The organism is Sphingomonas phyllosphaerae (assembly GCF_029623345.1).
GTDB lineage: Bacteria > Pseudomonadota > Alphaproteobacteria > Sphingomonadales > Sphingomonadaceae > Sphingomonas > Sphingomonas phyllosphaerae_C.
This window is the reverse complement of record NZ_JAPYKH010000002.1, coordinates 288,358-346,028: the sequence shown is the minus strand read 5'-3', so window position 1 is coordinate 346,028 and position 57,671 is coordinate 288,358. Positions and strand designations below refer to the sequence as shown.

Below are 57,671 nucleotides of genomic sequence, written 5' to 3'. Positions count from 1 at the left end.
CGCGGGCCGGGGTTTCAACCCCTGCGGCCGCGGGGCGCCGATCCATGCGCCGCGTCGGCGAAGCGCAGCGTCACGCGCAGACCGGGACGCGTGTTCTCGATTTCGACCGACGCGCCGAGCCGCTGCGCCGCCGACCGCACGATCGCGAGCCCCAGCCCGCTGCCGTCCTGCCCCGCGCTGGTCGTCAAGCGCACGAACCGGCCCCCCGCTCGTGCGATGTCGGCGTCCGACAGGCCGGGACCGTCGTCCGCTACCGACAGCGCGACGCCGCCCTCCTCGCGGCCGATCGCGATCAACACGTTGCCCCCTCGGCGGTGGTAGCGGATCGCATTGTCGATGAGGTTGGAGAGGATCTCGAAGAGCAGGGTACGGTGGCTCGCGATCGTCACGCCCTCTGCCGGCGCGCGCAGATCGACCTCGACGCCAGCCTCGATCGCCTGCGCGATGCGACGGTTGAGCACCACGATCGCGAGCGCGCGCAGCTCGACAGGTTCGAGCGGCGGTGAGGTGCCCGCCTCCTCGGCACGCGCGAGCGCCAGCAGCTGCGCGACCAGATGCTCGAGCCGGTCGGCGGCATCGGCGATCTCGGGCAGCGCCGCCGGATCACCCCGCCGCGCGAGCGCGACCTGGATCTTGAGCACCGACAGCGGCGTGCGCATCTGGTGCGAGGCGTCGGCGGTGAAGCGGCGCATCCCGGCAGTGGCCGCGTCGAGCCGCGCGAGCAGGTTGTCGAAGGCGTCGGCCAGCGGGAGGAGCTCGGCGGGGAGCGGCCCCGGGTTGAGCGGCGAGAGGTCAGGCGTGGCACGGGTGTCGCGACCCGCCACGGCGCCGCGCAGGCGCGACAGCGGGCGCAGACTCCAGGCGAGCGCGGGACGGATCAGCAATAGCGCCACGCCCACCAGCACCGCCTCGCCGCCGAGCAGCGCACCGAGCAGGCGACGGCGCAACGCGGCGCGGCCGTCCAGCGTCTCGGCCACCTGCACGATCACCGGGGCGTCGATGCGCGGCAGCTCGCGCCGCACCTCGGCGATGCGCACGTCCTGCCCGCGGAAGCGCGCGTAGCGGAAGCGCGGCGTTTCGCTGGCCAGCTCGTCGGCGCGCGGCGCGGGCAGGTCGCCGTAGCCGGTCAGCACCCGCGCGCCGACCGCGATGCGGTAATAGACGTTGTCCCGCTCACTGTTCTCCAGCATGCCGAAAGCGGCGGCGGGGAGGTCGAGCGTCACCTCGCCGCGTTCCACCTGCACCGTCTCGGCGATCGCGCCGAGCGCGCCGCCCAGCACGCGATCGTTGGTCCGCCGCACCACGTCGCTGATCAGCGCCGCGCCGGCGAGTCCGAGCAGCACCGCGATGACGAGCAGCGGCGCCAGCAGCACGGCGAACAGTCGCGTGCGTAGCGCGACCGCGCGCGCGCGATCACCCCGCATCCAAGATATACCCCACGCCCCGGACCGTGCGGATCGCGGGCCCCGCTGGCGCCAGCTTGCCGCGCAAGCGCGTGATGTTGACCTCGAGCGCGTTGGGCCCGACCGGCTCGTCGAAGCCGAATACCTCCGCCAGCAGCGTCTCGCGCGGGACGATCTGGCCGGCGCGGATCGCCAAAGCGTCAAGCACCGCCCACTCACGCCGGCGCAGGTCGAGCGCGCGACCGTCGACATGCGCCTCGCCACTCGAGCGGTTGAGCACCAAAGCGCCGACGACCAGCTCGGGCGTGGGATCGCCGCCGCGACGTCGCCCCAGCGCACGGATCCTCGCTTCCAGCTCGACCGGCGCGAACGGCTTGCGAAGATAATCGTCGGCGCCGAGATCGAGCCCGCGCACGCGGTCGTCGAGCGCGTCGCGCGCGGTCAGCATCAGCACCGGCACGCGCTCGCCGCGTCGCCGCAGCGCCTGCAACACCGCGAAACCGTCCTGCCCCGGCAACCCGACGTCGAGCACGACCAGCGCGTACGGCTCCCTCGCGGTGACCATCAGCGCGTCCTCGCCGGTGGCGACATGGTCCACCGCGTGGCCGGCGCCGCGCAGCAGCGCCACCAGGCTGCGCGCCAGCGCGGCGTCGTCCTCCACGATCAGGATGCGCACGATCGTGCCCCACGCTGAAAGGTTGCTGACAGGTAAAGGACGTAGCCCATGCTCGGTGAGCTTACCCGAACGCAGAGGCGGGAAGCGAGAGGAGCTTCGAGATGCGCGTGGCGCTGTTCATCCTGTCTTTGTCAGCGCTCGCCGCTCCGGCCGCGGCACAGCGCCCGGCCGGCTACCCGCGCTCCTATGACGCGCTGATCGCCGAGGCGCGCGCCGAGCGTGGCGTGCGCGTCTATGGCAACGCCGACGCCGCATCGATGAAGGCGGTGATTGACGCCTTCCGCCGGCGCTACCCCGGCGTGACGGTGGCCTATGACGACCTGGAATCGCGCGAGATCTTCCGCCGTGTCGTCACTGAGCGCCGCACCCGCGCAGCGCGAGCGGACCTGATCTGGTCCTCGGCGATGGACCTTCAGGTCAAGCTTATCAACGACGGCTACGGCCAGGCCTATCAGAGCCCCGAGAAGCCGGCGCTGCCCGCCGCCGCCGTATGGAAGAATATCGGCTACGGCATCACCGCCGAACCGGTCGCGCTGGTGTACAATCGCCGCCAGATCGCGCGCGCCGACGTGCCGCGGACGCACGAGGCACTCGAACGCTTTCTCCGCACCGCCCCGGTCCGCCGCCGCGTCGCCACCTATGACCCCGCGCGCTCCAACGTCGGCTATCTCTACCTCGCCGAAGACTGGGCGACCACCAACGACACGCGCTCGCTGGTCGCAGCGATCGCGGCGACCCGCCCGCTGCTGGCAGCGACGGCCAGCCCGACGCTCGACGCCGTCGCGGAGGGCCGCGCGGCGATCGGCTACAACGTGGTGAGCGCCTATGCGCTCGCTCGCGCCCAACGCGACGCACGGCTCGGCGTCGCCTTCTTCCGCGACTATTCGATCATCGCCTCGCGGGTCGCCTTCGTCAGCCGCGACGCACCGCATCCCGCCGCGGCGCGACTGTTCCTCGATTTCTTGCTGTCGCATACTGGGCAGACGCTGCTGGCGCGTGCCTGGCTGCTGCCGGTCCGCAGCGATGTCCGCGCGCCGCGGCTCGACCCGGCGCATGTCCGCCCGATCCGCGTCGGCCCGCAGCTGCTGATCAACCTCGACACCATCAAGCGCCGGCGGTTCCTCGCCGAGTGGCGCACCACCCTCGCCCAGGAACCCCCCCGCCCGTGACGACCTTCGCCACCGCCAGCGCACTCGTCGCGCTGCTCGCCGCCGCGCCCGCGACCGCGCAGACCGCTAGTCAGGCCGAGCTGGAGGTGCTGGTGCGCGCCCAGGCCGCCGAGATCGCCGGGCTGAAAGCACGACTCGACCGGCTCGAGGCCGGTCAGACCGCGAGCACCAGCCAAGTCGCGCCTCCGTCTGCCGCGCCGGCTACCCCGCCATCCACACCGACCCAGCTCGCGCAGCTTGACCGGCCGGTCGTCACCTCGCCCTATGCGCCGCAGCTGGTGCCGCCCGGCCCGGCCGAGCGCGACGTGGCGCGCGCGCGCGAGGCGAACGAGGCGGGCGTCACCACCGAATGGGGCTCTGGCCTGCCCGTCTTCCACTCTGCCGACGGCATTTACACGTTCAAGCCGCGCGGGCGTATTCTCGCCGACGTCAGCTCGTCGTTCGGCTCGCGCGACGCGGCTCGCAACATCACCACCACCGGCATGCGCGCGTTGCGCCTCGGCATCGAGGGCGGCGTCGGCACGCACTTCTTCTACCAGTTCGAGACCGACTTCTCGGAGAACGAGGTCGACATCGTCACCGCCTTCATCGGCTGGCGCGACCGGATCGTCCCCGGACTCGATTACGACGTGCGCGCCGGCCATCTGTTCAACGATCGCGCCTTCGAGGGCTCGACCGGCTCCGACTCCACGCCCTTCCTCGAGCGCAGCACGGTCTCCACCGCGATCATCCCGCAGCGTGGCTTCTACGGGATCGGCATCATGCCACGGCTGTTCTGGAAGTCGGGCCACGCCTCGCTCACCGTCACCGGCGATCGCGTCGACGGCAACCAGGCGGTCAGCGACAGCCGTACCGTGCTCGGCCGCGCGCATTGGAACCCGCTCAAGAGCAGCACCGGCGTGCTTCACCTCGGCCTGTGGGGCTTCGACGAGGGACTGTCGTCCGCCGCCACGACGCTGACGCGCAACACCGTGATCGGCGGCCGCTTCAACGGCGCGCTGCGCGTCTCCACCGGGCCGCTCACCGGCGGCACCGGCACCACCGGCTATGGCGCCGAGCTCGGCGGGTATCTCGGCCCGGTGTGGCTGATGGGCGAGGCCGGTCAGCGCCACGCCCGGCTCGACGGCGGCCGGCCCGACTTCGTGAGCAAGGCGTACAGCCTGTCGGGCGGTTGGTTCATCACCGGCGACCTGCCGCCGTACAACCCGCGGCTGGGCAGCTTCGGCCAGCCGCGCGTGCTGCGCCCGATCTTCGAGGGTGGCCCCGGCGCGATCGAGCTGACCGCGCGCTACGACAATCTCGACTATAAAGATCTGGCGACCGGCGGCCGCGGCTGGGCCGCGACGCTGGGCGCCAATTGGTACCTCAACAGCTTCACCCGCATCCAGGTCAACGCGATCCACTGGGACACCGACAACCGCGCCGGCGCGGTCACCGGCGCCGATGACGGCGAGACCGTCAGCGCGCGCGTCGCCGTCACCTTCTGATCGCCCGCACACAGGACTTCCCCCGCGATGAACCTCGCTCTGCTCGGCTTCCTGATGGTGGCCACCTTCATGACGCTGATCATGACCAAGCGCATGACCCCGCTGGTCGCGCTGATCGTCGTCCCCACCGCCTTCGCGCTGATCGCCGGCTTCGCCGCCGGGCTGGGCGAGATGATGATCGACGGCATCAAGAATCTCGCGCCGACCGGCGTGATGCTGCTCTTCGCGATCCTGTTCTTCTCGACCATGACCGACACCGGCCTGTTCGACCCGCTGGTCAACCGGCTGCTGCGGCTGGTGCACGGCGATCCGCTCAAGATCCTGGTCGGCACGGTCGCCCTGTGCGCGATGGTGAGCCTCGATGGCGACGGCTCGACCACCTACATCATCACGATCGCCGCGCTGCTGCCGCTGTACAAGCGCTACGACATGAACCGGCTGTACCTGTGCTGCCTGCTGATGACGACCAGCGGCATCATGAACCTGACGCCCTGGGGCGGCCCGACCGCGCGCGCCGCGAGCGCGCTCAAGCTCGATCCGGCGACGCTGTTCCTGCCGCTGATCCCGGGGATGATCGCCGGGCTCGCCGGGCTGGTCGCGCTCGCGGTCTATTTCGGCCGCAAGGAGCGCCGCCGCATCGGCCAGCTCCACGCCGAGGCGCCGACGAGCTTCACCGGCATGGCGGTGTCGCAGTTCCCCGAGGCGCGGCGGCCGCGGCTGCGCTGGTTCAACGCCGCGCTGACGGTGGCATTGCTCGCCGGGCTCGTCTCGGGCGTGCTGCCGCTGTCGGTGCTGATGATGCTGGCCTTCGCGGTGGCGATGATCGTCAACTATCCGCAGGTGGCCGAGCAGAAGGAGCGGATCGCGGCGCACGCGGGCAACGTGCTGTCGGTGGTGTCGCTGATCTTCGCTGCGGGCATCTTCACCGGCATTCTGTCGGGCACCGGCATGGTCGAGGCGATGAGCAAGGAAGTGGTCGGTGTGATCCCGCCCGCGCTCGGGCCGTACATGGCGCCGATCACCGCCGCGCTCAGCCTGCCGTTCACCTTCTTCATCTCGAACGACGCTTTCTACTTCGGCATGCTGCCGATCCTCGCCGAGGCGGGCGCACATTATGGCGTCGCGCCGATGGCGATCGCGCGCGCCTCGCTGATGGGCCAGCCGGTCCACTTGCTCAGCCCGCTGGTCCCCTCGACCTACCTGCTGGTCAGCCTTGCCGGGGTCGACCTGGCCGATCACCAGCGTTTCACGCTGGTCCCCGCCGCCGCGATTTGCACGCTGATGACGATCGTCGGCCTGCTGGCGCTCGCCTTCCCGCTGGTCGGCTGACCCCTTCCCTTCGTCGTTCCGCATCGGAGAACCGATCATGACCGCCAAGCCGATCCCGCTCGTCCTGCTGCCGGCGATGGGGTGCGACGGCCAGCTCTGGGCGCGTCAGGTGATCGATCTCGCCGACCTCGCGCATCCCGAGTTAGGTGATCTCACGGTCGACGACACGCTCGAGGCGATGGCGGCGCGCGTCCTCGCGCACGCGCCGTCGCGCATCGCCGTCGCCGGGGTCAGCCTCGGCGGCTATGTCGCGCTCGAGATGATCCGCCAGGCGCCCGGCCGGGTCGAGCGGCTCGCGCTGTTCGGCACGCGTGCCTCGATGCGGATGCGACCGCGCAGCGTCCGCGAGCAGGGCCTGCTCGCCACCGCGCCGCACGCCGATCCGATGCTCACACCGATCGTCAGCGGCCCGGTCCAGGCGATGGCCGAGCGCGTCGGCGCGGCGATCTTCGAGCGCCAGCAGCACGCGCTGCTCGCCCGCCCCGACATCGCGCCCGCGATCGACGCGGTGCGCGTGCCGACGCTGGTGGCGGTGGGCGACCGCGACCGCATCTGCCTCCCCGAAGACGCGCACGCGCTCGCCGAGCAGATCCCCGGCGCACGCTTTCATGAGATCCGCCACTGCGGCCATCTCGCGCCGATGGAGCGGCCCGGCGAGGTCACGATGCTCCTGCGCGAGTGGCTGCGCCGCTAGCCGCGCCCGCCCTCCGCGCTCACGAGATACCAGACGCCGTCGACCAGCCGCACGCTCGTCGGCGCTGCGCTGGTCGATCCTGCTTCAGATCGCCGAACCGATGCGCGCGGCGGGACGAGCACCTCGATCTCGAAGCGCTTGATCAGCCGGTACAGCGTCGTCCGCCCGACGCGCAGCTGGCGCGCGGTATGGGACATGTTGCAGCGATTGTCGCGCAGCGCGGCCTCCACCGCCGAGCGTTGCGCGAACGCCATCGTGCCCTCGATCTGGCATTCCTTCATCGTCGCGATGTTCCTTGCTTGGCTGTCGGTGCTCGTCGCGCTGCTCGCCGCATCGCGCTCGCGCGAGCATGGAAGACCTTCATTCCAGCAGCGCGTTGCCCGGCCGTCGGGCATCGTGGCCCCCGTTGCGATACAGGATGTCGACGACCGTCTCGACGGGGACCGCCGCATCGCTGCCGACCCAGAGCAGCACGCCACCGCGCCCCAGGTGGCGATCGTAGTAGACGGCCTCCTCAGCCGCTACGCCGTGCGGCGCCAGCAGCTCCGCGAGGGTCGTCGCCAGCGCCCCTGCGGCGGCGCCGAGCGCCATCGCGCCGGGCACCGCCGAGGCCGCGATCGCGCCGGCCGCTACCAGCGGGCCGACACCTGGAATCGCCAGCGTCGCCACCCCGGCGCCGGCACCGAGAGCACCGCCTCCAAGGATCGCGCGCAGCACGCTGGCGCTGTCCTCAGCGGCGATTGCGCCCGGGTGAGCGACGCCTTCTGCGATCACCCGCCGCATCAACACCGACACCTCGCGATCGCGGATGCCGACGCCACGCAGGTCGGACACGGCGTGATGCGCGTCCGCCTGCGTGTCGAAGATGGCCGAGGCGATGCGCGGCACCGTCCCCGCCGCCCGCCTCAGCGCACCGCGCCGCGGCGAAAGAGGTTGACGATGCCGAGCAGCACGATCGCGCCGAGCAGCGAGACGAGCACCGACTGGATGCTGAGCACGCCGCTGGTGATCGGCGCGCCGCCGATCAGCGGGGTGACGATGAAGCCAGCGAGCACGGCGCCGACGATGCCGACCACGACGTTGAGGAAGATGCCCTGCTGTCCATCGGTCCGCATGATCACGCTGGCCAGCCAGCCGATCACCCCGCCGACGACGAGAAGTACGATCAGGCCCATGACGATTACTCCGTTAGTGGATTGGTGCCGCATCAACGGAAGGCGCGAACGACAAGTTCAGCGAGCGCGGCGCGAGCACGACTGTCGACTAGTGCTGGCGCACTAGGCGCGATGATGCGGCGCCGGGAACGGTACGGGGGTGGCACGGTTGATGGCGGATGCCGAGCTCAGCTCCTCTCTCCGCCTCGCCGACGCTCCGCCACCTCGAGCAGCTGATCGCGCAGCTTCTCGATGGCGTGATCCTGCTGGACCCGAGCGGGACGCTGCTCACCGCCAACGTCGCCGCGCTGGCCATGCACGGCGTGACCGAGCTGGGGGAGCTGGGCGCCACCGCCGAGGATTATGCGCGGCGCTTCACCATGTGGGACACCGAGCACCGACAGCTCAAGCATCGCGAGTACCCGCTCTTTCGCGTGCTGGCGGGCGAGCCGATGCCCGATCTGATCGTCGAGGTCGCGCCGGCGGGATGCGACGAGGCGAGCTGGGTCCATCAGGTGCGCGACGTCGTCATGGACGTCGACGGCGGCGAGCCCGACTATCTCGCGGTGGTGCTGTGTGACGTGTCGAAGCGCTTCGACGCGGAGGCGCGCTTCCGCGCCATGTTCCGCGCCAATCCCGCGCCGGCGCTGATCGTACGGCAGCGCGACCTGAGGGTCGCCAACGTCAACGCCGGTTTTCTCGCGCTGACCGGCTTCACCCGTGAACAACTGGTCGAGCGCTCGCTGTTCGGACTGGGGCTGCTCGGCGGCCTGCCGAGCCGCGCCGAGGTGCGCGGCCTGATCGATGCCGGCGACGTGATCCCGCAGACCGAGGCCGAACTGCTCTGCGCCGATGGCACCCGCCGCCTCGTCATCTTCGCCGGACAGCCGATCGACGTCACCGACGAGGACGTCTTGCTGCTCACCTTCGCCGACCTTCAGCCGCGCCGCGAGGCGGAGCGATCGCTCGCGGTCAGCGAACGCAACCTCGAGGCGGTCTTCGACATGGCCCCGGTGGCGATGGTGATCGCCGACACGGCGCATCGCGTGCTTCGCGTCAACGCCGCCTTCCGCGCATTGTCGGGCATCGCGGACGAGCCGGGCGAAAATGCGCCGGCCGACGCGCTCGGCTGGTGGCAGGACGACGCGGCGCGCGCGACAATCGAACGCGAGCTCGCGGAGCACGGCGCGGTGCACGCCGCAGAGGCCGCCTTCGTGGCGCGCGACGGCAGCGAGCTGCGGTGCAGCGTCGCGGCGGAGCGGATCGACGGCGACGACACGACGCGGGTGATCTGGGTCTATCAGGACGTCACCGAGCGGCGCCGCAGCGAGGCCGAACTCGCCGGCGCGATCGACGAGGTGCTCAAGGACACGCGCTGGCTCAGCCGCTCGATCCTCGACAAGCTCGCCACGTTGCGCCGACCGACGGCGCAGCTCGCCCCCGCCGACCTGACCGCGCGCGAGCGCCAGGTGCTCGACCTGATCTGCGACGATCTCGACGACGCTGCCATTGCCGATCGGCTGGCGATCACGCGCAACACGGTGCGCAACCATGTCGCACGAATCTACGAGAAGACCGGCGCCACCCGCCGCAGCGGAGCGGTCGTCTGGGGACGCGAGCGCGGCATGGGCACGCATCGGGCATGAGGGGAAGTCATTGAGCACGATCTGGGACGAGCATGCGGTCGCGTCGGTCATGGGAACCGACGGCTTCAGGGTCATCGTCGACGAGGGGCGGCTTGACCGCGTCGTCGATCGCATCGTGGAGAACCGCCTTAATCCACGCGATATTCGCGTATCGCTGCCCAATCGCCCCTGCCGCCCGTGCAGCTTCGTCGAAGGCGAGCTGGCCGAACTGGTCAGGCGTCGGCGCATCGTGCTGGCGGAGCGCGCGCGTGCCGGGTGAAGCCGCCGCGACCGCGCGCAACCAACCGTCGTCCGTCCCGTTTGAAATCGGTCTTAGCGGGAGCGCGATGATGACGGAGAAGAAGGGCAACGGCAGCGCGACGGCGCAGAAGGCCAACGCCAAGGCGGCGAAGGAAGGCGAGAAGAACCCGCGCAAATCATCCGCGGCGCAGGCGGAGCTGGGCAAGAAGGGCGGTAAGTCGAAGAAGTCATAGTCGCTCCCGCCACCTCTCACCGATCCACCGACAGGAGCGTTCATGACCGACGACCCCCGCTACCGCCAGCCCACCAGCTTTCCCGACGAACAGCGGCAGCCGCGCCCTGGGTTGACCAGCGCCATGCGTACCAAGCCCGATCACGGCGAGGAAAGCTATATCGGCAGGGGATTGCTCACGGGCAAGGTCGCGCTGATAACCGGCGGTGACTCGGGGATCGGTCGCGCGGTGGCGATCGCTTATGCGCGCGAGGGCGCCGACGTTGCGCTCTCTTACCTAACCGACGAGCAGCCCGACGCCGACGAGACGCGCGCATGGGTCGAGAAAGCCGGCCGCCGCTGCCTGCTGCTGCCGGGGGACATCCGCGACCGCGATCACTGCAACCGTCTGGTCGAGCGCACCGTCGCCGACCTTGGCGGGCTCGACGTCCTGGTCAACAACGCTGCGGCACAGACGACCAACGAAGGGCTCGACACGATCGACGACGACGAGATGCAGGGCGCCTTCGCCGCCAATGTCTTTGCCATGATCCGCCTCGCCAAGGCGGCGGCACCACACCTGCGGCCCGGCGCGGCGATCATCAACACGACCAGTGAGCAGGCCAAGGTCGCGGGCAAGAACATGATCGTCTATGCCGCCACCAAGGGCGCGATCTCGAGCCTCACCGTCGGGCTGTCGAACCTGCTGGCGCCGGACGGCATCCGCGTCAACGCGGTCGCGCCCGGACCGATCTGGACGCCGATCCAGCCTATCGCCAAATCACCCGAGGAGCTGGAGACGCTTGGTCACGACACCCCGCTCGGCCGCGCGGGACAGCCCGCCGAACTCGCTCCCGCCTATGTGCTGCTGGCCTCTGCCGAGGGCAGCTACATGTCGGGCAACGTCGTCGCGGTGACCGGCGGCGTTCCGATCTCTTGACGGCGTCGCCGACAGCCTGCCACGTGGACCGACGTCGCGACACTCGCCCTTTTACGGGCGTGCTGCCGTCCAGGCGCGCGATCGGCCTCGATCCGGAACGTTGCGTGCGCGCAGGCGCTTACGCCAGAAGCTTCGGAGAGGACTGATATGATGAGCTTTCGTTCGACGATACTCGCCGCCACCGCTGTGCTGGCGCTCGGCGCGTGCAGCCGCGGTAACGACACGACGCAGATCAACGCAATGAATGGCAGCGACCTCGGCGCGACTGGGATGGCGACCGCCACGCCGACCGCCACCGCGCCTGCCAGTGCCGGTCAGAGCTTCGCCAACACCGCCGCCGCCAGCGACGCGTTCGAGATCGAGACCTCGCGGCTGGCGCTCACCAACGCCTCCGCGCCCGCGGTCAAGCGCTTCGCCAAAGCGATGATCGATGCGCATGAGGCATCAACCGCCAAGCTGAAGACCGTCACCGCCGGACTGTCGCCCGCGATCCAGCCGGTCGCGACGCTTAGCGCCGAGCAGCAGCAGACGCTGGAGAACCTGCGCGCCGCCAAGGGCAATGCGTTCGACAGCGCCTATGCCGCGGCTCAGTCGGCAGCGCACCAGCAGACGCTCGACGCGCTCAAGGCCTATGCCGCTACGGGTGACGTACCCGCGCTCAAGACCTTCGCGCAGGACCTGGTGCCGACCGTTACCGCGCACCTCAACATGGCCAAGGGACTCAAGGTCTAAGTCGGGGACGCGCGCGGTTGGTCCGGTCGCCGCAGGGCGATGGGTTAGCCGCGCCACGCACTTTTGCACGCTGCCGCCGCTTTACCGGCGGCAGCGTGCATGCTGGGCCACCGACGCGACCGTCAAGCTCGGGGACGCATGTCAGTCCGGCCGCATGATATGCTTCGTTGAGGACGCATTCCTATCCGTTTACGCTGGCGCTGTAGATCGATGACCGGTTTCACCGCGGCTCGTCGGCGGGACAAGGATCAGAAAGCGTAGCGCACCGTGCAATAGGGCATGGCCTCGCCGAGCCAGGCGAGGAAACGATCGAGCCACTGCCGCTTCCACCCCGCCTTGTAGCGAAGGTTGCGCATACCCGACTGGCTCCACTTGCGCTCCTGCAGGTCGGGGCGCCAGAGCCACTCCTCCGCGCGCGGGTGCCACAGCAGGTTGAGGTCGTGCAGCGCCTCGTTGTGGGTCAGGAAGATCACCTCGCACTTTAGCTGCGCCCGCGCCGCGGGCGAAAGCGCGGCGTCGAGCTCGGCGAAGAGCGCCTTCCAGTCGGCTTCCCAGCCCTCGTGGACGATCACCGGGGAGAAGTTGACGTGCACCTCATAGCCCGCGTCGACGAAGTCATTGATCGCGGCGATGCGCTCGCTCATCGCTGACGTCCGCACGTCGACCACCTTGGCGATTGTCTCGGGCATCAGGCTGAAGCGCACGCGGGTGCGGCTCTGCGGGTCATAGTCGAGGAGATCGCGGTTGACGAACTTGGTCGCGAACGAGCCCTTGGCGTTGGGAAAGTCGCGGAAAGCGGCGACGAGATCGCGCACATTGTCCGACAGCGACGCGTCGATCGACAGATCGCCGTTCTCGCCCAAGTCATAGACCCAGTCGACCGGGTCGATGCTGTCGGGCGCGGGCTTGGGGCCCAGCCGAGCGGCATGGCGCCCGATCGCCCGCGCGATCGCGTCGACGTTGACGAAGATGCTGATCGGATTGGCATAGCCCTTCCGGCGACCGACATAACAATAAGCGCAAGCCATCGCGCAGCCGTTCGACGAGGACGGCGCGATGAAGTCCGCCGAACGCCCGTTCGGCCGCATTGCCAAGCCCTTCTTCACGCCGAGCACGAGAACGTCGCGCTTGACCCGCAACCAGTCCTGCGCGAGCGCGGGATCGGACAGCGCATCGACCTTCCAGTGGCTCGGCACCTCGATCTGCTTGGCGTCGGGAAAACGGGCCAGCACCTCGCGACCGCGCGCGACATCGCGCACCGCAGGCTCCAAGTAGATCAGCTTGGGATCGATCAGGGTGCGGGGCAGTGCCATATTGGCGATATGGGGTGCCACTGCGCCTGCACCATGCGCTTTGTCCGCGGTGAGGCTGGCCGCACGCGATCACGCCGGCACAGCCGAGGCCGTCCGGACCGTGCTTTTCACGCCGCAGTGGCGCAGAAAGAAGCAACAAGGTTATTATTCAGTTAACCTTTCGCGACGCGGATGGCAGGGACGCCGCTCCGCGGCCGAGGCCGCTCCCCGCCGATGTGACGTAAGAGGAACGCGTATGAAGAATCTTGTGGCTCTCGCCCTGGTGGCAGCCGCCTCGACCGGCGTCGCCTCCTCGGCCGCCGCCGCCACTTTCCCGGTGGGCTCGCGCAACTTCAAGGCGACCCAAGGCGCCGGTGGCTCCTTCTCGGGCGCCTTCTTCAACCGCGGCATCCGCGCGGGTGCGTTCACCGACACCTTCACCTTCACGCTGCCGATCGATGGCATGGGCAGCGGCACGGTGACGACGAGCGTAACCGACCTCGGCTCGGCCAGCGACGTCGATTTCACCTCGGTGTTCATCAACGGTGTCGCCGCCGAGATCACGCGCACCGCCGGCGGCGCCTTCGAGGTTGCCTTCGTCAACAACGTGCCGATCGTCGCGGGTGAACTGAACCGCCTCGTCGTCAACGGCATCTCGCGCGGCAATGGCGCTTATGGCGGCCAGGCGACGTTCGCGCCGCTGAGCTCTGCGGTGCCGGAGCCGGCCACCTGGGCGATGATGATCATGGGCTTCGGCGTGGTCGGCTACGCGATGCGCCGCCGTCGCGTGACCTTCCGCCCGCGCCAGGCCGTCTGACCGGGGGTTTTCCCGCCATTTACGGGCATGCCGGGGGGAGGGACGCTGCAACAGCGCCCCTCCCCTCCTTTGTTTTTGCGTCTCGGTCCTTGGCGACCCATCGCGTCGAATCAGGTATCGGCCGGGATCGCACCATTTCCTCCCCGTACTCTCTTGACGGAACGCCGACGCTTCCCCAGGCTGATGTTAACGATACCATCGTGTCAGATGGCGGCCAGGAGAGACGCGAGGATGACGCTACCACGTGGCACGATGGACCGGCGCGCGGCGCTGCTGGGCGGGGCTGCCGCCGGTGCCGCGCTTTCCGTCCGCGCGGACGCAGCGAAGGCCACGGCGTCGCGCCGGGACGATGCCGCTGCGACCCGCTGTACCACGCCGCGTAGCGCGATCGCGCGCACCCGATATGGCCCGGTGCGCGGCTACGTCTCCGACGACGTGCTGATCTTCAAGGGCATACCGTACGGCGACGACACCGGCGGCGCCAACCGCTGGCTACCGGCGAAGCCGCCGACGCCGTGGCAGGACGCCTATCCCGCGCTTGCTTACGGTGCCAACTGCCCCCAGACGCCGCACAGCTTTCGCGCCAAGGAGCATACCTTCCTCCAGCAGTGGACCGACGGGTTCCAGGGCGAGGACATGCTCAAGCTCAACGTCTGGACGCCGTCGCTGAGCGGCAGCCGGCCGGTGATGGTCTATTTTCATGGCGGCGGCTTCAGCTTCGGCTCGTCGTACGAGCTCGCCTCGCACGACGGAGCGCAGATGGCGCGCCACCACGACGTGGTGCAGGTGTCGATCAACCACCGACTCAACGTGCTCGGCTTCCTCGACATGACCGAGGTCGGCGGCGCCGCCTACGAGGGGTCGGTCAACGTCGGCATGACCGATTGCGCCGCCGCGTTGCGCTGGGTGCAGGAGAACATCGCCTCCTTTGGCGGCGATCCCGACAAGGTGATGATCTACGGCCAGTCCGGTGGCGGATCGAAGGTCACGACGCTGCTCGGCATGCCGTCGACCCGCGGCATGGTGCACCGCGCCGCGATCCAGTCGGGCGGGGGCGGCAACATCCCGGACCGCGACCAGTCGCGCGACTATGCCCGCCGGGTGGTGAAGGAGCTGGGGGTCGGCCCGCGCGATCTGGCGGCGTTGCAGGCGATGCCGTGGCAGCGCCTGTTCGACGCGAGCAACAAGGTGGCGGGCGAGATCAACGGGCCGATGCGTCGCTCGTTCTGGTTCGCCATGGGCCCCGGCGCGGCGCCGCGCGTGGGCTGGGGCCCGACGCTCGACGGGGCGACCGTCACGCTGCGCTCGTTCCACGACGCCGCGCCGGACCAGGCGCGCGACGTGCCGCTGCTGATCGGCTCGGTCAGCGAGGAGGGCATGTCGTACAGTTCCAACCCGAGCGAGGCGGAGTGGCGCGCCTCACTCGCGAAGGATCTCGGCGCCGGGAAGGCCGACGCGCTGATGGCGGCGATGAAGCGCGCCCAGCCGGGCAAGAGTATTCGGACACTGTCCTACGGCGTGGGCGGCTACGCGCAGCGCAACAACGTGCAGCGCATGGTCAAGCTGCGCCACGACGCCGGCGGTGCGCCCGCCTATCAATATTGGTTCACGTGGCAGTCGCCCCAGCTCGACGGCCAGTGCGGCGCGTGGCACACCGCCGAGCTCGCCTTCTGCTTCGACAATACCGCGCTGTGCGACCAGGGCACCGGCAACACGCCGGCCGCCCGCGCACTGGCGCGTCGGACTGCGAGCGCCTGGGCGCAGTTCGCGCGCACGGGTAATCCCAGTCAGCCCGGCCTCGCCTGGCAGGCGACGGACCCGAGCCGCTGCCAGACCATGATCCTCGACGATCGCTGCCGCATGGCGGACGATCCGGACGGCGACGTGCGGCGGGTGCTGCTTGGCTGAATGAGAGGGCAGATGGTTGTCACCGCCATCGCGCGACGAAGGTGATCGTGAGATGGTAACCGCGAACAAGCGGCAGGACGGAGCGCTAGCATGATCGACGTCAGAAAGGCGCGCGCCCTCTCGCGCCGCCGCTTCCTCACCAGCGCGGCGGTGCTGCCGCTGACGGCAAGCGCCTTCGACGCCGGCGCAGCGCCGCTCGCGGCGACCATCCCAGACCGACTCCGCGCCTTCGACCTGCGCGACGTCGACCTCGCCGAAGGTCCCTTCCTCCACGCGCAGCGGATGACCGAGGCCTATCTGCTGCGGCTGGAGCCCGACCGGCTGCTGCACAATTTTCGGGTGAACGCGGGGCTGCCGGCCAAGGCACCGGTCTACGGCGGGTGGGAATCCGAACCGATCTGGGCCGACATCAACTGCCACGGCCACACGCTCGGCCATTATCTCACCGCCTGCGCGCTGGCGTGGCGCTCGACCGACGACGCGCGCTTTCGCGAGCGGATCGACTATATTGCGGACGAGCTCGCGGCGTGCCAGCGCGCCGCCGACAGTGGCCTGGTCTGCGCCTTTCCCAAGGGGCCGGCGCTTGTCGCGGCGCATCTCCGCGGCGAGCCGATCACCGGCGTGCCCTGGTACACGCTCCACAAGATCGTCGCCGGGCTGCGCGACGCGGCGCTGTTGGCGGACAGCCAGCGCGCACGCGAGGTGCTGATCCGGTTCGCCGACTGGGCGGTGGTGGCGACTCGTCCGCTGTCGGACCAGCAGTTCGAGGTCATGCTTGAGACTGAGCATGGCGGCATGAACGAGGTGTTCGCCGACCTCTATCTCATGACGAGCAACGCCGACTACCGCACCCTGGCGCAGCGCTTCTCGCACAAGGCGATCCTCGAACCGCTGGCGCGCCAGCGCGACCACCTCGACGGGCTCCACGCCAACACGCAGATCCCCAAGATCATCGGCTTCGAGCGGGTCTATGCCGCCACCGGCGAGACGCGCTACCGCGACGCCGCCGCCTTCTTCTGGCGAACGGTCGCGCACACACGCTCGTTCGCAACCGGAGGACACGGCGACAACGAGCATTTCTTCCCCATGGCGGCTTTCGCCGACCACGTCTTCTCCGCCAAAGGGTCGGAAACGTGCTGCCAGCACAACATGCTGCGGCTGACGCGCGCTTTGTTCCTGCAGGATCCCAGCGCCGATTATGCCGACTTCTACGAGCGCGTGCTGTACAACGGCATCCTCGCCTCGCAGGACCCGGACAGCGGCATGGCGACCTATTTCCAGGGCGCCCGCCCCGGTTACATGAAATTGTACCACACGCCCGAGGACTCGTTCTGGTGCTGCACCGGCACGGGCATGGAGAACCACGTCAAATATCGCGATTCGATCTACTTCCACGACGATCGCTCGCTGTACGTAAACCTCTTCATCCCCTCCGCCGTGCGGTGGGCCGCGCGGCGCGCGACGCTGACGCAGACCACCAGCTTCCCGGAGCAGCCCGGCACCGCGCTGCGCTGGACGCTCGCGGCGCCGACCGAGCTGACGCTCCAACTGCGCCACCCGCGCTGGAGCCGCGAGGCGATCGTGCAGGTGAACGGCCGCGAGGTCATGCGCTCGCACGCGCCGGGACGCTATCTGGCGCTGACACGAACCTGGCGCGACGGCGATCGCGTCGAGCTACGCCTCGCGATGGACGTGACGGTGGAACAGGCGCCGGCGGCGCCGGGCATCGCCGCCATTCTTTACGGACCGCTGGTGCTGGCGGGCGCGCTAGGGCGCGACGGTCTCGCCTCAGGCGCCGACATCGTGGTCAACGAGCGCCGCTACGGCAGCTACAACGATGCCCCGTTCACCGCACCGACGCTCGCCGGCGATGCTACGTCGCTCGCGCGGGCGGTGCGGCCGACGGGGACGCCGCTGGAGTTCACGATCGCCTCGGCCGATCGCCGCAAGGTCCGTCTCATCCCCTATCACCGCATCGCGCACGAGCGGTATGCAACCTACTGGCAGCTGAGTGACGCGACGTAACCAATCGTGGCGACAGGAGAGTGCATCCCGCGCTGACAGGTGCGTATTCGCGAGGTGCCACAGACCTGACGATACCGCTTCCGCATCGTCGGCTACACCCGGCCGCGATGCGGCACGCGCTCCCGGCGTGACCCGGGCTCGTCAGCTCCGCCGGATCAACGCGCGCGCGAGGCGCCGGTCTTCGAGCGAATAGTAAAGCCAGATGGCGCCCGCCTCGACCACGACCGAGGCAGCGAAGGCGATGTCGGTCGCGCTGCGGTCGGACACCGGCGGTGGCGTGAGCAGCGGCTCGATGCCGCGCGCCACCACCCGCTCATAAGCCGCGTCGAACGCGACCCAGCCGATCCGCCAGCGCGCATCGCGCGTCGCGCCGTTGTAGAACATCACCGGCAGTGTCGGATCGTCGGTCAGCAGCGGTCCGGTCGAGAGGTGCCAGTCGTCCCAACTGTCCGCGCGCGGCATGAAGGGAGTCGACTGCTCGCTCCAGGGCCCCGCCACGCTCGGTCCGATGGCCAACCCGACCCGCGACGCGTCATCGGCGGCATATTCGTAGAACAATCGCCAGCGCCCGTCCGCAGGGCAGTCCACCGTCGCCTCCTTGGTGTTGCCCTCCGACTTCGACGAGGCGAGCGCTACGCCGCTCTTGCTCAGCCGGTCGAGCGACGGGCCGGTCGCGTACGAAAGCTCGCCGTGTGCGTGGTCGGCCAGCACGCCCGAATAATAGACGACATAGCCATCCGCCTCCCGCACCACCGTCGGATCCTCCACGCCGCCTGCGTCATGGTCGCCGGGACCGGGCACGAGCGACGGGGCGTCGAGCATCGTGAAGTGGACGCCGTCCGCGCTCCACCCCGCCCAGATCTGGCCGGTATCGATGAGCGGCTCACCGGCGCGCACGGTCGCGCGCACCATCAACCCCCAGCGCCCGTCGCTTTCGCGCCAGACGTAGGGGCTCATCAGGTCGCGTGCCATCAGCGCGGAAGGCCCTTCCACGACGACGTTCTCGATTGATTTGACGTTGAAATCCAGTGGTGTCGCCGCAGCGACGACGGGATCGGACCGGTGTGGGTCCGCGACCGAGTCCCCGCTCACGCGCCGAGTGCCTGCATCAGCGACAGGCCACCGTCGATGACGATGCGCGCGCCCGTGATATAGCGGGCGCGATCCGAGGCGAGGAACACAGCCAGGTCGGCTACCTCCGCCGGATCGCCGGCCCGGCCGAGCGGGATGTTGCCCTCGAGCGCGTGCCGATAGGTGGGATCGTGCTGCGCGCGCGCGTTCATCGGGGTCAGGATCATGCCCGGTTCGATCGCGTTCACCCGAATGCGCCGCGGCGCTTCCTCGATCGCGAGCGTCTCCACCAGGTTCGATAACCCGCCTTTGGCGGCGCAATAGTCGGCGCCGCCGGCGCGTACGGCATAGGCGTGGATCGACGAGATATGGATGATCGCTGCGTCGCCCGCACCCTCGCCCCGTCCGGTGAGGAAGCGCCGCGAGACGAGGAAGGCGCCGGTGAGGTCGGTGTCGATCAACCGACGCCATTGCGCCAGGGTCATCGCACGAACGGTGACGCCACTCATGTTGAGACCGGCGGAATTGATCAGCACGTCGGCGGGGCCCCAGGCCTGCTCGACCGCGGTGAAGGCAGCGTCGACCGATGCCTCATCGTCGACATGCGCCTGCACGGTGATTGCCTCGCCGCCACACTGCCGCACCGTCGCCGCGCTGGTCTGGGCCGCCGCCGCGTCGGAAAAATACAGCACCGCGACCCGGTCGCCGGCCGCGCCGAACGCCGCCGCGCACGCCGCCCCGATCCCCGATTCCGCGCCGGTCACCACGATCGTTCTGGCCATCGCCGACGTCCTCACTGCTACTGCGGCCTAACGCCGCACATGGATGATCGGCCTCACCAGGAAGCGTGATCACGGCGTACAGATTCGAGGCCGGTAAATGTGCGATCGCACGTCGCGCTCGCGCGATCGCACCGGCCAGTCGAGGAACCGTTGGATCACTTGGCAATGCGAGCGGCAGGAGGTCGAGCGGTGGGCTCCTCCGTATGTCCCTAGTCGAATCGACGGGCGACGATCCCGAAGCGACGTCGGCACGATCACGCCGCCATCTCAGGAACACACGACACGCCGCACCCGATACAGTCGCGCCGTGCTGATGTGAGCACTGCGACGCGACCCGAAAACTGTTGATCCGCGCCTCACTGCGTCGGGTCGATGAGCTCCTTTTGAGAACGATTGCATCCAAGGCGATTGCCCAACAAACACGATGGTCGAGAGTATAGCCGAAGAAGCAAAAGCGGGCGACGACTGATAGCGTTATCATCATTAATAGGATTATATGCTTTCTTTTATCTAGTCTCCTCCATAAGAAGAGCACAGCCGCCGAGATAAGGTGGTCACGGGAGATTGGATGATGAAAGGTAGGGACACCGCGTCCGTGCTGACGCTGGCGTTTGTCTTGATGCTGCCGCCGGCCGCTATGGGGCAGACGCCAGCTGGCAGTGCCACTCCCCAGGACGCGAATGTGCCGCCATCGGGCAGCGCGGGCGCTCCGGTCGATGATCCGGTGCCGCCATCGCCGGTCGGCGAGGAGGACATCGTGGTCACGGGCCTCCGCCGCAGCGTCCAGGGCGCGCAGGCGCTCAAGCGTGACGCGGACCAGATCCTCGATGCGGTCGTTGCCGAAGACATCGGCAAGCTTCCCGACAACAACGCCGCAGAGGCGCTGGCGCGGATTACCGGCGTGCAGGTGTCGCGCTCGCAGGACGAAGCCAACGGCGTCTCGGTGCGCGGCCTGCCCGATGTCACCACCACCTTCAACGGCCGCGAACTGTACACCGCCGAGGGGCGGCAGGTGGCGTTCCAGGACTTTCCCGCCGCCTCGCTCGCCGGGCTCGAGGTCTACAAGGCCACCACCGCCGATCTCGTCGAGGGCGGCATCGCGGGACTGGTCAACGTGCGCTCGCGCCGCCCGTTCGATTTCGACGGGTTCGAGCTCGCGGGCTCGATCCGCGGCATCTACGGCGATCAGGCGCGCAAGGTCGACCCGCAGGCCAGCCTGCTGATCAGCGACCGCTTCGACACGTCGATCGGCGAGTTCGGCGCGTTGATCAACGTCTCGTACACGCAGACCAATTATCTCACTTCCGCGCGCTGGGACAGCGGCGACGTCGACACGCCCGTCGACGGGCAAGTGATCACCACGCCCGGTGTCGGTCGCGACTTCAAGATCCCGGAATCGGTCGGCATCTTCTACAATAACGGCAAGCGCTGGCGGCCGTCGGTGAATGGCTCGCTGCAATGGCGCCCCGCCGCCAATATCGAGCTTTACCTAGACGGCCTGTACCAGGGCTATCGCAGCCGCGAGGAGAATAGCGAGCTCGCCATCCGATTGCGCAACGGCAACCCCACCTTCAGCAATGTCGTGCTCGACGAGACCGATCCCGGCAAGGTGAAGAGCCTCACGCGTTCGGGCGGCGAGGGATCGATCGGCACCGACCTGTTCCGCGGCGTGCCGCACAGCACCACCAACACCTATCAGTTCGCCGGCGGAGGCAGCATCAAGGGCGAACACGCCAAGTTCAGCACCGATCTCGCTTATACCACGACGCGCAACTATTTCACCGACTACGGTTTCGATTTCGCCGCGCGCGATCCGGCGACCGCCGACATCACCTTCGACATCGATCGCGATTATGGCGGCGTCGAGTTCTCGCTTCCGGGCTTCGACCTCACCGATCCGAACAATTATGTCATTCGCGGTATCTTCGACCGGCAGCGCGAGGGGCGCGGCTCGGGCTGGCAGTGGCGCAACGACCTCGAGCTGGACTTCGATCTCGACGGGATCGACAAGCTCCAGTTCGGCACGCGCTACACCACGCGCAAGAGCACCTTCGCGGACGGCACGCGCTATGCCAACATCCGCGCACAGCGCGTTCCGCTGACCGCGGCGCCGATCGGTATGGGCGGTTTGGTCAAGGAGGGCTTCCGCGGCAGCGACGCGCAGCCGACGCGGCAATGGTACGCTCCCAGCGGCCAGGACGTGTTCGACAATATCGAGGCGCTACGCGCCTTCGCGCAGGAGCGTCTGCGGATCAGCAACCTCGGCAACGTCGACCAGCGGCCCGAGCTGTGGGATCCCGCGCTGCCGCCCTACACCACGCAATTCGCCGCGGACGAGAGGTCCTACGCTTTCTACGGCCAGCTTCATTACGGCTTCGAGCTCGGCGGTATCCCGCTCGACGGCGTGGTCGGCGCGCGCGTGGTCAACACCACCATCCAGACGGTCGGACTGGGGTCGGTCGACGGCGATGTCCGCATCACCGACGATCGCAAGAATTACGTCGACGTGCTGCCCAACGTCAGCCTACGCGCGCGGTTGACCGATCAGCTCCAGCTTCGCGCCTCCGCCACCGAGACGCGCACGCGCCCTACCTTCGGCCAGAGCAACCCCGCCTTCGTGCTCCAGCGCGATTCGGTGAACTTGGGCGACTATAACGGCAGCAGCGGCAACATCGACCTCGAGCCGATCCAGTCGAAGAATTACGACGCTTCGCTGGAATGGTATTTCAGCCGCACCGGATCGCTGACGGGCGCGGTATTCCGCCGCGATCTCAAGGGCTTCATCAGCAATTACACGGTGTTCCAGCAGGTCCCCGGGTTCGGCAACATCCGCGTCACCCGGCCCGAGAACGCCGGCGAGGGCCGGATCCAGGGCGTGGAACTGGCGTTCACCACCTTCTTCGACTTCCTGCCCGGCGTGCTGAGCGGCTTCGGCACCCAGCTCAACGGCACCTATCTCGACGGCAAGCAGGCGCTACCGACGGTGCTGGGCGAGCAGGGCCGGCTGGTGCGCGTGCCCAACACCTCGAAATGGACCTACAACGCCAACCTGCTCTACGAAAAGGGGCCGGTATCGGCGCGACTGGCCTATAATTACCGTACTGACTGGGTGAACTTCTACAACAACACCGAGAGCGAGTCGGCCGTCGCCGGCGAATACACGCGCGCCACGGCGCGGCTCGACTTCTCCGCCGCCTTCACCCCGGTCGAGTTCTTGACCTTCACCTTCGACGCCACCAACCTGACGGGCGTGCCGTTCCAGAACGTCCGCAACTTCTCCGACACGCAGAGCTACCCGCGCGACATCCGCTACGAGGCGCGGACCTTCTCGCTCGGCGCACGCTTCCGCTTCTGAGCCGCGATGTACCTTCACCTCTCCCAGCCAGGAGCCAGAATGCCCGCTACCCGTCTCGCCGCGCGTGCGCTCACGCTAGCCTGCCTCGTCGCGCTGCCGCTCGCCACGCCGCTCCATGCGCAGGCACCGGTCACCACGCGCACGCCCGCCACCCCGCTGGTGGCGCACGATCCGTACTTCAGCCTGTGGAGCCTGACCGACAAGCTCAACGACGCGCCCACGCGCCACTGGACCGGCAGCGAGCAGCAGATCAGCGGCTGGGTCCGCGTCGACGGCAAGGCGCTTCGCTTCCTGGGCGGCGGCCGCGGCGACGCGATGACGCAGGTGGCGCGCGAGCTGACGCCGACGCGCACCAGCTACGACTTCGATGGCGGCGGGGTGCGGCTCACCGCCACCTTCCTCTCGCCCGCGCTGCCCGACGACCTCGACCTCGTCTCGCGCCCGGTCACCTATCTTAGCTGGACGGTGCGCTCCACCGACGGGCGCGCGCACGCGGTGCAGGTCTATGTCGACGCCAGCGCGCAGCTCGCGGTCAACGACGACCAGCAGCAGGTGGTGTGGGGCAGCAGCCGCGTCGGCGACATGAACGTGATGCGCGTCGGCACGACGTCGCAGCAGGTGCTCCAGAAGGTCGGCGACAACGTGCGGATCGATTGGGGCTGGGCGCAGCTGGCGGTGCCGCAGCAGCCAGGCACCACCACCGCGACGATCGGCGAGGGCGAGCGCGCCGCCTTCCGCGACGGCACCGCGCCGGTGCCCGACGATCTCGCCATGCCGCGGCTGGCGCACCAGAACCGCCCGCTGCTGGCGGCGCGCTTCGATCTCGGCAGCGTCGGCGCCGAGCCGGTGACGCGGCGCGCGATGCTCGCCTATGACGACATCGACTCGATCGAGTATTTCAAGCGCCGCCTTCCCGCTTACTGGCGCCGCAACGGCATGACGATGGCGCAGCTGCTCCAGGTCGCCGAGCGCGACGAGCCGGCGCTGCGCGAGCGCGCCGCCGCCTTCGACCGCGAGCTCACCGCCGATCTGGAGCGGGCCGGCGGCCGCGCCTATGCCGAGCTGGCGGTGCTGGCCTATCGCCAGACCCTCGCCGCGCACAAACTGGTCGCCGACATCGACGGCACGCCGCTCTATTTCTCCAAGGAGAATTTCAGCAACGGCTGCATCGCGACGGTGGACATTACTTATCCCACCTCGCCTTTCTACCTGCTGCTCAACCCGCGCCTGCTCGAGGCGCAGCTGCGCCCAATCCTCGATTATGCGACCATGCCGCGCTGGCGCTTCCCCTTCGCCCCGCACGATATCGGCACCTACCCCCAGGCCAACGGGCAGGTGTATGGCGGCGGCGAGCGCAGCGAGGACGACCAGATGCCGGTCGAGGAGAGCGGCAACATGCTGCTGATGATCGGCGCGCTCGCCAAGGTGCAGGGCAACGCCGCTTTCGCCGAGCGCTATTGGCCGCTGCTGACGAAATGGGCCGAGTTCCTGCGCGACAAGGGGCTGGACCCCGAGAACCAGCTCAGCACCGACGATTTCGCCGGGCATCTCGCGCACAACACCAACCTGTCGATCAAGGCGATCAGCGCACTCGACGCTTATGCCGAACTGGCCCGGCTGCTCGGCAAGAAGCAGGAAGCGGTACGCTATCGCACCACCGCCAAGCAGATGGCGGCGCGCTGGCAGGTGATGGCGCAGGACGGCGACCACACCAGGCTCGCCTTCGACCAGCCCGGCACATGGAGCCAGAAGTACAATCTCGTCTGGGACAAGGTGCTGGGCCGCGGGCTGTTCCCGGCGTCGCTCCGGCGCAGCGAGTTGGCCTTCTACCAGCGCCACCAGGGCAAGTACGGCCTGCCGCTCGACAGTCGCAAGACCTATACCAAGCTCGACTGGATTACCTGGAGCGCGACGCTGGCCGACGACCGTGCCACCTTCGCGGCGCTGGTCGAGCCGCTCCACCGCTACATGCAGGAGACGCCCACGCGCGTGCCGCTGAGCGACTGGTACGAGACGACCGACGGCGCGCAGGTCGGCTTCCAGGCGCGGGCGGTGGTAGGCGGCGTGTACATCAAGATGCTCGACGACCCGGCGCTCTGGCGCAAATGGGCCGCGCGCGCCGCGAAGTAAGCCGGATAGCGAGGAGGACAACATGGCTTATTCGATCAGCCGCCGCGCCCTGCTCCGCGCCACCACCGCCAGCGCGGCGCTCGCTGGCATCGCGAAGGTTGCCCCGCTCCACGCCGCGCCGCGCGCCGTGGCCGGCGCCGCGCCGCTGACGCAGAACCGCGCGCCGCTCGCGCCGCAGCCGTTCCAGCCGCTGCCCACCGGCGCGATCCGCCCGGCTGGCTGGCTGCGCCGCCAGCTCGAGATCCAGGCGCGCGGCATGGGCGGGCGGCTCGACGAGACCTGGCCCGACGTCGGCGCCAACAGCGGCTGGCTCGGCGGCACCGGCGAGAGCTGGGAACGTGGCCCCTATTTCGTCGACGGACTGCTGCCGCTGGCGTGGCAGCTCGACGACCCCGCGCTCAAGGCCAAGGCGCAGCGCTTCGTCGAGTGGACGCTGGCGAGCCAGCGCCCCGACGGCATGTTCGGCCCCGCCAGCAACGACGATTGGTGGCCGCGTATGGTGATGCTCAAGGTGCTGACGCAATATCACGAGCTCACCGGCGACCCGCGCGTGCTCGGGCTGATGACCGCCTATTTCGCGCACCAGCTGAAGGCGCTGCCCGCACGCCCGCTGAAGGACTGGGGCAAGTTCCGGTGGCAGGACCAGCTCGTCTCGGTGATCTGGCTGTACAATCGCACCGGCGATGCCTCGCTGCTGGAGCTCGCAGCGCTGCTCAAGCGGCAGGGTTATGACTGGCAAGGGCTGTTCGCCGACTACCCTTATCGCACCAAGACCAGCAAACAGGCGATCGGGCTCGACAAGCCCGACATCCCCGGCGAGGTGCCCGAGGGGCTCAAGGACCCGGCATTGTCGGTCCACGGCGTCAACAACGCGCAGGCGCTCAAGGTCTCGCCGGTCTGGTCGGTGGTATCCGGCGACGCGGCGGATCGCGCCGCGATCCAGCGCCAGCTCGGCGCGCTCGACCGCTACCACGGGCTGCCGATCGGTATCTACTCGGCCGACGAGCATCTCGCCGGGCGCAGCCCGAGCCAGGGCGTCGAGCTGTGCGCGATCGTCGAGGCGATGTACTCGCTCGAGCAAGCGCTGGCGATCACCGGCGACGCGGGCTTGGCCGACCGAATCGAGCGGCTGGCCTATAATGCGCTGCCCGCCACCTTCACCGACGACATGTGGGCGCACCAATACGACCAGCAGCCCAATCAGGTGCGATGCGTCCACGGTCCCGGACCGTGGACGACCAACGGGCCGGAATCGAACATGTTCGGGCTGGAGCCGCATTTCGGCTGCTGCACCGCCAACTTTCACCAGGGCTGGCCCAAGCTGACGACGCACCTGTGGATGGCCTCGGTCGATGGCGGGCTGGCGGCGACGCTCTACGCGCCCTGCACCGTCGCGACGCGGGTGCGTGACGTGCCCGTCACGTTGCGGCAGGAGACCGACTATCCCTTCCGCCACGCCATCGACATCGCGGTGGAGCCCGCCCGACCGTTGACCTTCCCGATCCGGCTGCGAGTCCCGGGCTGGTCCCAGCAGACGACCGTCCTCGTCAACGGCGCAGCACAGTCCGTGCTACCCGACGGGGGGTTCGTGCGCATCGAGCGCGAGTGGCGTGCCGGCGATCGCATCGAACTCGCCTTCACCAGCCGCCCGCGCGCAGTGGTGACCCCGGAAGGTTGGACCAGCTTCGAGGACGGTGCGCTCGTGTTCGCGCTGCCGATCGAGGAGAAGTGGACCAAGGTGCGCCGGCGCGGGCTCACGGCGGACTGGGAGATTCGTCCGGCAAGTCGCTGGGCGTTCGGCGTGACAGGTGACCCCTCGATCGAGCGGATCGAGCGCGCGGTCGGACCGGTCCCGTTCTCGCGACGGTCTCCCGCAGTCGTCCTGTCGATGCGGTTGGTGCCCGTCAGTGGCTGGGACATCGTCGACGGTGCGGCGGCGCCCCCACCGGCGACGGTCGAACCGTCAGGCGACGCTCGGACGATCGTCCTGATCCCCTATGGCGCGCCCAAGCTTCGCATCACGGCCTTCCCGGCCGGCGCTCCTTCGCGGGATGTCGGCTGAGCCGCGATCATGCCTCATCGGCTGCGGCCGGCTCCGTCCCTCGCGCCGACGGACCGATTTCTCCTTCACCGGCCGCGCCACGGGTGCGTCGTGTCGTACCGCCCGGATCGGCCTGTGACGCCAGCGCCGCGATCGAGGCCAGCGATATGGCTGCGATCATCTGACGTCCTCCATCCCGCCGCGAAGCGTCCCTTCCCGGCCAGGCGAAACGTCATGAGCGCCAGCGCGTTGCGGTTACATGATGGCATCCAAACTGCTCATCGCCTTGTCGCTGGCGGCAGCGGCTCCTTCCAGCATCGCGGCGATGCGGTGGCAGCAGCGCGTGCTGCTCGTCGCCGCCTCCCACGAGCAGGATCCAAAGCATCAGCAACAGCGACGGATCATCGCACGATGGAGAGAAGCGGCTGCGGAGCGCGACGTGACGGTGGTCGAGGTCGTGGGCGAGCGGGTGACAGGCGCAAGTGATGCAGCGGCAAGCCTGAGGAGACGCTTTCGCCTTCCACCAGACGGCTTTTCGACGCTCCTGATCGGCAAGGACGGCGGCACCAAGCTCCGCCAGACACGCCCGATCTCCGCGACCCTCCTCGAAGAGACGATCGACGCGATGCCCATGCGACGCCAAGAACGTCGGTGACCGTGATCGGGGCAGCGCCTCGAGGCGTCTTATCCTCGCTCCGCGGACGGTGTTTTCCGCGCCAGCGCGAGCTTAATACCATCGCCAGTCCGCTGCCGCGGCGCGGCAACCGCCTCCCCCACCGCTGCGGTAGGCGCGGCCTCGCACCACGCGCCCGGTGTGGGCGCCCGTCGCTCGACCGTCGCGCAACGCGAATCGTCCGTTGACCAAGACGGTGCTGACACCCGTCGCCAATCGCGCCGGCTGCTCATAGGTCGCGCGGTCGGCGATCGTCGCGGGGTCGAACACCACGACGTCGGCGAACTGCCCGGCGCGCAGCCGACCGCGGTCCGTGATCGCGAGATGGTCGGTCGGCAAACTGGTCAGCCGCCGCACCGCCTCGACCAGCGTCAGGTCGTGCGTGTCACGGACATAGTGGCCGAGGAGCCGCGCGAAATTGCCGTAGGCGCGCGGATGATCCTTCGTACGCAGGAACACACCCTCGGGCGCGGGCGCGGCCTCGTCCGAGCCGAAGCTCATCCACGGCTGGCGGATGGCTTTGCGCACATTGTCCTCGCTCATCAGGAAATAGGCGATGCCGACGCGTGAGCCGTCCTCGACCACAAGGTCCATCGCGGTCTCCTCGGCCGACTTCCCGCGCTCGCGCGCCACCGCGGCCAGCGTCTTGCCCGCCAACGGCTTGAGCTTCGGGTTCTTGAAGCCGAGCAGCAGCGTCCCTTCCGCGCCTGCGCCGGCGAGCAGATTCTCCCAGTCCTTCGGATGCGGCTCGCGCATCGCGGCGGCGACCTTGGCACGCGTCACCGGATCCTTCAGCCGCGCAATCCAGGCGTCGAGACCGCCCGCCTGCACCCAGGGCGGCATCGCTGCGTCGAGCCCGGTGGCGCCGGCGGTATAGGTGTACATGTTGGCGGAGACGCGCACGCCGCGCGCGCGCGCCGCGTCGATCGTCGCGATGACGCGGTCGATCTTGCCCCAATTGTCGCGCCCGGCCTGTTTGAAATGGTAGATCTCGGCGGGCGCGCCCGACGCCTCGGCGATCGCGATCGTCTCCGCCACGCCCTCCTCCAGCCGGTCGCCCTCGCTGCGCATATGGACGGTGTAGATCCCCCCGCACGCCGCCGACACCTTGGCCAGCGCGATCAGCTCGGGCGTCCTGGCGAAGGTGGCGGGCGTGTAGATCAGCATGTCGGTCAGCCCGAGCGCGCCCTGCTCCATCGCCGCGCGCACCAGCCCGCGCATCTGCTCGAGCTGCGCCGGCGTGGGTTGGACGTCGTCGGCGCCGAGCACCGCCTCCCGCACCGTGCCCGCACCGACGAAGGAGGCGACATTCGGTGCGATCGCGCGGCGCGAGAGCCCATTGAGATAGCCGCCCAGCGTCCTCCAGGTGACCGGGAAGCGGACGTCGCCCTGCTCCTTGACCATATCACGCTGCATCGCCGCGCTGAGCGGCCCCATCGAGAACTCGCCCATCACCTCCAGCGTGACACCCTGCGTGAGGTCCGACAGCGCGCGGCCGTCGACCAGCAGGCTTTCCTCCGGGTGCGCGAGCATGTTGACGAAGCCGGGTGACACCGCCTTGCCGCGCGCGTCCAGCTCGGTCGCGCCACGCCCCGCGATGCGCGGCGCGATCGCCGCGATGCGGTCGCCGGCGATCGCGACGTCGCCGACGAAGGGCGCGCCGCCCGTGCCGTCGTAGATCGTGCCGCCGCGGATCACCACGTCATAGCGCGGCGGCGCGGTGGCGCCTGCCAGTGGCAGCGGAGCAAGCAGAAGGGCGGCGAGCGGTAACAGGCGCTTCATGGCGGCTCCTCGGAAGGTTCGGGTCAGATCGGCAGCTCGGACGTGGATTTGATCTCGGACAAAGCGACGGTGGAGGTGATCTCCTGCACGCCGGGCAGCCGGCTCAGCTTGTCGAAGAAGAAGCGCTCGTACGCGTCGATGTCGCGCGCGACGATGCGCAGCATGAAGTCGGTGGTGCCCATCAGCACATAAGCGTCGAGCACCTCGGGGAAGCCGCGGATCGCGTCGGCGAACTCGTCGAGATTGGCGCGCCCGTGCGCGTTGAGCCGCACTTGCGCGAAGATATGCGCGCTGAGCCCGACCTTGCGGCGATCCACCAGCGCGACGCGGCCGCGGATCACGCCCTCGCGCTCGAGCCGGTCGATGCGGCGCCAGCACGGCGAGGCGGACAGGCCGACCTTGGCGGCGATCTCGGCGACGGTCTGCTGCCCGTCGCGCTGCAACTCGCGCAGGATGCGGCGCTCATATTCGTCGAGCGGGGTCATTCCTGCCGCGATCCGGTATATTTCCGGTGGATCATGCCCCAGCTTAGCGTCTGCGGTGCGGATGAGGAGACCTTTTCCGCCGCGCCGCTGCCATCCTGCGCGCCAACGATCCGACCGAGGCCCACCCGCATGACCGTCCACTTCCTCGTCGCCGGCGAGGCCTCGCCCGATCTGCCGCTGCGCGTGCTCAACCTGCTGGCGTTGCGCGCGATCGCCTTCGACGCGGCGTCGGTCGAGCGCGACGGCGACACGTATCGCATCGGCGTCGCGGTGAGCGGGCTCGAGGCCGGCGTCGCAGAGCTGCTCCTCGCCAAGATGCGCGCGCTGGTGCTGGTGGAGAGTGCCACGCTCAGTAGTTGAGGCTCCAGCCGATCAGATGCGCCATCGCGGCGACCCACAGCAGCCCGAGAAACGCCAGCGCCACCAGCGTGGCGCGCAGCCGCACGCCCCAGCCGAAGGCGCCACGGAACGCTTCCACCAGGTTCCACACGCCGATCAGCGCCGCCGCGATCGGGATCAGCGCGGCGACCTGGAGCAGCCGGATCATGCCGTCGAGCGTGGCATTATAGGCGTCGACCTGCTGGCTCAGGATCGGGGCGACGATCGTGTACCAGCCCGCGACATAGAGGAGGTCGGCGACCGCGGCGACGCGCACCAGTAGCCGCGCGCGCGCCGCGCGCCCGCTCGCCACCGGCGGTCCGGCGTAGCGCCGCCGGATCCACCAACCCGCCGGCCAGGCAATCACGGTCAGCAGCAGCACCAGCAGCGACACGCCCGCAACGGTCTGGAACATCGTCGAGTTGCGCGCCGCGGGCACTGCCTGGAGGACGCCGACCGGATTTTGGCTGTCGACGAGCGTACGCCGCCCGCGCAGCTCGGTCACGCGCAGCAGCCGCGTGCCGTCGACGGCGCGCCACAGGCCGGGCGCGATCTCGCGAAAGCGCTTGCCCTCGATCGAGGAGACGCTGATCGTGCCGTCGTCGTTGGCGCTCACCACGTCCTGCTGGAGCAGGTAGAACAGGCTGATGAAGCCGGTCTCGACCCGCCGTGAACTCTCGTAATGCCCCGCCAGCGCGCGCGCGTCCGCCGCGGCGGACGCGATCGCGGGCGGCAGCGGCGCGGCGCGTGCGGGGAAATAGCGGTCCATGAACAGGTCGAACAGCCGCTCGCGCACGCCATAGACCGCGTCACGCTCGCCGCGGCTGCTGAAGCTCATGAACAGGCCAACGTTCTTCTCGGGCAGCAGCGCGAGGTCGGTGTGGAAGACGATCGTGTCGCCGCCATGGCCGATCACCGTCGTGCCGTTGCGCTGCATCCAGAAGAAGCCGTGCGCCATCGTGTCGAAACCCGCGACGGGCGGTGCCGGCGGGCGGTGCATGAACGCCACGGTCTCGGGGCGCAGGATCCGCGCGCCGCCGTAGCTTCCGCCGCCGAGATGCGCGAGCATGAAGCGCGCCATGTCGTCCGCGGTCGCGGCGACGCTGCCCGCGGGCGCGGTGCCGACCAGCTCATAAGCGTGCGGCGAGCCGTCGCTGGTGTCGTACCCCTTGGCCGCGAGCGGCGCGAGCGCGGGCGGCAGCGGCTGGACGAAGGTGGTGTGCGCCATGCCCAATGGGCCGGTGATATGGCGTGCGACATAGGCCTCGAACGGCTCGCCCGAGACGCGCTGGACGATATAGCCCGCGAGCGCGACGCCGTAGTTGGAATAGGCCGGCGCCTCGCCCGGCTTGAACAGGAACGGGCGCGTATTCTCCTTGAGATAGCGCTCGGTCGTCTTGAGCAGCTTGGGATCGCTGGCGAGCAGGTCCTTGAGCCCCTCCTCGAAGCCGCCGCGATGCTGCATGAGGTCGTTGATCGTCACCGCGCGCCCGGGCGGCGTGATGCGAAAATCGAGGTAGCGATTGACGTCGGCGTCGAGGTCGATCTTGCCCGCCTCGACCAATTGCATCACCGCGGTCCAGGTGAGCAGCTTGGAGGTCGAGCCGATCCGCATCAGCGAGCGGCGCGGGTCCATCGGCGTCTTGGCGGCGACGTCCGCATAGCCATAGCCCTTCTCGAACAGGATCGCGCCGTCCTTGACGACCGCGACCTGCGCACCCGCGATCTTCCCGGCCTGGAGCGCGGCGGGCATATAGCCGTCGAGCCAGGCGCCGACATCCGCGGCGGTGAGCGGCGGCGTGGTCGCGGGCGTGGCGGGCGCCGGGACGGCGCCGTCGGCGGGCGCCGCGGGCGGCGCGACGGGCGGGCGTTGCGCCGGCGTCGCGGCGACCAGCAGCGCGGGGAGCAGCGCCAGCAGAAGCGTCTTCATCGTCATCCTCTCACCTCGCGGGCTCGGGCTCGAACAACAGGTCGGCATAGTCGAAGCTGAAATCGGCGATCGGCGACACCGGCCGCGCGGTCACTCGCGCCACCTTGCCCGCGGCATCGAGCGCGAAGGTGAGATAGGCGGGCTCGATCGCGGGATCGTCGAAGCGCGCGACGAACGTGTCATACTGATAATGCTCGAGCCGCCCCGCCATGCGCGGCGTCGGAACGAAGCGCACCGTCAACCCGGACGCGTCGCCGCCGACCTCGATCGGGCCGTACCAGCGATCGACATAGCGCCCGGCGTAGCGCGCCAGCGGCAGCGACGGCCCGACCTTGGCGGGCGCCGCCGCGGTGGCGCGCACCGCCGCCTCGGCCGTGGCGATCCGCTGCGCGCGATAGCGCGTGAAGCGTGCCGGCCAGTCCTGCCGCTTGAGGCCGAGATAATGGTCGATCAGCTCCCACATGAGCCCGTGCCGCGGCGCGGCTTCCTCGCTGTTGAGCTCGATCGCGAAGCCGACGTGGCGCGCAGGGATCAGCACCACCACCGAGGTCATGCCGAACAGCCCGCCGGCGTGCCACACGATCCGCTCGCCGCAATAGTCGCGCACCTCCCAGCCGAGCGCGTAGGCGTCGAAGGTCGGCGTAGTCGCCGCGACCGGCTCGGGCAGCGGCGTGATCGGCATCGGCGTTACCGGCGCCCACATCTCGCGCCCCGCCGCGGCGGAGAAGACGCGCGTGCCGTCCGCCGCGACGCCGCCGCCCAGCTGCACCTGGAGCCAGCGCGCCATATCGGTGGCACTCGCCGCGATCAGCCCGGCGGGGGCGGCGGCCTGCGGCAGCTGGTCGCGCTCGTCGAGCCCGCGCATCGCTCCGGTGCCGCGCACCGCTCCGCCGAAGCGCGCGTGCGGCAGCGCACGGTTGGGCATCGCCCAGAAGGTCGCCAACTCGCCGGTCGCGCCCGCCATGCCCGCGGGGGCGAGCACGTGCGCGCGGACATAATCTTCCCACGTCTGCCCGCTGACCGCCTCGATCAACTGCCCGGCGACGGTGTAGAGCACGTTGTCATAGGCATAGCCGCTGCGGAAGCTGGTCGCGGGCGCGATGTAGCGCAGCCGCCGCACGATCTCGGCACGCGCATAGCTGCCGCGGGGCACGTACAGCAGGTCGCCCGCGCCGAGCCCGAGCCCGCTGCGGTGGACCAGCAGGTCGCGTACCGTGATCTCGCGCGTGACCCAGGCATCGTACATCTGGAAGCTGGGGAGATGGTCGACGACGCGGTCGTCCCAGCCGAGCTTGTGCGCATCGACCAGGGTCGCGATCGCGGCGGCGGTCATCGCCTTGGCGGTCGAGCCGATCAGAAAGGCGGTGTTCGCGTCGACCCGCTCGGGTGCGCCCTGCCGCCGCACGCCATAGCCCTTGGCGAGCGTGACCCTGCCGTCCTCGACGATCGCCACTGCCATGCCCGGCGTGCCCGAGGCGTGCATCACCTGCTCGACGCGCGCGTCGAAGCCGCGGGGCGGCGCGGCGAACGCGGGCGCGGCGGCCAACGCGGCGAGCAGCACGGGTGCGGCGTATCTCATACGATCGGCTCCGGCTCGGCCGGCACGCCGCGGCCCGTCAGGGTGAACAGCAGCAGCGGCACGACGTATATCAGGATCAGCAGCGCGGCGAGCAGCCGGTAACCGCCCGCGATCAGCCCGACGAGGCCGACGCGCTCGGCGAGCAACATGCACGGCGCGAGCAGCGCCAGCGCGAGCAGCGCGCGTGCCGCGGGCGACAGCGTCGCGCGGCCACGCGCGCGCGCGACCCGCTCGTTCACCGCGTGGACCGCGCCGGTGCCGCTCTCCAGCAGCGCGGCGAAGATCATCAGCTGGAAGCCGAGGTGGAACAGCGGGTGGCCGAGCCGCGTGAGGATATAGTCCGATGGCAGCACCGTCCCTGCGATGTCGGGCAGGAAGGCCGCCATGGTGACGAAGAACAGCAGCGCGGGCAGCATCGCCAGCGGCGCCGCCAGCGCGCCCGCGATCACCGCGTCACGGCCTGAGCGGAAGTGGCGCGTCACCGGCAGCACGATCACCGCGCCGACGATGTTGTAGCCCGCATAGGTCAGTCCGCCGAGCGCCCAGCCCGGTGCGGGCGGCCCCGCCGCGGCAAAGGCATCGGCGATGCGGTCGCTCATGCTCGTTAGCGCGAGCAGCAGGAACAGCGCGTAAGTAGCGTAGAGCAGCACCGAGACCCAGAGGAAGACGCGCTCGACCCCGGCATTGCCCCAGGCGACGCAGGCGGTGATGCCGGCGAGCAGCGCCAGCGTTCCCGCCGTTGGAGGCAGCCCCAGCGTCGCCGCGCCGATCTCCCCCGCGGCGGCGCCGAACACCGCGAGCACGACCACGACGAACAGGGCGTAAGCGGCCTCGAATAGCACCCAATAGCGCCCCAGCAGCGCCTGGAAGAAGGTGCGATAGTCGCGCGCGCCGATCGCATGCGCGAGCCGGAAGGTAGCCGCCGCGACAAGGCCCCAGATCAGCGTCGCCAGCGCCATCGCGAGCACGCCGCCCCAGGCGCCCGCGGGCAGGAAGAATTCGGCGAGCTCGCGCCCGGTGGCATATCCGCCGCCGATCACCACCGCCTTGAACGCGAGCCCGGGCAGCACGTACCGCCGGAAGCGGTCGGCCGCGGCGGGGCTCAGGCCGCGCATGCGTCGAGCAGCCGCTCGAAGGGAGGGCCGCCGCGGATCGGATCGGCCGCGGGCAGGCCCAGCCGCGCGGCGGTACGCGCGATCGCCGCCTCCGCTTCTTCCTCCACCATGCCCGCGGTGTTGAGGCTGACCCCGGCGCAGCGGATCGCGTGGTTGGTCAGCCGCCCGACCGCGATCGTCTGCTCGATCACCGCCTCGATCGACGGCACCAGGTAGCCGGGGGTGCCGAGGATCTGCGCGCGCATGGGCTGGTGGCAGACGACGAACAGATCGGGCTGGCTACCATGGAGCAGCGCCAGCGAGACCGCGGCGTAAGAGGGGTGGAACAGCGAACCCTGCCCCTCGATCACATCGAGGTGGGTCGGCGACCCCGCGGGGCTCAGCAGCTCGGCCGCGCCCGCGGCAAAGTCGGCGACCACGGCGTCGATCGCGATCCCCTCGCCCGCGATCATGATGCCGGTCTGCCCGCTGGCGCGGAAGGTCGCGTCCTGCCCGCGCGCCTGCAGCCCGCGCGCGATCGCGAGCGCGGTATATTTCTTGCCGAGCGCGCAATCGGTGCCGACCGTCAGCAGACGCCGCCCGGCGCGCTTGGCGCCGGTCGCGATCGGTAGCGCGGGCGGTGGCTCGCGCACGTCGACTAGCCGCGTGCCCGCGCGCGCCGCCGCCTCGCGCAGCGCGGGAATGTCGCCCAGCCGCATGTGCAGTCCCGCGACGAGGTCGAGCCCCGCCTCCGCCGCGGCGATCAGCTCGGGCATCCACGAAGCGGGGATCACGCCGCCCTGATTGGCGACCCCGATCACCATCGAGCGTGCTCCCGCCGCAGCGGCCTCGGCGGGGGTCATCCGCGGCAGGCCGGTGGAGACGGTCGCGGCGGGCAGCGCATGTTCGGCGAGGCATCTGTCCCCCGCCCAGTCGCGCAGCCCCAGCGCGGTCTTGGCGAAGCCCCGCTCGGTCGCGTCGCCGAGGAACAGCAGGTACGGCGCCGCCAGCGCGTGCACCGCGCGGGGGGAGGGCGGCGTCGCGGCAGCGGGAGCGTCGCGCACGATCAGAACCCGACGCCGAGCGTCGCGCCGATCGTGCGCGGCTGGATCGGGCTCACCTCGATCCCGCCGTTGGGGCGCGTCTGGAAGGTGCCCGCCGATACCAGCCCGCGCGAGTCCGCGACGTTGCGCGCATAGACCGACAGGTCGAACCGCCCCAGCGACACGCCCGCGCGCAGGCTGGCGGTGGTATAGCCGTCGAAGCTCACGCGCCGGCCGTAGACGTCACGATAAGCGGCGTCGAAATTGCCCAACCGGTCGCTCACGGTCGATACGTCGGCGCCGACATAGGGACGCGCGCCGTCCCAATCCCAGCTATACTCGGCCGAGACATTGGCGTTCCACGTCGGCGCGAACGGGAGCTGGTCGCCGTCGCGTCCGCCGTTGGAGGTGTCGCCGCGCAACCGCGTGTGATTGTAGGCGACGGTGGTGGTCACGGTGAAGCCGCGCGTCGGGCGCAGCGTCGCGGTCGCCTCGACGCCGTAGCTGCGCGCGCCCTTGCCGTTGGCGTCGGCCGAGATCGGCCCTGCGTCGGTCTGGAAGGTCGCCACGATCAGGGTCTTGTCCCAGTCGAGATAATAGCCCGACAGGTCGATGCCGAACGTGCGGTCGGCGGTCTCGGCGCGGATGCCCGCCTCGTAGCTCATCAGCGTGTCGGCATCGGTCTGCGTGGGATAGTCGGGGCCGGCGCCGGGGGGCACGACGTTGGGGCCGCCCGGGCGATAGCCCTTGGCGACGCGCGCGTAGACCTCGCTGTGCGGCGCGAAGGCGTAGCGTGGCGCGACCGACCAGGTGAACACGCCTTCCTTCGAGGTGGCGCGGTTCTGCGACGGTCCGCCGAACAGCGCGCCGTCGAGCGTCTGCGTGGTGCGCTGGTCGTTGTGGCTGTAGCGCCCGCCCGCGGTGAGGTCGAACTTCTCGGTAAGGTGCAGGGTGGCGCTGCCGAAACCGGCATATTCCTTGTAGGTCGAGTCGAGCTGCGCGAGCACCAGGCCGTTGAACCCGGGAATTTCCGGCACCGGCGTGATCGGGCGGCCGGTCGCGGTGTCGAAGGGGAAATAGCGCTGATACAGCTGCCCCGGCTCGCGCGTGTAATAGCCGCCGACCAGCCACTCCAGCGTTGCCGTGGCGGTGGATGCCAGCCGCACTTCCTGGGTGAATTTCTTCTGCGTCGAGCGATTGGGATAATAGATGCCGTACGCGTCGGGGGCGACGCCATACACCCCCGCGGACGCGGCCTGCGCCAGCGTCACGCCCTCGCCCACCGCATTGTACGACACGTCGCTGCGGTCGGTCGCGACCTGGCGGCTGTAGCTCGTCACCGAGGTGAAGCTGGCGAACCCCAGGTCATAGTCGAGCGTGCCGGTGTACAGGCGATAGTTTACCTGATTACGGTCGGGAAAGAGCTGGTAGCGGACTTCGCGCCCACCCGTGCTGGCGCCGGTGAACGGGTCGGCGGTGATCGGCCGCAGCGTCCCCGGATCGGCGTCGAAGGCGTTGCGTGAGTCGACATCGATGTTCTGCAGCACCGCGGTGAGCCGCAGCGACAGCCGCTCGCTCGGCTTGAGCAGCAGCGAGGCGCGGCCGCCGTAGCTGCGTGCACGATTGACGTCGTCGTCGGCGATGCCGATCGCGTCGATATAGCCCGCGGTGCGACGGTAGAAGCCGCTCGCGCGCAGTGCCACCGCGTCGCCGAGCGGTACGTTGACCACCGCGTTGCCGTAATATCCGGTGCCGCCGTCGCGCACCATCTCGGCGCCGCCCTGCCCGCGCGCCTCCCACTCACCCAGCTTGGGCGCGACGGTGACATATTTGACCACGCCGCCGAGCGAGTTGGCGCCGTACAGCGTCCCCTGCGGCCCGCGCAGCACCTCCAGCCGCTCGATGTCGAACGTGTCGAAATCGCCCGCCAGCGTCGCGCCATTGGTCTGGCCGGTGCTCGAGCCGAACGGCGTGTCGTCAAGGTAGACCGCGACGGTCGGGCTGGCGCCCCCGGCGTTGATGCCGCGCAGCACGACGCGCGTCTGGCCGGGATTGCCCGATTCGAACGACAGGCCGGGCACCAGCGCGGCATAATCGGCGATGGTGCGCGCCTGGCGCTGCTCGAGCGCCTCGCCGCCCAGCACCGACATCGACTGCGGCACCTCGGACAGGACCTGCTCGCGCTTCTGCGCGGTGACGATGATGTCGCCGACCTGGGCTGTCTCGCGGTCCGGCGGGATCGCGTCGGGCGCCACGGCCTGCTGCGCCGCGGCAGCGCCGCCGAGGAAGAGGGCCAGTGCGCTGGCGACTGATGCGCTACGACGAATGCCCTTCATCGTTCTTCCCCCATGTTTTGCTGATCAGGATGCTAGTGGCCTGATCAGAGAATAGTCAACCGGAATCATCGCTTTGTGCCGTCGCGAATGACGGCCACCGACGCTGGATCGACCGCCGCCAGCAGCGCCGCGGCCAGCGTGGCCAGTCCGGCGAGCAGCAGGAAGAAGGCGCCGTGCCCGAGCGCGGTCCAGGCGGTGCCGACCAGCCCGGCGGCAAGGCTGCCCGCGAAGGTGGCGAGGTACCAGGCCGCCACGGTTGTCGCGCGAAGCCCGGCGGGCGCGAGCCGCGCGAACAGGCCCAGCCCGGTCGGCAGGATGTGCAGCTCGCCGAGGGTGAGCAGCGCGAAGAACAACGCGAGCCACAGCCAATGCGACGCGCCCCCGCGCGCCGCCAGCGCGGCGAGCAGAAGGTAGGCGCCCGCGACGATCAGCGCACCCACCGCCATGCGCCGCACCGGCCGCTCGGCGCCGCCGCGCTCGGCGCGGCGCCGCCAGCGTGCCAGCAGCGGCGGGGTCATCGCCATCACGAACAGCGGGTTAAGCGACTGGAACCAGGTCATCGGCACAATCGCGGCGCCGGCGCGGCGATCGACCCCGGTGTCGGCCCAGAGCGCGAGGGTATTGCCGACCTGCTCATAAGCGGCGCGGAAGACGGTGACGCACAGCGCCACCGCGATCAGCAGCAGCGCCACCTCGCGCGTGAAGCGGCCGCGCGGCGCGATCGGCCGCCCCGGGGCTGCGCGTGCGGCGGGCAGATAGCGCTGCCCCCCGAGATAGATCCCCAGCCCCGCCACCATCCCGACGCCGGCCGCGCCGAAGCCGTAATGCCAGCCGTACAGCTCGCCCAGCGTCCCGCACAGCAAGGGCGCGAGGAAGCCGCCGATGTTCACGCCGACGTAATAGACGTTGTACGCCCAGCCGACGCGCGGGTCGCCCGGCGCGTAGAGGTCGTCGATCTGGCTCGGCAGGCTCGGCAGGAACAGCCCGTTGCCGAGCGCGATCGTCACCAGCGCGACGTAGAAGAGCGGTTCGAACGCCATCATGAAATGGCCTAGCGCCATGATCGAACCGCCCAGCACGATCGCGCGCTTCTTGCCGAGCAGCCGGTCGGCGATCACGCCGCCCAGGATCGGCGTGAAATAGGCGCAAGCGGTGTAGGCGCCGTAGATCAGCGAGGCCTGCGCCTGCCCCAGCATCAGCTGCTTGGTCATGTAATAGACCAGCAGCGCGCGCATCCCATAGTAGGAGAATTGCTCCCACATGTTGGTGAGGAACAGCACCGTCAGCCCGCGCGGCTGACCGAACCAGGTCGGCGCGGGCGGCGCGGCGGCGCTCACCCGCCCCACAGCTCGGGACCGGCGTAGAGCAGGCCGTCGTCGTAGCGCACGCCGGGCGCGCGATCTTCCGCGAGGAAGGTCGGGCCGTCGAGGTCGACCAGGTCGGCGAGCTGGCCCAGCACGAAGCCCGGCGCGGTGGCGAGACTGGTGCCGATCATCGTCCCCACCATCACGCCCAGCCCGAGCCGGCGCGCCTCGGCCGCCATCAGCAGCCCCTCGGTAAGCCCGCCGCACTTGTCGAGCTTGATGTTGACGACGTCGAACCGCCCCACCGCGCCCGCCACGTCATCGAGCGTCAGCAGGCTCTCGTCGCCCGCGATCGCGATGGCGGAGCGATAGCCGTCGAGCTCGGCCTCGGCGCCGCGCGCGAGCGGCTGCTCGAGCAGCGACACGCGGTGCGGCAGCAGGCCCGCGACCAGCGCGTCGAGCTCGGCGCGCGCGAAGCCCTGGTTGCCGTCGACGCCGAGCCACACGTCGGGGCGCGCGGCACGGATCGCGGCGACGCGCGCGAGATCCAGCGCCAGCTCGCCGGTCAGCTTCACCTTGATCGAGCGCGCCTGCGCATAGCCAAGCGCCACCGCCGCCATCGCCGCGGGCGTGTCCGCGCTGACGGTAAAGGTGGTGACGATCGGGCGCGGCGGCTCGGCCAGCCCCGCGAGCCGCCACACCGGCGTGCCGCTGCGCCGCGCCTCGAGCTCCCACAGCGCCGCGTCGACCGCGTTGCGCGCGCCGCCCGCGGGCATCACAGCGCGCAGCTGCGCCCGCGTCGGCCCCGCCTCGATCGCCGCGCGCGCCGCCTCCACCTCCGACAGCATGTTCGAGAGATCGTCGTCCAGATAGTAAGCGCCGGCGCCCTCGCCGCGCCCCTGGTGGGTGCCGTCGTCGAGCGTGACAACCAGCACCTCGGCGGTCTCGAAGACATAGCCGGAGATGCGGAAGGGTTGCGCCAGCCGCAGCGTCGCGGTCTCGGTGGCCAGCCGCAGCATCAGTAATGCACCGTCAGGGCGAGCAGGTGGAAGACCGCGGCGACCCACAGCACCACCAGGGTGGCGAGCAGCAGTAGCACGGCCCACAGCTTGCGCGTCCACGGCCGATCGCCGCGCAGCGTCACAACGGCGTTCCAGCCCGCGATGCCTACCGCGCCGACGAACACGACGATGCTCGCAAGCTGCAGCAGCGTCAGCCAGGCGTCGCCCGGCGCGGTGTCGCCGAACAGCACCGAGATCAGCCAGAACCATCCACCGAGCACCAGCAGCACCGCCAGCGCCATCACCCGCGCCGCACGCGCCGTGCGCAGCGGCGCGCCGGCGCGCGGCGCGGCGGCCTGATAGCGCCGGCGCAGGTACCAGTTCGCCGGCCAGAACAGCAGTGTCAGCAGCAGCACCGCGAGGCTGGCGTAGAGCGCAGGCAGCAGCCAGGCGGCGTCGCGGTACGCGGGTGCGCGGTCCCACATCATGAACGGCGAGACCAGGTCGAAGCTCCACCGCACCGGTCGGCCGTCGACCAGCTGCGCCGCCAGCCGGTCGTGCCCCGCCGGGTCGCGCCAGACATAAGGCGCGACCTCGACCCAGGCGATGGGCACGCCATTGGCGCCCTTCACCGACGGAATGACCAGCCGACCCTGCGCGTCGGCGCCCACCTCGGCCTGGCCGAAGAGGTTGAGGATATCGACGAAGTTGGTGAAGGACGAGCGGCTGACCTGCCAATGGCCGGCCAGCGCCGCCGCGTGCTGGCGCGCGGTGGCTGCATCGACGCGCCCGGCCGGCAGCGTCGCGCCGGGGAAATAGCGGTCGGCGAAATCCTGGAACAGCTGGCCGCGCACGACATGCGCCGCGCCCTCGCGCCCGGCCGAGTTGAACGAGACGTACAGCCCGGTGCGCTCCGCCAGGAAGAGGTGGAGCGAGGTGTGCATCTGGTTGGTGTCGCCCAGATGCGCGATCACGCGGCGGCCGTTGATGTTGGTCTCGAAGAAACCCAGCTCCATGCGGTTGAGCGGCGGGATCAGCGAGCGCGGGTTCACCTTGGCAAGCGGGCTTTCATGCATCAGCGCCGCGGTCTCGGGGCGCAGCACGCCGCGCCCGCCGTCGAGGTGGGCGATCATGAACTTGGCCATGTCGAGCCCGGAGGCGGAGAGCGAACCCGCAGGGCCGGGCACGACGATCTCGAACGGCTTGGGCGCGCCCGAGCCGAGCGGATAGCCCTGCGCCACCAACGCGCGCAGCCGCGGCGGCAGCGGCTGGCGGAAGCTCGCGGTGCGCATGTCGAGCGGGCGGAAGATGCGCTGCTCGACATAATCGTCGAAGCGCGTGCCGCTGACGCGCTCGACCACATAGGCCGCCAGCGTCGTCGCCCAGTTCGAATAGGCCGGGGTGGTGCCGGGCGCATAGACCCGCGCGGGGACGTGGCGCTTGAGATAAGCGCCGATCGGCTCGACGTCACCGACGTCGTAGGTGATCAGCTTCTTGTTGGCCTCTTCAAAGCCAGCGGTGTGCGTCATGATCTGGCGCATCGTGACCGGTGCGCCGCGATAGGCCGGGATGGCGAAGTCGAGGTAGCGGTTGACGTCGGCGTCGAGGTCGATCCTGCCTGCCTCGACCTGCTGCATCACCGCGGTCCAGGTGACAAGCTTCGAGACCGAGCCGGGGCGGAACAAGGTGAGGTCGGGGTCGACCGGGCGGCGCTTCGCGATATCGGCATAGCCGTAGCCGCGCGCCGCGATCACCCGGCCGTCGCGCACCACCGTGACCACCGCGCCCGCGATGTCGCCACTGTGCAGCGCATAAGGCATGTAGCCGTCGAGCCAGGCGGTGACGTCCTCCGCGGTGAGCGCGCGCGTGGCGGTCGGCGCGGCGGGCGCGGCTGGCTGCGCCAGCACCGGCGCCCCCGGTTTCTCCGGCGCCTGCGCTGGTGCGAGTGTTGCGAACGCGGCTGCGCCCAGCGCCGCCGACAGCCATGCGAGCATCCGTCCCGTCCCCATTGCCGCCGCCTCCGCTTGTCGCTATCCTCAGGTATCATCCTGATCAGGACAACGTTATCCTGTTTAGGCGCTTCGTCAATGGCCTCAGGAGGACGCCGCTTTGCCGACATCGCCCCCGACCCTGGGCGCGCTCCTGAAGGGGCTGCGCGCGCGCGAGGGCTGGACGCTCAAGGAGATGAGTGCGAAGTCCGGCATCCCGGTCTCGACCCTCTCCAAAATCGAGCACGACCGGCTGACGCTCACCTACGACAAGTTGCAGGCGCTCGCGCGGCGGCTCGGCATGCGGATGACCGATCTGTTCGCCGAGGAGGGCGAGGAAGCGGCGCAGCCGGTCACCGCGCGGCGCAGCCTCGGCGACGTGGCGCATTCGGTGCGCGTGGAGACGCCCAACTACGATTATTATTATCTCTGCACCGAGCTGCGGCGGAAACGGATGATTCCGGTGATCACCAAGATCCGCGCGCGCTCGGCCGAGCAGTTTGGCGAGCTGGTGCGCCACTCGGGCGAGGAATTCCTGTACGTGCTGAGCGGACGCGTCGAGGTGCAGACCGAATTCTACGATCCGGTGACGCTCGAGCCCGGCCAGGCGATCTACATCGATTCGAGCATGGGGCATGCCTATCTCGCCGCGACCGGCTGCGAGGAGGCGGAGGTGCTGGCGGTGATGTCGAGCGCCGAGGAGGAACTGATGGAATCACTGCTGACGCTCCATCACGGCCAGCGCGGCGCGGGCGCGGAGAATGAGAATGACGCGCCCGCGCCGCCGCGCCGCAGCGGGCGCGTCCGTTGAAGGCCGCGCTGCTCGCCGCCGCGGCGCTGCTCGCCGCCACGCCCGCCGCCGCGCAGGACTATGACGCGCGCGTGGCGCGCGTGCTCAAGGCGACGCCGCTGATCGACGGCCACAACGACTGGCCCGAGGCGCTGCGCGAGCGCGAGGGCGAGAAGCGCTGGACAATGGACCTGCGCGACCTCGGCGCGAGCGACCCCGCCTACAACACCGATATTGCGCGGCTGCGGCGCGGGCTGGTCGGCGGGCAGTTCTGGTCGGTGTGGGTGTCGCCAGACCTGCCCGGCAAGGAGCAGGTGGAACAGACGCTCGAGCAGATCGACCTGGTCCGCTCGCTCGCCGACCGCTATCCCGACACGTTCGCGCTGACGCGCACCGCCGCCGACGTGCGCCGCGCGCACGCCGCCGGGCGGATCGCCTGCCTCATCGGCGTGGAAGGTGGCGGCCAGATCGACGGTAGCCTCTCGGTGCTGCGTGCTTATGCCGCGCTGGGCGCAGGCTATCTTACGCTCACCCACTCGCGCACGATCGACTGGGCCGATTCCGCCACCGACGACCCGCGTCACGACGGGCTTACCGAGTTCGGGCGGAAGGTGGTGCTCGAGCTCAACCGCCTCGGCATGCTGGTCGACCTGTCGCATGTCAGCGAGAAGGTGATGCGCGATGCGCTGGCGGTAACGCGCGCGCCGGTGATCTTCTCGCACTCGGGCGCGCGCGCGCTCAACGACCACCCGCGCAACGTCTCGGACGACGTGCTGCGGCTGGTCGCGCGCAACGGCGGCGTGGTGATGGTGGACTATGCGCCGGGCTATGTCGCCGACGCCTATCGCCGCTGGTCCGCCGACTCGCTCGCCGAAAAGGCGCGGCTCAACTCGCCGCCGTACAACGGCCTCGACATCGGCCAGCCGGACAAGGCGGCGGCGGATTACGCCGCCTGGCTCCGCGCGCATCCCGCGCCGACGGTGACGCTGGCGCAGGTGGCGGATCATATCGTCCACGTTGCCAAGGTGGCGGGCGTCGATCACGTCGGGCTCGGCTCCGACTTCGACGGCGTCGGCGCGACCTTGCCGAAGGGGCTCGGCGACGTATCGACCTATCCCGCGCTGCTCGCCGAGCTGATGCGCCGCGGCTGGTCCGACGCCGACGTCGCCAAACTGGCGGGCGGAAACGTGCTGCGCGTGATGGAGGGCGCCGAGCGGGTCAAGGCGCAGCTCACGTCGCGGCAGTGATCGAGGTCGACGGGTTCCGGCAACCGAGAAGATCGACGCGCGGCCAGCCGGCGCGCGCAACGCAACGCCGGCCCGTCGTCGCGCTCGCCGCGGTTACATGATCAGGCGAGCGGTTAGGACGAAGCGGCGCTCCTGCTCAAGGAAGCTGGCGGGCAGCTCCGCACCGCTGCCGATCAGGATATACTCCTTGCGCTGCGTATCCAGCAGGTTGTTGACGTTGAAGCCGAGCTGGACGTTGCGCGTGACGAAGGCGTTCACCGACAGATCGAGCTGCCCGTAGTCGCGGACGTAGCGCTCGGCGCCGAACTGCCGCCCGACGTTGTCGTCGCGCAGATAGGCGCTGCGCCAGGCGTAAGCGAGCCGCGCGTCGATCCCGGCATGATCATAATAGAGCACCGCATTGGCGCTCTTCTTCGATAGGCCCGGCAACGGCGTGGTGCGCGACACGCCGTCGGCGCTGCGCACGCTGGCCTTGCTTTCGGCATAAGTGAAGTTGAGGATCGTGCCGAAGTAGCTCAGCGCGCCGGGCAGGAAGAAGAAGGGCGATTGCAGCCCGGCCTCCAGACCGTGGATCGTCGCGCTGTCGCCGTTGGTGGGCTGGGTGAAGGCGACGATGCCACTGGTCGGCAGCCCGGTTTCCTGATCGGGAAAGCTGGCCAACTCCGACACGGTCGTCTGCGAGATCAGCGAGCCGATCTGCTTGGCGAAGCCGTTGATCGTCAGCAGCGCGCCCGGATGAAAATACCACTCGAAGCCGAGATCTTCCTGGTCGGCCAAATATGGACGCAGGTTGGGATTGCCGCGGTTGCCGGTGCGCGGCCCCGAGTTGATCGTCGTCGCGGGGCTCAGCTGATCGAGCGTCGGGCGCGTCATCGCGCGCGAGTAGGTGCCGCGGATCAGCATGTTGGGCGCGACTTCCCAGCGCGCGTTGATGGCCGGCAGGAAGTTCGTGTAGCGCGCGTCGACGTTGCTCGGCGTCAGCTCGGTATCGATCAGTCCGAAGCCGTCCGACGACGTGTCCGTCACGATCACGCGCAGCCCGGCGTTGACCGACAGCGCGCCCATGGTGAAGTTGCCCTGAAGGTAACCGCCGTAGGTCTGCTCCACCACTTGGAAGGAATTGAGCTGGTCGCCCTGCGGATCGGTCGCGAACTGGTCCGACGTGAACGGGTCCAGCCCCGGGTAGATCGTCTGGATCAGCTTCTCGCGATCGACCGAGAGGATGCGGTCCGGCGTGGTCGCGTTGCGCACGCTGAACGGCAGCGTGGCGGCGAACGCACCGAGGCCGAGCGGGCTCGCGCCGAGCAGCTCGGCACCGTTGTACAGCCCGACGTTGCGCGCCTGCTGGCGCGAGGTGCGGTGGGTGTAGCGCGCGCCGGCCTGGACGCTGGTGAGGCCGGGCACGCCCTCGAACTCGCGGGTCGCGTCGACGCGGCCAACGTACTCATCGATCGTGTTCACCGCGCGGTTGAAGATGAAGACGTTGTAGCCGAAGCGATCGGGGTTACTGCTGAAGTCGGTCGCGGTCGAGGAAAATTGCGGCACGTCGCCGGCGACGCGATAGGTCACGTCGGCGCCGTAGGCGGCGAAGGAGTAGAGGTCGAGCTCATTGCTCGAGCGCTGGTGCGCGTAGCTGAAGCCGGGCGTGATCGTCAGATGGTCCGCCGCCTCCCATTTGGCGCGCAGCGTACCCTGGTAGACCTTGTTCTCCTGCGGCTGGTAGCTGTAGCCGACGCGGTTCTGGATGTTGCGGAAGGTCGCCTGGGTGACCGCGCCATTGTCGATCACATAGTCGGTCGGCGCCTGGTTGCCCGGCGAGCTGGTGCCGTCGGCGAAGAAGCTGGTCCCCTCGATCGGCGCGTCGGGGCGATCGTCGATCTGCGTCCCCTTGCGCCGCGCGTAGAGGAAGTCGGCGGTCAGCTCGAGCCGCTCGGTCGGGCGCGCCTGCCCGGCGACGGTGACGCCGAGATTCTCGCGCTTCTGCTGGTAGCTGTAGAAGGCAGTGGTGCGCGGCGTGGCGGCGTCGAGCAGCGTCGCCGGCGCGGTGGCGAGCACGTCGGCCGAGGCGATGTTGCGGAACGCCACCCAGGGACCGAAATCGACCTCATTGGTGCGGAAGTCCGTCTTCGAATAGGCCGCGGCGACGGTGATGCCATAGCGGTCGTCCCAGTTCTGGCTGACGAGCCCGAACAGGCGCGGCATCGCCTTGCCCTTCTGTCCGATCGTGACGCCGCCGGTCGCGGTGACGCGAAGCCCGGGAATGTCGAAGGGCTTGGGCGTCTCCTGCAGGATCGTGCCGGCGAGCCCGCCCTCGACGGTGCTGGCGGTCGGCGACTTCTCCACGGTGACCTTGGCGAACAGCTCGGGGGCGAGCACGCTGAAGTCGAAGCCGTTGAGCGCGGTGCCGCCGTTGATCTCGCTGCGCGTGAACTGCGGGCCGAGGCCGCGCAGGTTGATCGTCTGCCCCTCGCCGTTGACCGAGCGGTCGATCGTGATGCCGGGCACGCGCTGAAGCGATTCCGCCAGATTGTTGTCGGGGAACTTGCCGATGTCCTGCGCCGAGATCACGTCGACGACCGAGATCGAGCGGCGCTTGTCGGCGAGCGAGCGCTCGATGCCGGCGCGCAGGCCGGTGACGACGACGTCGGCGCCCTCGGCGTCCGAGGGCGCGACTTCGGCGCCATCAGTGGGCGCGTTGGCGCCAATCGTCTGCGCCTGCGCACCGGCGCCGGCGCCGGCGCCGGCCGAGACGATGGCGCTACCGATCAGGAGGGTTCGACGCAGTCGGCGGTATGCACAGCTCTTCATGTTAGCCCCCTCTTTCGTTTTACATCGTTGTTCGTCACGCAGACGTCGCTGCTCGTGCGGCGCGTTACCGGCGCCGCCTGGCCAAGCAGCGATCCTGCCTTCTGCTCGGTCGCTCATTCGAGGAGCGCGGATCAAGGACACTTCGCCCTCCACCCCATCGAGCCGATCGCGCATTATCACCAGCGCGCTTTCTTTCGCTGTGCTATCGCGTACGCAATATAGCAGTCAATTAGAAAAGAAGCGAAAGATTGCGAATCAAATCGGAACGTGATGCCGACGCAAACGGCTGCGCAACAAACGTGCGGCACCCGCGCCTCCTCGGTTGATCCAGCCTAGGGAGAAGTGGCGGCAATTGGGAAAGCGATCCTTGGGACAGGCCCACACCGAACGCGGAGCCTCGAAGGCGCACAGGAAGCCAAAGCGGCGCACGACCATCGCCCTGAGAAGGCGCGACGTCGACCAGCTCGGTCACCCCAGGGAGCGGATATTCTACCGCCGCGGCGCGAGCCCCTCCCCACCACCACGCAGCGCGGCTTCGGCCCATGTCGTGACGAGCGGCAGGTCGGTGGCGCGCCCGACCTTGCGCGTGACCAGTTCGACCACACGTGCGCCGCGCAGCTCGGCGCGCAGCGGGCGCGCCGCCATGCCGAAGCGCATGGCGCCGGAGCGCGCGAGCAGCCGGCCGTCGCCGTAGACCAGGAACTCGGCAGCATCGCGCGTGTCGCGGGTGGAATCGTCGACGCCGACCAGCGCCTCCAACCGCTCGGCGCCGTGCGCGCGCACCTCGAGCCGCGACTGCGCCAGCACGCCGATGCCGGTGTCATAGCTGCGCCCCGCGACCTGCAGCGTCTGGTCGTACGGCGTGGCATCGGCCTGCGCGCCGCCCCAGCCGGCGTAGGTCGGGCGCTCGCCGGTGTCGCGCGTCCCGCTCCACTGCCCCGTCATGCGGTGGACCACCGGGTCAGGCTCGGGCGCGACCACTCCATCGACCGCGACGTTGACGTTGCCGGGTACCTCGGAGAGGTACATGCCGTCGCTCAGCCGCCGCGTGCCGCTCACCTCGAAGACGCGGCTCTCGCGCGGCGCCAGCGTGAAGCTCGTCTCGCCGGTGAAGGGCGCGAGCGTTCGACCGCTCCATAGGTCGCGCAGCGTGATCGGGGCATCGGGCGCGAGCTTGAGCTGTGCGGCGGTGAGGTTCATCTCGGCCGGGGCCAGCCCGCGGTTCAGCAGCACCACCGCCTTGTGGCCGTTGCTCAAAGTCTTGACGATCGTCTGCACGTCATCCGAGACGTAGGCGATCACACCCTGGTGCCCGCCCGGATCCTGGTTGACCCGCACGATATCGGCATTGCCCCAGATCTTCATCAGGCTCTCCGGCGCCTGCCGCAAGTCGTAGCCGATGAACAGCGGCGCGTTGATGATCGCCCACAGCGCAAAATGCGTGCGCGCTTCGGTGAGATGGCTGGCGTCGAAATCGCCCTGCCCGATGAACAGCATGTCGGGATCGTTCCAGGCGCCGGGCTTGGCGTAGAGCGCGCGGGTCGACGCACTGTCGAACGAGTGGAGCATGCGAGTCCAGTGCGGCGTGATGTCCTGGCTGGTGCGCCACATCTGGCCGACCTCCTTGCCCCAGCGGCGCACGTCCGCGCTGCCCCAGGTGCACAGTGCGAGGATCGACTCGCCGTCGGGGCGATAGCGTGCGATCGCCGCGGCGACGGCGGCATAGAGCGAGCGCACCTGCGCCACGTCGGTGCGGTTGATCGAGGCCTGGTCGATCAGCGGCGGGAAGGCGCGATAGCCGTTCTGCACCACCACCGGCGCGCCGGGCGCGTAGACGTTGATCCCGCAGGCGTCGACCTTGAGATAGTCGAAGCCCCAGTCGCCGAAGTAGAGCGCGACGTCCTGGTCGACATGGCCATAGAGACCGACCTCGCGCTCCGCCGCCGTGCCCTCGGGCAGGTTGGGCGAGTGCAGGTCATAGGCCTGCGAGCAGGCGTTGCGCCCGATGTCGCTGTATAGCCCGGCCTTGAGCCCCATGGCGTGCAGCCGGTCGGTGAAGGGACGGAAGCTGCTGTCGCCGCCGCCGACCGCGGCGGAGGGAAAGATGCGCGTGCGGATCACCAGCCGCCCGTCGCCGGTACGGCGCTTGAGCCACCAGCCGTCGTCGACGTTGACATAGCGGTAGCCGAGTTTGGCCAGCCCGCTGTCGACCAGCTTCTGCGCGGCGCCAAGCACCTTTTCCTCGTCCACCTCGGTGCGGAAGGCGTTCCACGAGCTCCATCCCATCGGCGGCGTGCGCGCCGCGGCGTGCTCGGGCGCCGACCAGCGCCCGGTCGGAGCAAGCGGGTCCGGCGCGGCCGCGGCAGGACCGGCGAGCACGGCGGCAAGTGCGGCAAGGGACAGGGTCGGCAGGCGCATCGGACGGAACCTCGCTGTTCGCCACATCATAGATTTTCTCTCCGGCGCGGAAACAGGCCGGAGATGACACCTGCTCGCTCCGCCGTGCTCCGGCGAATGCCGGAGCCCAGAGCCACGAGTGCCGGCGCCTGGAGCATCAGGCTCCTCCATGGACAGGAGCACAGCAGCGGATCAGGCGAGGGAGCCAAGCGCTATCGCTGTGCCAGATGCCGCGCATACAGCGCCGCGCCATAGCCCGGCGCGTGCAGCGGCTCGACCGGCGTGCAGCCCGCCGCCTCCAGCCCGCTCGCGAAGGCGTCGCGCACCGCGGGCACGTTGGCGAGCACGCCGCCCGACCAGGACACCGCCACGCGCTCGCCCGGATCGAAGCCGAGCCGCGCGCGCAGCGCGGTCGCGAGCAGCACCAGCTCGGCGGCCGCGTCGGCCAGGATCACGCGCGCGGCTTGGTCACCGGCGTCCGCGGCGCGCGACACCACCGTGGCGAGCGCCGCGATCTCGCCGCGCGCCATGCCGCGCGCGCCCATCACGCGCTCGCACAGCGCGAGATCGTCGTCGAGCGCGAGCGCCTCGCGCAGCAGCGCGTGCAGCGGGCCGATCGGGGCGCGCCCGTCGCTCATCCGCGAGAAGGCAGCGAGCCCCGCGCGCGCGATCGCAAAGGCTGAGCCCTCGTCGCCGAACACCTCGCCCCAGCCGCCCGCGCGCGCGCCGCGGTCGCCGCGCTCGCCATAGGCGATCGAGCCCGTGCCCGCGACGACGTTGATCCCGTCCGCGCACGCCAACGATCCCGCCCAGCCGCACACCATGTCATTGTCGCAGCGATAGCGTGCGTGCCCGAGCAATGCGCCCACCGCGGCGTCGAGCCGCGGGTCGACCGCGCTGTCCTCGCCATAAGCGGGCAGCCCGAGAAAGACGTGGTCGAGGTGCGCGGGCGCGGCGCCGATCTGGGTGCAGACCGCGCTCACTCCCTCGGCGATACGGCGCACCGCCTCCTCCTCGCCGACTTCGAGGTGGTAGGTCGTGCCCGTCACCGCGCGCGCGATCACCACGCCCGCGGCGTCGATGCAGACGAACTCGGTCTTGGTCCCGCCCCCGTCGACGCCGAGATAGCGGCGCGCGCTCATGCCTCGGCGTGGATCCGCACGCCCTGCACCACGCGGTTGACGGTGCCGCTCGCATTGGGCTGGTCGGGCGTGAGCCCGAGCGCGAGCGAGACGTGCAGCGCGAACAGTTGCGCCGGCACGATGAACGGGAAGAGCAGGTCGGCATCGGGCGCGCCGTCCATCCCGGCGAGCGTGATCGTGGCGCCCTCGTCCGCCTGCGCCGAGATCACCGCCACCTCGCCCGCCCGCGCGTCGCCACGCAGCTCCGCGACGATGTCGAGGTCGTAGCGGCGCGTCAGCGGGTCGTTGGCGACGAACACCACCAACAACGTACGATCGGTGACGATCGTCTTGGGGCCGTGGCGGAAGCCGAGCGCGCTGTCGAAGGCGGTGACGACCGCGCCGTCGCTCAGCTCCATCAGCTTGAGTGCTGCCTCGCGCGCCAGCCCGCTGAACACGCCGCTGCCGAGATAGACGACGCGATCGAAGCCGCGCGCGGCCAGCGCCGCGGCGACCGGTTCGGCGCGCGCCAGCATGTCCTGCACACCCGCTGCGATCGCCTCGATCCGCGCGTCCATCGCGGCGATGCCGCCGAGCGCGGACAGCGCCGCCAGCATCATCGCGGTGAAGCTGGAGGTCATCGCGAAGCTGCGGTCGTGCGTCGCCTCGGGCAGCACGATCACGTGCGCGCGCGCGCCGCCGCGCCGCGCGAGGTCGCCCTCGGCGTTGCATGTCACGATCAGATGGTGCGCCTCGACGACGCGGCGGTCGACCAGGTCGACCGCGGCGACGCTCTCGGGGCTGCTACCCGAGCGGCCGAACGACACCAGGAGCGTCGGCGCATCCGCGCGCAGATGCAGATCGGGCGCGCCGACGATGTCGGTCGTGGCGATCGCCTCGACCGAGCGGCCGAGCGTGCGCGACAGCCAGGGCGCGAGGCACTCGCCGATGAAGGCCGAGGTGCCCGCGCCGGTCAGCACGATGCGCAGCTCGGAGCGCGCGAGCAGCGGCGCGAGGAACGCCTCGATCTCGGCGCGCGCGTCATGCAGCAGCTGCTGGGTGGCGCGCAGCGTCGCAGGCTGTTGCGCGATCTCGCGGCGTGTCCAGGAGGAGTCGCCGGGCTCCGCGGCGGGGGCGGCGATCAGCGTGTCAGTCATGGGGAAAACAGGCTCCGTGATAGGCGTCGAGCGTGGCGCCGATCTGCGCCATCACCAGCTCGGCGGGGTCGAGGCCGGCGCGGCCGGCGCGCACCGCGGCATAGGCCGCGGGCAGATGCTGGCTGAGCAGCGGCAGCGGCGGCGGGGTCTCGCGCAGGTTGGCGAACAGCCGCTCCTGCGCCGCCGCGATCGTGGCGTCGGGCCAATAATAGCGGATGCGGTCCGACAGGCTGTACTGCAGTTGCAGGTCGAGCGCCGCACCGGTGGCGTGATAATATTTCGCCCAGTTCTTCGGCTCGGCGCGCAGCCGGTCGAGCGTGACCGCGCGCAGGTTCGCGCGCGCGCCCTCGGCGACTGTCTCGCGCTCGATCGCGTCGAGCGCCCATAGCGCCTCGCGCAGCGCGAAGGTGACGCCGGGGCCGACCTTGAGGATGGCGAAATGGTCCGTCACCAGCGCGGCGAGCGCCGCCGCGGTCTGGTAATCGGTCGAATGCGCCTCGTAGACGAGGTGCGGCACGGGCTCGATCGCACGGCTCAGCGCGACCGCGCGCTCGGGGTGATAGTCGACCACCTTGTCATGGTCGAACTCGACACCGGGCTGGACGACGGTGGCGATCACGCGTTCCCAGGCGTCGGCGAGCCCCGCGGCGCGGAACAGGTCGCGGTGCATGTCGACAGTGGCGATCGCCGCCGCCGGGTCGGTCACCGCCAGCTCGTCGAGATCCTCGGCGGCGCCGCCGGGTACGGGTACTTCGGTGCCGATGATATAGACCGGCGCGGTCGCGGGATCGCCGGCGAAAGCGTCCTCCGCGGCGCGGCACAGCAGCGCGGCGCGCTCCGCGATCGTCCGCTCAGGCAGCGGCACGGGATCGTCGGCGCAGCTCATCGAACAGTCGAGGTGGATCTTGGCGAAACCGGCGCGGACGTAATCGGCGACCATCACTGCGGCCTTGTCCATCGCCTCGGCCGCGGGCAGCGCGGTCCAGGCGTTGGGGCCGAGATGGTCGCCGCCGAGTACCAGCCGGTCGAGCGGATAGGCGACGCGGCCGGCGATGCGCTCGACGAAGGCGCGGAAATCGGCCGGGACCATGCCGGTATAGCCGCCGTCCTGGTTCACCTGGTTGGAGGTCGCCTCCACCAGCGCGAACGGCGCGCCGTGCGCCAGCGCGTGGCGCAGCGCGGCCTCGATCACCAGCGGGTGCGCCGAGCAGACCGAGGTGACGCCGACGCGTTCCCCCGCCTTATGCCGGTTCACCAGGTCGAGAAGTATCTGCACGTGCGTCTCCCTTTACGCGGCCGGCATACCGCCAGCCGCAGCAGAACACAAGAAAGCGAAACTTAGCGAAACTATATAGCAGCGGGTGCGGGCTCGCCTTCGGCGCCCGGATCGGCGGCGTCGGGCTCGATCGCGAGCAGCAGCGAGGCGGTGAGCGCGAGCACGATCCCGAGCGTCTTGAGCGGCCCCGGCACCACATGGAGCACCGCGAGCGAGATCAGCGCGGTGGCGAGGGGCGCGCCGGCGTTGGCGAGCGGCGCGACGATGATCGCCTTGCCGTAGCGGAAGGCGAATACCAAGGTCAGCGCGCCGATTGCGTTGAGCAACTGGATCGCGGCGGCCAGCCCGGGCCCGTCGAGCCCCCAGTTGATCGGGCGCCCCCCGCCCGTTCCCCAATCGGTCATCGCCCAGGCCACCGGCGCGAGCGCGAGTCCGGATAGGGTCATGTAGACGAAGATGCTCTCGGCCGAGGTGACGTGGTTCGCCGCCTTCATGAAATAGGCCTGGACGCCCCAGCACAGCATCACCGCCACCGCGGGCAGCAGCCACGCCCCCGACGCCCCCGCCCCGCCCGCACCCGGCGCGAAGTCGAAGGTGGGCAGCGCCAGCAGCGCGAGCAGGATGCCGAAGGCGCCGAGTCTGCCGGTGCGCTCGCCCATCAGCAGGAACGACAGCGCGATCGTCACCACCGGCGACAGCGAGATGATCGGGAAGATCAGATAGGCGGGCCCGCGCGCCACCGCGTAGAACAGCAGCATCTGCCCGCCCGCGCCGAGCAGCCCGACCGCGAGCCCGTAGCCGATCGCGCGCCGCGAGCGGTCGAGCTGCCAGCCCGCCTGCTTCAGCACCACCAGAGCCGGCGGCACCATCGTCAGCGCCCAGACGACATAGACCAACGTCTCGGGGAAGCCGCGCTGCGGCGACAGGCCCGAGAAGGCGCCCCATACGCCCCACAGCACCACGGTGACGAGCGCGTTGACCAGCCAGCCGCGCCCCGCCGGCGCTCCCCCGCTCATGCCGCGCCCCGCGCGACCGGGGTGGCGCGCACCAGCAAAGCGCGCTCGAACGTCGCCGCGAGCGTCGGCTTCGCGCGCGAGGCGGTGCCGAGCGAGCGGCCGGTGAAGCCGTCGACGAGCGCGTAACTCCCTTCGCCCAGCCCGCGCAGCGCGATCGGCCCGGACCAGCGATCGGCGTAGAAAGCATAATGGAGCACGCCGTCCTTCTCGATCGCGTGCGCCTCGGGCTTGTCGAAGCCGATGTCGTACAGCCCGCCGAGATAGCGGCCCTTGGGCAGCATATGCTCGCGGTACAATGCGACCCATTTGCCCCACAGCGCTTCCTTGGCGGGGGTCAGCACGAAGCCGCCCGGCGGCAGTTTCTCCATCGGCTTGGGCGTATCCCTCGGCCAGGTGAACTTGGTCGAGGGGATCGCGCCGATGCCATAGGCCGAGGCGAAATCGTCGCCGCCGTCGCTGAGCTCGACATGGTCGCCCGAATAAGGTGCGGACGGACCCATCAGCGCTTTGAAGGTCTTGCCCTTGAGCCGGATCTGCCAGGACGACAGCGGGTCGGAGGCGGGCGTGTTGTTGGTCGCGGGCAGGTTGTGGAAGGCGAAGCTGTCGCCGCACGGGCACAGTTCGAGCACGGCGTCGGGATTGGCGGCGACCGCCTCGTCGTGGATCGCCTTCCAGAAATCCTGCAGCTTCTCGCTCGATTCCTCGGGACGCGCGTGGTGATGCGCGGGATTGTAGCAGGGCGCGACGCCGTTGAGATGCTGGCCGTCGAGCTTGAGCCCGTCATAGCCCCAGTCGGAGATGATCCGGCGCACCAAAGTGCGGAAATAGTCGACCGTCGGCTGATATGCCGGGCAGAGCGTGAAGGCGTTCCAGAAGCTGACGTTCTGCGCCGAGCCGTCACGGTCGAGCAGCAGCATGTCGGGATGGTCGCGCAGCAGGTCGGTGCCGGGATCGACCGCGAGCGGCGCGAGCCACAGCCGCGGGCGCATGCCGTCCGCCTTGATGCGATCGGTGAAGGCGCGCATGTCGGCGTCGCCGCGCGGGAATTTGGCGGGGTTGAGCTTCCAGTCGCCCTCCGCGGTCTGCCAGCCGTCGTCGAGCACCGCCCATTCGAAGCCGAGCGCCTTGGCCTTGGGCAGCGTGCCGTAGACCTGGTCGAGCGTGAAGTCGCGCTCATAGCCCCAGGCGCACCAGATCGGCCCGTAGCTCGACTCGGGGATCGCGGGCGCCGCCACGCCGCGCTCGGCCATCAGCCGGCGATAGGCGTCGAGCGGGCGGAAATGGTCGCCGGTATGCGCCATCAGGAAGGCTGTCGGCAGCGTGAGGGTCGCGCCCGGCGCGAGCAGCGTGGGCTGGTCGCCGCTCAGCCCGATCCGGGTGGCGCCGGGCTGCGCCGCGACCGGCAGCGCGACCTGGCGCGGGCTGGTCTCGAGATGCCCCACCGCCAGCCCGACGTCGCGCCGCCACACCACCGCCACGGGCGTGCCGCCGCCATAATCGGAGGCGTTCATCCCCATGAAGTTGCGCTGCTCGAAACCCGGCGCGACCTTCTGCACCCAGTCGCGCCGGTCGGGATAGGAGGCCCCTGCGAAGGTCCAGGCGCCGTCCGCATGCGCGGCCAGATCGTGCGTCGCGACGCGCCAGCCAGCGATCGCCAGAGGCGCCGCGCCGGTGTTGCGGTAGCTCACCTCGTAGAGTGCGAGGCCGGGATAGGCGTCGAGGAAGGTCACCGCGATCTGCTGCTCGATTCGCCCGCCCGCGGTGGCACGCAACAGGTGGCGTCGCCCCTTGCCGTGCGCGCCCGCGACGGGCTCCTCGCGATGGTCGAGCAACAGGAAGCTGCCGAGCGGCATCGCGCCGGCGAGGAACAGCGCCTCGGGCTGCGCGCGCGGCGTGATCGCCTGGCCGCGGTAGGAGATCATGGCGCGCATCGCTCGATCATAGTCGATCGTCAGCGCGCCGTCGCTCAGCCGCACGCCCGCGGGTGCTGCCGCCCAGACCGCGCCGCCGAGATCGGGCAGCGCCACCGCCGCACCGCCAACGAGCAGGCGGCCGAGCAACGATCGGCGCGTGGCGGTGAACGGCATCGTTGACTCTCTCCTGTGCGGCTCGACGGCCAGTGAGAAAGAGCTTGCACCAACCCGGGGGGACGCGCAAACAAAAACCGCAACATCAACGCGCGTTTTCTTTCGTTGCGCGCGAAATGGGAGAGAGACGATGAGCCTGCTCGCAGCCCTGCTGATGGCGAGCGCGACGACGTCCGCGGCGCATTATACCGAGGCCGATTTTGCGCGCGTGGCCAAGTTCGACTCGCATTTTCACGCCAATGTCGAGGATCCGCGGTTCCTCGCCTTGGCGAAGCGCGACCGGTTCGAGGTGCTGTCGATCAACGTCGACTATCCAGATTTTCCGGCGCTTGCGGATCAGGCGCGGATCGCGCGTGCGATGCGCGCCGCCGACCCGGCGGACTTCCGCTACGCCACCACCTTTTCGATGGCGGGCTTCGGCACGCCGGGCTGGACCGAGCGGACGATCGCGCAGCTCGACCAGGCGTTCGCGCGCGGCGCGATCGCGGTGAAGGTGTGGAAGAACATCGGGATGGTCGCCAAGGATGCGAGCGGCAAGCGCGTCTTCCTCGACGACCCTCGACTCGACGGCGTGATGGCACACCTGGAGCAGCGCCACATCCCGCTGATCGCGCATCAGGCCGAGCCCAAGAATTGCTGGCTCCCGCTCGACCAGATGACGACCGACAACGACCGCGACTATTTCAAGGCGCACCCCGAATATTACATGTACCTCCACCCGGAGGAGCCGAGCTACGAGGCGCTGATGGCGGCGCGCGACCGCTTCGTCGCGCGGCACCCGAAACTGGCGTTCGACGGCGCGCACATGGCCAGCCTGGAGTGGAGCGTCGACGAGCTGGCGCGCTTCTTCGACCGCTATCCCAACACCGTCGTCGACCTCGCCGCGCGCCTGTCCAACCTCCAGGTCCAGTCGAACGCGGACCTCGCCAAGGTGCGCGCCTTCTTCATCAAATACCAGGACCGCATCCTCTACGGCACCGACCTCACCGACAGCCCGCCCGATCCCGCCGCGCGCGCGCAGAACCCGCCCGCCACCGGCGACTTCCCCAAGGAGGCCGATCGCGTCTGGCGCGCCGA

Annotated in this window: 46 protein-coding genes (1 of these 46 running past the window's edge); 20 read left to right on the top strand and 26 right to left on the bottom strand. The window is 69.7% G+C overall.

The genetic code is table 11. The features are described 5' to 3' along the window. Positions 1-14: 14 nt before the first annotated feature. Positions 15-1,424: a sensor histidine kinase gene (locus QBJ89_RS03375; RefSeq protein ID WP_277979130.1), complete on the bottom strand. Its 1,410-nt coding sequence runs from the start codon at positions 1,422-1,424 to the stop codon at positions 15-17. Further along, on the bottom strand, positions 1,414-2,079 hold the full coding sequence (locus QBJ89_RS03370) for a response regulator (protein ID WP_277979129.1): 666 nt from the start codon (positions 2,077-2,079) through the stop codon (positions 1,414-1,416). The genes QBJ89_RS03375 and QBJ89_RS03370 overlap by 11 nt, the downstream gene beginning before the upstream one ends. Positions 2,080-2,180: 101 nt before the next feature. Here QBJ89_RS03370 and QBJ89_RS03365 point away from each other — a divergent pair, with 101 nt between their 5' ends. From QBJ89_RS03365 to QBJ89_RS03350, 4 genes are read left to right on the top strand one after another with little or no spacing between them, the layout of a single operon-like run. Further along, a complete protein-coding gene (locus QBJ89_RS03365; protein ID WP_277979128.1) occupies positions 2,181-3,248 on the top strand; it encodes an ABC transporter substrate-binding protein in 1,068 nt (355 codons plus the stop codon). Further along, positions 3,245-4,735: an OprO/OprP family phosphate-selective porin gene (locus QBJ89_RS03360; RefSeq protein WP_277979127.1), complete on the top strand. Its 1,491-nt coding sequence runs from the start codon at positions 3,245-3,247 to the stop codon at positions 4,733-4,735. The genes QBJ89_RS03365 and QBJ89_RS03360 overlap by 4 nt, the downstream gene beginning before the upstream one ends. A 27-nt stretch (positions 4,736-4,762) precedes the next feature. Continuing rightward, a complete protein-coding gene (locus QBJ89_RS03355; RefSeq protein WP_277979126.1) occupies positions 4,763-6,064 on the top strand; it encodes a CitMHS family transporter in 1,302 nt (433 codons plus the stop codon). Between the two features lie 37 nt (positions 6,065-6,101). After that, a complete protein-coding gene (locus QBJ89_RS03350; RefSeq protein WP_277979125.1) occupies positions 6,102-6,758 on the top strand; it encodes an alpha/beta fold hydrolase in 657 nt (218 codons plus the stop codon). On the opposite strand, the gene QBJ89_RS03345 is transcribed toward QBJ89_RS03350, so the two are convergent. The 3 genes from QBJ89_RS03345 to QBJ89_RS03335 all read right to left on the bottom strand — a co-directional run bounded on the left by QBJ89_RS03345 (position 6,755) and on the right by QBJ89_RS03335 (position 7,933). Beyond that, complete coding sequence (locus QBJ89_RS03345; protein WP_277979124.1) at positions 6,755-7,039, bottom strand: helix-turn-helix domain-containing protein; 285 nt, start codon at positions 7,037-7,039, stop codon at positions 6,755-6,757. The genes QBJ89_RS03350 and QBJ89_RS03345 overlap by 4 nt on opposite strands. Positions 7,040-7,118: 79 nt before the next feature. Next, positions 7,119-7,646, bottom strand: a complete 528-nt coding sequence (locus QBJ89_RS03340) for a hypothetical protein (RefSeq protein ID WP_277979123.1) — start codon at positions 7,644-7,646, stop codon at positions 7,119-7,121. Between the two features lie 17 nt (positions 7,647-7,663). Then, positions 7,664-7,933, bottom strand: coding sequence for a GlsB/YeaQ/YmgE family stress response membrane protein (locus QBJ89_RS03335; RefSeq protein ID WP_277979122.1), 270 nt, complete (start codon positions 7,931-7,933; stop codon positions 7,664-7,666). Positions 7,934-8,091: 158 nt separating this feature from the next. Between QBJ89_RS03335 and QBJ89_RS03330 the strand changes: the two genes are divergently transcribed. The 5 genes from QBJ89_RS03330 to QBJ89_RS03310 all read left to right on the top strand — a co-directional run bounded on the left by QBJ89_RS03330 (position 8,092) and on the right by QBJ89_RS03310 (position 11,681). Continuing rightward, positions 8,092-9,558 (top strand): PAS domain S-box protein, encoded by a 1,467-nt coding sequence (locus QBJ89_RS03330; protein ID WP_277979121.1) that lies wholly within the window; start codon positions 8,092-8,094, stop codon positions 9,556-9,558. Positions 9,559-9,568: 10 nt separating this feature from the next. After that, positions 9,569-9,817 carry a hypothetical protein gene (locus QBJ89_RS03325; protein WP_277979120.1) on the top strand — a complete coding sequence of 83 codons (249 nt, stop codon included), beginning with the start codon at positions 9,569-9,571 and terminating at the stop codon, positions 9,815-9,817. Between the two features lie 70 nt (positions 9,818-9,887). Then, positions 9,888-10,031, top strand: a complete 144-nt coding sequence (locus QBJ89_RS03320) for a hypothetical protein (RefSeq protein ID WP_277979119.1) — start codon at positions 9,888-9,890, stop codon at positions 10,029-10,031. 42 nt (positions 10,032-10,073) lie between these two features. Next, positions 10,074-10,949, top strand: coding sequence for an SDR family oxidoreductase (locus tag QBJ89_RS03315; protein ID WP_277979118.1), 876 nt, complete (start codon positions 10,074-10,076; stop codon positions 10,947-10,949). Between the two features lie 150 nt (positions 10,950-11,099). Next, the gene (locus tag QBJ89_RS03310) at positions 11,100-11,681 is read left to right on the top strand and encodes a DUF4142 domain-containing protein (protein ID WP_277979117.1); all 582 of its coding nucleotides are present in this window, start codon (positions 11,100-11,102) and stop codon (positions 11,679-11,681) included. Positions 11,682-11,929: 248 nt separating this feature from the next. Here QBJ89_RS03310 and QBJ89_RS03305 read toward each other — a convergent pair whose 3' ends face one another. Beyond that, the gene (locus QBJ89_RS03305) at positions 11,930-12,994 is read right to left on the bottom strand and encodes a spore photoproduct lyase family protein (protein WP_277979116.1); all 1,065 of its coding nucleotides are present in this window, start codon (positions 12,992-12,994) and stop codon (positions 11,930-11,932) included. A 235-nt stretch (positions 12,995-13,229) separates the two neighbouring features. Here QBJ89_RS03305 and QBJ89_RS03300 point away from each other — a divergent pair, with 235 nt between their 5' ends. The 3 genes from QBJ89_RS03300 to QBJ89_RS03290 all read left to right on the top strand — a co-directional run bounded on the left by QBJ89_RS03300 (position 13,230) and on the right by QBJ89_RS03290 (position 17,723). Continuing rightward, entirely contained in the window at positions 13,230-13,790 is a 561-nt protein-coding gene (locus QBJ89_RS03300; protein WP_277979115.1) for an FxDxF family PEP-CTERM protein, read from the top strand. A 231-nt stretch (positions 13,791-14,021) separates the two neighbouring features. After that, entirely contained in the window at positions 14,022-15,698 is a 1,677-nt protein-coding gene (locus QBJ89_RS03295) for a carboxylesterase/lipase family protein (RefSeq protein ID WP_277979114.1), read from the top strand. A gap of 90 nt (positions 15,699-15,788) precedes the next feature. Continuing rightward, positions 15,789-17,723: a glycoside hydrolase family 127 protein gene (locus tag QBJ89_RS03290; RefSeq protein ID WP_277979113.1), complete on the top strand. Its 1,935-nt coding sequence runs from the start codon at positions 15,789-15,791 to the stop codon at positions 17,721-17,723. Positions 17,724-17,864: 141 nt separating this feature from the next. Here QBJ89_RS03290 and QBJ89_RS03285 read toward each other — a convergent pair whose 3' ends face one another. Both QBJ89_RS03285 and QBJ89_RS03280 read right to left on the bottom strand, forming a co-directional pair. Continuing rightward, positions 17,865-18,716, bottom strand: coding sequence for a glycosidase (locus QBJ89_RS03285; RefSeq protein ID WP_277979112.1), 852 nt, complete (start codon positions 18,714-18,716; stop codon positions 17,865-17,867). A gap of 95 nt (positions 18,717-18,811) precedes the next feature. Beyond that, a complete protein-coding gene (locus QBJ89_RS03280; protein ID WP_277979111.1) occupies positions 18,812-19,576 on the bottom strand; it encodes an SDR family oxidoreductase in 765 nt (254 codons plus the stop codon). 568 nt (positions 19,577-20,144) lie between these two features. Between QBJ89_RS03280 and QBJ89_RS03275 the strand changes: the two genes are divergently transcribed. From QBJ89_RS03275 to QBJ89_RS03260, 4 genes are all read left to right on the top strand, one after another. Next, positions 20,145-22,931, top strand: coding sequence for a TonB-dependent receptor (locus QBJ89_RS03275; RefSeq protein WP_277979110.1), 2,787 nt, complete (start codon positions 20,145-20,147; stop codon positions 22,929-22,931). 39 nt (positions 22,932-22,970) lie between these two features. Continuing rightward, positions 22,971-25,061, top strand: coding sequence for a glutaminase family protein (locus QBJ89_RS03270; RefSeq protein ID WP_277979109.1), 2,091 nt, complete (start codon positions 22,971-22,973; stop codon positions 25,059-25,061). Positions 25,062-25,083: 22 nt separating this feature from the next. Further along, positions 25,084-27,123: a beta-L-arabinofuranosidase domain-containing protein gene (locus tag QBJ89_RS03265; RefSeq protein ID WP_277979108.1), complete on the top strand. Its 2,040-nt coding sequence runs from the start codon at positions 25,084-25,086 to the stop codon at positions 27,121-27,123. Between the two features lie 238 nt (positions 27,124-27,361). Beyond that, complete coding sequence (locus QBJ89_RS03260) at positions 27,362-27,757, top strand: DUF4174 domain-containing protein (protein WP_277979107.1); 396 nt, start codon at positions 27,362-27,364, stop codon at positions 27,755-27,757. A 72-nt stretch (positions 27,758-27,829) separates the two neighbouring features. Here the strand turns inward: QBJ89_RS03260 and QBJ89_RS03255 are convergent, their stop codons facing one another. From QBJ89_RS03255 to QBJ89_RS03245, 3 genes are read right to left on the bottom strand one after another with little or no spacing between them, the layout of a single operon-like run. Continuing rightward, a complete protein-coding gene (locus tag QBJ89_RS03255; RefSeq protein WP_277979106.1) occupies positions 27,830-29,557 on the bottom strand; it encodes an N-acyl-D-amino-acid deacylase family protein in 1,728 nt (575 codons plus the stop codon). Positions 29,558-29,580: 23 nt separating this feature from the next. Further along, complete coding sequence (locus QBJ89_RS03250; RefSeq protein WP_223012013.1) at positions 29,581-30,042, bottom strand: Lrp/AsnC family transcriptional regulator; 462 nt, start codon at positions 30,040-30,042, stop codon at positions 29,581-29,583. Next, on the bottom strand, positions 30,039-30,173 hold the full coding sequence (locus tag QBJ89_RS03245) for a hypothetical protein (protein WP_277979105.1): 135 nt from the start codon (positions 30,171-30,173) through the stop codon (positions 30,039-30,041). Before QBJ89_RS03245 ends, QBJ89_RS03250 begins: the two co-directional genes overlap by 4 nt. Between QBJ89_RS03245 and QBJ89_RS03240 the strand changes: the two genes are divergently transcribed. Beyond that, a complete protein-coding gene (locus QBJ89_RS03240; protein ID WP_277979104.1) occupies positions 30,172-30,402 on the top strand; it encodes a hypothetical protein in 231 nt (76 codons plus the stop codon). The genes QBJ89_RS03245 and QBJ89_RS03240 overlap by 2 nt on opposite strands. Here QBJ89_RS03240 and QBJ89_RS03235 read toward each other — a convergent pair. From QBJ89_RS03235 to QBJ89_RS03200, 8 genes are all read right to left on the bottom strand, one after another. Continuing rightward, the gene (locus QBJ89_RS03235; protein ID WP_277979103.1) at positions 30,392-32,350 is read right to left on the bottom strand and encodes a serine hydrolase domain-containing protein; all 1,959 of its coding nucleotides are present in this window, start codon (positions 32,348-32,350) and stop codon (positions 30,392-30,394) included. The two genes, QBJ89_RS03240 and QBJ89_RS03235, sit on opposite strands and share 11 nt — an antisense overlap. Positions 32,351-32,360: 10 nt before the next feature. Next, complete coding sequence (locus tag QBJ89_RS03230) at positions 32,361-33,929, bottom strand: serine hydrolase (protein ID WP_277979102.1); 1,569 nt, start codon at positions 33,927-33,929, stop codon at positions 32,361-32,363. Next, positions 33,926-35,044, bottom strand: coding sequence for a hypothetical protein (locus QBJ89_RS03225; RefSeq protein ID WP_277979101.1), 1,119 nt, complete (start codon positions 35,042-35,044; stop codon positions 33,926-33,928). The genes QBJ89_RS03230 and QBJ89_RS03225 overlap by 4 nt, the downstream gene beginning before the upstream one ends. Beyond that, positions 35,032-36,087, bottom strand: coding sequence for a DUF1611 domain-containing protein (locus QBJ89_RS03220; RefSeq protein ID WP_431522499.1), 1,056 nt, complete (start codon positions 36,085-36,087; stop codon positions 35,032-35,034). Before QBJ89_RS03220 ends, QBJ89_RS03225 begins: the two co-directional genes overlap by 13 nt. A gap of 2 nt (positions 36,088-36,089) precedes the next feature. Then, positions 36,090-38,402: a TonB-dependent receptor gene (locus QBJ89_RS03215; RefSeq protein WP_277979100.1), complete on the bottom strand. Its 2,313-nt coding sequence runs from the start codon at positions 38,400-38,402 to the stop codon at positions 36,090-36,092. Between the two features lie 65 nt (positions 38,403-38,467). Next, entirely contained in the window at positions 38,468-39,739 is a 1,272-nt protein-coding gene (locus QBJ89_RS03210; protein ID WP_277979099.1) for a peptide MFS transporter, read from the bottom strand. Continuing rightward, positions 39,736-40,725 carry a dipeptide epimerase gene (locus tag QBJ89_RS03205; RefSeq protein WP_277979098.1) on the bottom strand — a complete coding sequence of 330 codons (990 nt, stop codon included), beginning with the start codon at positions 40,723-40,725 and terminating at the stop codon, positions 39,736-39,738. Before QBJ89_RS03205 ends, QBJ89_RS03210 begins: the two co-directional genes overlap by 4 nt. Further along, complete coding sequence (locus QBJ89_RS03200) at positions 40,725-42,701, bottom strand: serine hydrolase domain-containing protein (protein ID WP_277979097.1); 1,977 nt, start codon at positions 42,699-42,701, stop codon at positions 40,725-40,727. The genes QBJ89_RS03205 and QBJ89_RS03200 overlap by 1 nt, the downstream gene beginning before the upstream one ends. A gap of 115 nt (positions 42,702-42,816) precedes the next feature. Between QBJ89_RS03200 and QBJ89_RS03195 the strand changes: the two genes are divergently transcribed. Both QBJ89_RS03195 and QBJ89_RS03190 read left to right on the top strand, forming a co-directional pair. Further along, entirely contained in the window at positions 42,817-43,506 is a 690-nt protein-coding gene (locus QBJ89_RS03195) for a helix-turn-helix domain-containing protein (protein ID WP_277979096.1), read from the top strand. Further along, the gene (locus QBJ89_RS03190; RefSeq protein WP_277979095.1) at positions 43,503-44,732 is read left to right on the top strand and encodes a dipeptidase; all 1,230 of its coding nucleotides are present in this window, start codon (positions 43,503-43,505) and stop codon (positions 44,730-44,732) included. Before QBJ89_RS03195 ends, QBJ89_RS03190 begins: the two co-directional genes overlap by 4 nt. A gap of 93 nt (positions 44,733-44,825) precedes the next feature. On the opposite strand, the gene QBJ89_RS03185 is transcribed toward QBJ89_RS03190, so the two are convergent. The 7 genes from QBJ89_RS03185 to QBJ89_RS03155 form a co-directional block, all read right to left on the bottom strand. Then, complete coding sequence (locus tag QBJ89_RS03185) at positions 44,826-47,540, bottom strand: TonB-dependent receptor (RefSeq protein WP_277979094.1); 2,715 nt, start codon at positions 47,538-47,540, stop codon at positions 44,826-44,828. Between the two features lie 489 nt (positions 47,541-48,029). Continuing rightward, positions 48,030-49,958, bottom strand: coding sequence for an NPCBM/NEW2 domain-containing protein (locus QBJ89_RS03180; protein ID WP_277979093.1), 1,929 nt, complete (start codon positions 49,956-49,958; stop codon positions 48,030-48,032). Between the two features lie 191 nt (positions 49,959-50,149). After that, positions 50,150-51,079 (bottom strand): N-acetylglucosamine kinase, encoded by a 930-nt coding sequence (locus tag QBJ89_RS03175; protein ID WP_277979092.1) that lies wholly within the window; start codon positions 51,077-51,079, stop codon positions 50,150-50,152. Beyond that, positions 51,076-52,215 carry an SIS domain-containing protein gene (locus tag QBJ89_RS03170; protein WP_277979091.1) on the bottom strand — a complete coding sequence of 380 codons (1,140 nt, stop codon included), beginning with the start codon at positions 52,213-52,215 and terminating at the stop codon, positions 51,076-51,078. The genes QBJ89_RS03175 and QBJ89_RS03170 overlap by 4 nt, the downstream gene beginning before the upstream one ends. After that, the gene (locus tag QBJ89_RS03165) at positions 52,208-53,491 is read right to left on the bottom strand and encodes a D-tagatose-bisphosphate aldolase, class II, non-catalytic subunit (protein ID WP_277979090.1); all 1,284 of its coding nucleotides are present in this window, start codon (positions 53,489-53,491) and stop codon (positions 52,208-52,210) included. Before QBJ89_RS03165 ends, QBJ89_RS03170 begins: the two co-directional genes overlap by 8 nt. 71 nt (positions 53,492-53,562) lie before the next feature. Then, positions 53,563-54,507 (bottom strand): DMT family transporter, encoded by a 945-nt coding sequence (locus QBJ89_RS03160; protein ID WP_277979089.1) that lies wholly within the window; start codon positions 54,505-54,507, stop codon positions 53,563-53,565. Beyond that, positions 54,504-56,594, bottom strand: a complete 2,091-nt coding sequence (locus QBJ89_RS03155) for a glycoside hydrolase family 36 protein (protein WP_277979088.1) — start codon at positions 56,592-56,594, stop codon at positions 54,504-54,506. The genes QBJ89_RS03160 and QBJ89_RS03155 overlap by 4 nt, the downstream gene beginning before the upstream one ends. A gap of 130 nt (positions 56,595-56,724) precedes the next feature. Here QBJ89_RS03155 and QBJ89_RS03150 point away from each other — a divergent pair, with 130 nt between their 5' ends. Beyond that, a protein-coding gene (locus QBJ89_RS03150; protein ID WP_277979087.1) for an amidohydrolase family protein crosses the window boundary here: on the top strand, positions 56,725-57,671 show its 5' portion. Its footprint extends 139 nt past the window's final position; the window shows 947 of its 1,086 coding nt (coding positions 1-947); it begins with the start codon at positions 56,725-56,727; the stop codon falls past the right edge of the window.

Bases quoted from the DNA above. Each gene is read 5' to 3' on its own strand.
- QBJ89_RS03225 (WP_277979101.1), bottom strand. From the start codon at position 35,044: ATGCGCGGCCTGAGCCCCGCCGCGGCCGACCGCTTCCGGCGGTACGTG.
- QBJ89_RS03355 (WP_277979126.1), top strand. From the start codon at position 4,763: ATGAACCTCGCTCTGCTCGGCTTCCTGATGGTGGCCACCTTCATGACG.
- QBJ89_RS03345 (WP_277979124.1), bottom strand. From the start codon at position 7,039: ATGAAGGAATGCCAGATCGAGGGCACGATGGCGTTCGCGCAACGCTCG.
- QBJ89_RS03170 (WP_277979091.1), bottom strand. From the start codon at position 52,215: ATGACTGACACGCTGATCGCCGCCCCCGCCGCGGAGCCCGGCGACTCC.
- QBJ89_RS03260 (WP_277979107.1), top strand. From the start codon at position 27,362: ATGATGGCATCCAAACTGCTCATCGCCTTGTCGCTGGCGGCAGCGGCT.
- QBJ89_RS03215 (WP_277979100.1), bottom strand. From the start codon at position 38,402: ATGAAGGGCATTCGTCGTAGCGCATCAGTCGCCAGCGCACTGGCCCTC.
- QBJ89_RS03175 (WP_277979092.1), bottom strand. From the start codon at position 51,079: ATGAGCGCGCGCCGCTATCTCGGCGTCGACGGGGGCGGGACCAAGACC.
- QBJ89_RS03335 (WP_277979122.1), bottom strand. From the start codon at position 7,933: ATGGGCCTGATCGTACTTCTCGTCGTCGGCGGGGTGATCGGCTGGCTG.
- QBJ89_RS03230 (WP_277979102.1), bottom strand. From the start codon at position 33,929: ATGAGATACGCCGCACCCGTGCTGCTCGCCGCGTTGGCCGCCGCGCCC.
- QBJ89_RS03155 (WP_277979088.1), bottom strand. From the start codon at position 56,594: ATGCCGTTCACCGCCACGCGCCGATCGTTGCTCGGCCGCCTGCTCGTT.
- QBJ89_RS03255 (WP_277979106.1), bottom strand. From the start codon at position 29,557: ATGAAGCGCCTGTTACCGCTCGCCGCCCTTCTGCTTGCTCCGCTGCCA.
- QBJ89_RS03185 (WP_277979094.1), bottom strand. From the start codon at position 47,540: ATGAAGAGCTGTGCATACCGCCGACTGCGTCGAACCCTCCTGATCGGT.
- QBJ89_RS03275 (WP_277979110.1), top strand. From the start codon at position 20,145: ATGATGAAAGGTAGGGACACCGCGTCCGTGCTGACGCTGGCGTTTGTC.
- QBJ89_RS03265 (WP_277979108.1), top strand. From the start codon at position 25,084: ATGGCTTATTCGATCAGCCGCCGCGCCCTGCTCCGCGCCACCACCGCC.
- QBJ89_RS03180 (WP_277979093.1), bottom strand. From the start codon at position 49,958: ATGCGCCTGCCGACCCTGTCCCTTGCCGCACTTGCCGCCGTGCTCGCC.
- QBJ89_RS03205 (WP_277979098.1), bottom strand. From the start codon at position 40,725: ATGCTGCGGCTGGCCACCGAGACCGCGACGCTGCGGCTGGCGCAACCC.
- QBJ89_RS03160 (WP_277979089.1), bottom strand. From the start codon at position 54,507: ATGAGCGGGGGAGCGCCGGCGGGGCGCGGCTGGCTGGTCAACGCGCTC.
- QBJ89_RS03250 (WP_223012013.1), bottom strand. From the start codon at position 30,042: ATGACCCCGCTCGACGAATATGAGCGCCGCATCCTGCGCGAGTTGCAG.
- QBJ89_RS03235 (WP_277979103.1), bottom strand. From the start codon at position 32,350: ATGAAGACGCTTCTGCTGGCGCTGCTCCCCGCGCTGCTGGTCGCCGCG.
- QBJ89_RS03310 (WP_277979117.1), top strand. From the start codon at position 11,100: ATGAGCTTTCGTTCGACGATACTCGCCGCCACCGCTGTGCTGGCGCTC.
- QBJ89_RS03270 (WP_277979109.1), top strand. From the start codon at position 22,971: ATGCCCGCTACCCGTCTCGCCGCGCGTGCGCTCACGCTAGCCTGCCTC.
- QBJ89_RS03295 (WP_277979114.1), top strand. From the start codon at position 14,022: ATGACGCTACCACGTGGCACGATGGACCGGCGCGCGGCGCTGCTGGGC.
- QBJ89_RS03280 (WP_277979111.1), bottom strand. From the start codon at position 19,576: ATGGCCAGAACGATCGTGGTGACCGGCGCGGAATCGGGGATCGGGGCG.
- QBJ89_RS03375 (WP_277979130.1), bottom strand. From the start codon at position 1,424: ATGCGGGGTGATCGCGCGCGCGCGGTCGCGCTACGCACGCGACTGTTC.
- QBJ89_RS03350 (WP_277979125.1), top strand. From the start codon at position 6,102: ATGACCGCCAAGCCGATCCCGCTCGTCCTGCTGCCGGCGATGGGGTGC.
- QBJ89_RS03305 (WP_277979116.1), bottom strand. From the start codon at position 12,994: ATGGCACTGCCCCGCACCCTGATCGATCCCAAGCTGATCTACTTGGAG.
- QBJ89_RS03315 (WP_277979118.1), top strand. From the start codon at position 10,074: ATGACCGACGACCCCCGCTACCGCCAGCCCACCAGCTTTCCCGACGAA.
- QBJ89_RS03200 (WP_277979097.1), bottom strand. From the start codon at position 42,701: ATGCTCGCATGGCTGTCGGCGGCGCTGGGCGCAGCCGCGTTCGCAACA.
- QBJ89_RS03330 (WP_277979121.1), top strand. From the start codon at position 8,092: ATGCCGAGCTCAGCTCCTCTCTCCGCCTCGCCGACGCTCCGCCACCTC.
- QBJ89_RS03290 (WP_277979113.1), top strand. From the start codon at position 15,789: ATGATCGACGTCAGAAAGGCGCGCGCCCTCTCGCGCCGCCGCTTCCTC.
- QBJ89_RS03320 (WP_277979119.1), top strand. From the start codon at position 9,888: ATGACGGAGAAGAAGGGCAACGGCAGCGCGACGGCGCAGAAGGCCAAC.
- QBJ89_RS03300 (WP_277979115.1), top strand. From the start codon at position 13,230: ATGAAGAATCTTGTGGCTCTCGCCCTGGTGGCAGCCGCCTCGACCGGC.
- QBJ89_RS03365 (WP_277979128.1), top strand. From the start codon at position 2,181: ATGCGCGTGGCGCTGTTCATCCTGTCTTTGTCAGCGCTCGCCGCTCCG.
- QBJ89_RS03245 (WP_277979105.1), bottom strand. From the start codon at position 30,173: ATGCGGGTGGGCCTCGGTCGGATCGTTGGCGCGCAGGATGGCAGCGGC.
- QBJ89_RS03240 (WP_277979104.1), top strand. From the start codon at position 30,172: ATGACCGTCCACTTCCTCGTCGCCGGCGAGGCCTCGCCCGATCTGCCG.